Raw genomic sequence first — 57545 nt, 5'->3', positions numbered from 1 at the left:
GGGACGGGTCGTGCCCAGTCGCCCGGGTCCAGGGCCGACCGACACCCCCCCGCGCCCGCAGACTCGACCAGTCGCCGCCTGCTGACGACGACCGACGACGGCTCGCCGGTAACGCCTAAACCATCTCCTGCGGATCGACATCGAGCGACCACCGCACGCCTTGGCGCCGCCGCAGACCGCGTAGCGCGGGTGTCCACTGGGCGAGGAGCTGCTGCAGCGCCGGACGTGCTGCCGACTGCACCAGCAACTGCGCCCGATGGCGCCCGGCTCGCCGCGCCAACGGCGCCGGGACCGGCCCGAGCAGCTCCACCCCGGGATCACACAAGGGTTCGGCAAGATCACGGGCCGCAGCGAGGAAGGCGTGTGCCACCGCTTGCTCGGGGGCCTCGGCGCGTAACAGCGCCAGATAGGTGAAGGGCGGCAGCTGCGCCGCCTCGCGCTCGGCGAGCGCGGCCCGGGCGAAACCGGCATAGCCCTCGCGCAACAGCGACTGCAGCAGCGGGTGCTCGGGGTGACGGGTCTGCAGCACCACCTCGCCGGCACGTTCGGCCCGCCCGGCGCGACCAGCGACCTGGACGATGAGCTGGGCGGTGCGCTCCGGGGCGCGGAAGTCGCTGGCATAGAGGGCGTGGTCGAGGTCGATCACCCCGGCCAGGGTCACCCCGGGGAAGTCGTGCCCCTTGGCCAGCATCTGGGTACCCAGCAGAATCTGCACCTCGCCGCGATGCACCGCGGCGAGCAACCGCGTCAGCTCGCCCTTGCGCCGGGTGCTGTCGCGATCGATGCGCGCGATCCGCACCTCGGGGAAGAGCTCGGCCAGCCCCTCCTCAAGCCGCTCGGTACCACGCCCGAGCATGCGCAGGTCCGGCCCACCGCACTGTGGACAGTCACGTGGCACCGGCTCGACCCGACCACAGTGATGACACCACAGCCGCTGCTCGGTCAGGTGCAGGGTCATGCGTGCGTCGCAATCGACACAGGCCCCGACCCAACCACAGCTGTGGCAGGTCAGCACCGGGGCATAGCCACGGCGGTTGAGCAACAGCAACACCTGCCCTCCCGCCGCCAGGGCCGCGTGCATGCGCTCGCGCAGCACCGGTGAGAGCCCGGCGCGCAAGGGCTGGTTGCGGATGTCGAGCAGGTTGATGGTGGGCGGTCGCGCACCGCCGGCGCGGCGCGGCAGCGCCAGACGATGGTAGCGACCGACGGCGACGTTGTGCAGGGTCTCGAGCGCCGGCGTAGCGGTGCCGAGTACCACCGGGCAACCGACGAGTTGGGCGCGGCGCACCGCCAGATCGCGCGCCGAGTAGCGAAACCCCTCTTGCTGCTTGAGTGAGGGGTCGTGCTCCTCGTCGACCACGATCAGCGCCAGTCGCGGCAGCGGCACGAACACCGCCGAGCGGGTGCCGAGCACCACCGGCGCCTCGCCGCTGGCCGCCTGGTGCCAGGCGCGCTCGCGCTCGCCGGCGGCGAGCGCCGAGTGCAGCACCGCCAGGGGGCCCGGCAAGCGCGTGCGCAAGCGCTCGCGCAGCTGCGGGGTGAGCCCGATCTCGGGGACCATCACCAACGCCTGACCACCGGCGGCCACCACCTCAGCGATGGCGCGGATATAGACCTCGGTCTTGCCGCTGCCAGTGATGCCATCGAGCAGGAAGGGCTGGAAACCGCCACGCGCGGCGTTCACCGCCGCCAGCGCGGCGGCCTGCTCGGGATTGAGCGTGGGTACGACGGCCGGCGCGGGGGGCGACACCGCCGCGCGCGCCGGCGCGACCCTGCAAGACTCGGCTAGACCCTTGGCGCGCAGCGCGCGCAACGCACTGGCAACCCCTGCAAGTTCTTGCTCGAGGACCTGTAGTGCGACCCCCTGCGGGGCCTTGGCGAGACGCTCGAGCAACGCCTGCTGGCGCGGCGCCCGGGCCAGCTCGGCGGGTGCCAGGGCCGCACCCGCAGCGGTCAGTCGTACCCCACCGACCTCGGCCCCGAGCAATCGCCCGCTGCCCCGCAACCGCACCGGCAGCGCGGTAAACAGCGCATCGCCGAGCGGATGGTGGTAGTAGCGCGCGGCCCAGCGCAGCAGCGCCAGGTCGGCCGGTGCAAACAGTGGCCGAGGGTCGAGCACCCGCTCGATACGCTTGAGCGCGGCGGGATCGCAGGCGCACTCGGCGGCGTGTTCGACCAGGATGCCGACCCGACGCGAATGACCGAAGGGGACCAGCACCCGACTCCCAGGCAGGGGGTCACCGGTCGCGGCAGGCAGATAATCGAAGAGCGCGTCGACCGGCCCGGCCAACGCCACCCGCGCCACCCCGATCGCGTTCATCGCGCAACCTCGACAGCGCAGGAGACACGACCAGCACGCGTCCCCTGGTCACGCCCCCCGCGGAAGCTGTGGATAAGTCTGGGGACAGTCGCCGTCAACACGCCATCATTCAGTGTCACAACGCCTCTCCAAGGTCCTTAAACAATTTTTGACCAAGATAGAAATTGTTTTAAAGATCAATCTCTTATTGAATTCTTATGAAAATCGATGAGAACAGATCGAAGCGTGTCTGCATCCATGTCTCCACAGACACTCATCTGTGAATGAAAGTGAGTACGCAGACCGTACTCGTACATCTACGACCGAGGATCCGGGTCATCATCGGGACTGATTCATTCGCGATCGACGACGATCGCATCGACGTTCGATGAGCCGGTGGATCAATGCCCCACGACAGCTCGGCCATCGTCTCGCCGCCCCAGACCTCGCCAAGTACGATGACCGCTGGTCGGCTCATATCGACAGGCCGGTGACAATGCCGCCGAATGCGGTGAAAAACCGCAATCCCTCGCCGGTTAAGAGACACGACACAATGACTTGCATCAAACGACCAAGCCTGTATGATGCAGGCAAATTCCGAGCCGCATTTTCGCTATGTTGTCATTGAATCAACAGGTGCTGCGAACGGATCTGGCAGGCATGCCACTCGAATGGGTCGACTATCGCGTCGCAGCCCGTCTCTATTATCTCGGCCAGGTCGCCTACGCCTGCGGCCATACCCTGTTTCGTCTCCACGGTGGCATCAACGCGCACACCCGACTGCGCAGCCAATTGGTGATCCACTCGATCATCGCCACCTACGGCGGTCACCAGACGATCGCCAAGCAGCAGGACGACTATGTGCCGCCGCTCTCCAACCGCACCCTGTTTCAGCGCGATGACCACATTTGTCTCTATTGCGGCCAGCGCTTCTCAGCACGCCATCTCTCGCGTGATCATGTCCGCCCCACCAGCAAGGGCGGCGAGGACCACTGGAACAACGTCGTCACCGCCTGCATGCGTTGTAACAACATCAAGGCCGGACGCTCCCCCGAGGACGCCGGCATGGAGCTGTTGGCAGTGCCCTTCACCCCCAATCATGCCGAGTACATCTATCTGATGGGCCGTCACGTCCTCGCCGATCAGATGGAGTTCCTGCGCGCCCACTTCCCGCGCACCAGCCCACTGCACCGCCGCATCATCGCCCGAGGGAGCCTGTGAGCCTGGAGACCGCGCTCGCCGCCCGGATCAGCGCCGCCACCGCCAGCCCCTTCCATCCCGAGCGCAGCCACTCCATGCATGGCGGCTGCATCAACCAGGCCCTGGTATTGGAGGCTCCGGAGCGCGGCTATTTCGTCAAGCTCAACACCCCCGAGCGCCTGACGATGTTCGAGGCCGAGGCCGAGGGCCTCACCGCGCTGGCCGCCGCCGCGGCAATCCGGGTACCGCGCCCGATCTGCACCGGCCTGGTCGACGGCCACAGCTTCCTGGCGATGGAGCACCTCACCCTCGTCGGGCGTCTCGATCCGGTACGCGCCGCCCGCGAGCTGGCGGCGCTGCACCACACCACGGCCGCACGGCACGGTTGGCACCGCGACAACACCATCGGCTCGACCCCGCAGCACAACACCCCCTGCGCCGACTGGGCCGAATTCTGGCGTGAACGACGACTGCGCCCACAGCTCGAGCTGGCCGCCGCCCAAGGGCACGGTGGCGCGCTGCAACGCTCCGGTGAGCGCCTGCTACTCGGGCTCGACGCCCTGCTCGATCACACCCCGATGCCCTCGCTGCTGCACGGCGATCTCTGGGGGGGCAACATCGGCGCTACCGCCGACGGCGCCCCGGTGATCTTCGACCCTGCCGTCTATCACGGCGACCGCGAGACCGACCTGGCGATGACCGAGCTGTTCGGCGGCTTCGGCCCGGCCTTTCACGCCGCCTATCGCGAGGCCTGGCCACTGGCGCCCGGCTACGGGGTGCGCAAGACCCTCTACAACCTCTACCACGTCCTCAACCACCTCAACCTGTTCGGCGGCGGTTATCGCCAGCAGGCCCAGGGAATGATCGAGCGGCTGCTCGCCGAACTCCACTGATCCCGGCGCAGCGTGACGGCACTGTCGCCGAGATGACGACTGTGTTAAAAGTGCGTCCAAGTCATCGTCGCCTGGCCTGGATCCCGGCTTGAGCTATCCAGATCCCTTCCGCACCCAGCGAGAACTGCTGATCCTCCGCCACGCCAAGTCCGATTGGGACAGCGGCACCGCCACCGACTTCGCCCGCCCGCTCGCCAAGCGTGGCCGCCGCGACGCGCCGCGGATCGGCGCCTGGCTCTACCGCGAGGGCCTGGTCCCCGACCAGATCATCAGCTCGCCGGCCGAGCGCGCGCGCCAGACCGCGCTCTTGGTCTGCAGGTGCCTCGACCTCGACAGGCGATGCATCCGCTGGGCACCAGAGGTCTACGAGGCCGGGCTCAACACCCTGCTCGAGACCCTGGCGCGATGTCCGCAACCGGCCAACACGGTCCTGCTGGTCGGCCACAATCCCGGGCTGGAGCAACTGCTGCGGTATCTCGCCGGCGACGACCTCGAGCCACCGGAGAAGGCCAAACTGCTGCCCACTGCAGCGGTCGCGCGACTGGAGATGCCAGCGGACTGGAGCGTGCTCGAACCCGGCTGCGCCCACCTGCTCGCGCTCACCCGGCCACGTCAGCTCGCCGACTGACGCCCGCCCAGCGCCGCAACCCCAGCAATACCGCCACCAGGACCGCCAGCCCGCCGCCGATCCACAGCCCGGCGCCGAGCGGATCGCGGGTGAAGGTCGCGGCCTGATAGAAGACCACGGCGACCAGATAGGCGACGCCGGTGGTCCAGGCGGCGACGAAGACCGCCCAACGCGCCCCGGCCTCACGCACGATGGCGCCGATGGTGGCGACACAGGGGAAGTAGAGCAGCACGAACAGCAGATAGGCGAAGGCCCCGGCCTGGCCGTCGAAGCGCTCGATCATGGCCCCGAAGGTCGCATCCCGGACCCCCTGGGTGGCGGCCGCCTCGGCGCTGTCGGCGATCTCACCGACGTCGAGCCCGAGCGGGTCGAGCACCCGCGCGCCGAGCGCGCCGAGGTTGTCGCCGATGGTGGCCAGCGCCTCGCCGAGCCGCGGGCCGAGCGCGAACGCCTCGTCGTCCGCCGTCGTTCCCCCTCCCTCCTCCTCGGCGAGCCGGCCATAGAGCGAGTCGAGGGTGCCGACGATCACCTCCTTGGCGAGCACCCCGGAGATCACCCCGAGCACCGCCGGCCAGTTGTCCTCCTCGATCCCCAGCGGCGCGAACAGCGGGGTGGCGGCACGGCTGGCGGCGGCGAGCACCGAGTGATCACTGTCCTCGTTGCCGAGGCTGCCGTCGCTGCCGACGCTCGAGAGCAGGTTGAGCGCCAGCACCATCAGCACGATCACCTTGCCCGCCCCGCGCAGAAACAGTCGTACCCGGTCCCAGGTACGCAGCGCCACCCCGCGCAGGGTCGGCAGGTGGTAGGGCGGCAGCTCCATCAGCAGCCCCGCACTGTCGCCGCGCAACAGGCTGTGCTTCATCGCCAGGCCGCTGAGTACCGCCGCGGCGATGCCGATGAGATAGAGCGCGAACACCAGATTCTGCCCCGAATGCGGGAAGAAGGCGGCGGCGAACAGCGCATAGACCGGCAACCGCGCGCCGCACGACATGAAGGGGTTCATCAGGATGGTGAGCTTGCGCTCGCGCTCGTGCTCCAGGGTGCGGGTGGCCATCACTGCCGGGACGTTACAACCGAAGCCGACGATCAACGGCACGAAGGCCTTGCCCGGCAGCCCGATCGAGCGCATGAAGCGATCCATCACGAAGGCCGCGCGCGCCATGTAGCCCGAGTCCTCGAGGATCGAGAGCACGATGTAGAGGCTGGCGATGATGGGGATGAAGGTGCCGACCACCTGCAGCCCGCCGCCGATGCCCTGGGCGAGCACCAACTCGAGCCAGGCCGGGGCACCGAGCGCGCCGAGCAGCGCGGCGGTGCCGTCGACGAAGAGCGCGCCCCCGGCGAGGTCGAAGAAGTCGATGAAGGCGCCCCCGACGTTCATGGTGAACATGAACATCAGATAGATCATCAGCAGGAACAGCGGGATACCGAAGGCGCGGCTGAGCACCACCCGGTCGATACGGTCGGAGAGATTGCGCCCCGCAGCGCCGCGCTGACGCACCACCCGCTGCGCCACCGCATGGGCATGACCGAAACGGGTGTCGGCGATGTGCAGATCGGCCTCGTCGCCGACACGTTCGGCGATCTCGGCACGGGCCCGCACCGCCAGTGCACGGGTCTCAGGGGTCGCGACGCGCTCGGCCTCGGGGTCGGACTCGAGCAACTTGAGCGCGAGCCAGCGGGCATTGGCCCGCGGCTGCGCCGAATCGCAGGTCGACGCCAAGCGTTCGATCGCCTCCTCGACACAGTCGCCCTGGGCCAGCGCGTGCCCCCCCGGCTCACGCCCCTCGGCCACCGCCAGCACCCGCGCCTGCAGCTCGGTGAGCCCCTCGCGGGTGACCGCCACCACCGGCACCACCGGACAACCGAGAGCCGTGGCGAGCGCGGCGACATCGACCTCCACCCCACGCTTGCGCGCCACGTCCATCATGTTGAGCGCCACCACCAGATCGACCCCCATCTCCAGGAGCTGCACGGTGAGATAGAGGTGTCGTTCGAGGTTAGCGGCGTCGACCACGTTGACGATCAACCCGGCCTCGCGCGCGAGCAGGTAGTCGCGCGTGACCCGCTCGTCGAGCGAGCTGGCATCGAGCGAATAGATCCCCGGCAGATCGATCACCCGCAGCCGTCGACCATCGAGATCGAGCGCCCCTTCCTTACGCTCGACCGTGACCCCGGGCCAGTTGCCCGTGGTCTGGCGGATCCCGGTCAAGGCATTGAACAGCGCCGATTTGCCGCAATTGGGGTTGCCGGCCAGGGCCAGGGTGAGTGGCGCTGGACGTTGGTCGTGATGGGTGATGCTGGTCGCCGTCATCGCTTCGGTCCTGAGGGTTGGGAGGGGGCTGGCTGGGTGGCGGACCGATCAGTCACGACCATCGTCCGTGGTGCCGACCTCGGGCTCGAGCCGCACCCGTAGCTTCTCGGCGACCCCGAACCCCATGGCGATACGGCCGCTGCCCGTGGCCAGTACCAGCCCCTGTCCACGCCGCTGCACCACGCTCAAGGCGCTACCCTGGCGCAGCCCGAGGGCGAGCAGACGACGGGTCAGGTGATGCCCGCCACGGATCTCGACGATACGCGCCGGGGTGTCGAGCGGGAGTTCGGAGAGGGAGAGAGGGGCGGTGTGCGGCATGGATGATGGATCTGGGTCGATGGCGGTGTTGGCTGCAACTGCGAATCAATCGAGCCTGGTCGATCACCGAAGCATAACCCGAACCACGTCCGCACCGCAGTCATGCCTCCGCAGCACGGCGCGGAACCCAGCGCCGGGGCGTAGGATCGGAAGAGACGATCGCACCGCGCTCGAAATCCGCCCCGGCGCAATCCATCTTATTCCAGGCACGCCTGGTCACCACCATCCCGGCGCCTGCTTGCAGAGTCCGACGGACTGGCCGAGGATGCGCGCCTCAGAGCGGGCACCAGGCACCCGTCAACGATCGATCGAGGGCTATTTTGGGCGAACACAGAGGTACATACAGGTCATGACGAAACCGCGATTCCGCCACGCCCACCGGGCGCTGAGCGCCGCGCTGCTCGGCGCACTGACGTTGGCGGCAACGGTCAAGGCACCGGCCGAGACCTATCGGCTCGAACACCCGGGCGACAGTGTCATCGGCTTCCCCTTCTACTTCGCCACACGCGCCGACGACACCCTGCTCGACGTCGCCCGCCAGAACAACCAAGGCTTCGAGGACATGCGCAGCGCCAACCCCGAGGTCGACATGTGGGTCCCGGGCGCAGGCACCGAGGTCATGGTGCCGACCTTCTACGTGCTACCCGATGCACCACGTCAGGGGATCGTCATCAACCGCCCGGAGAAGCGGCTCTATTTCTACCCGCCGAACGACCCGGAGGAGGTCCGCTCCTATGCCATCAGCGTCGGGCGCGAGGGCATGGACACCCCGCTGGGCTCGTTCACCATCATCGAGAAGAAGCGCGACCCGAGCTGGACCCCGGGGCCGAGCGTGCGCGCCGCCCATGCCGCCTACGGCGACATCCTCCCGGCGGTAGTGCCTCCCGGTCCGGACAATCCGCTGGGGCAGTTCGCGATGCGGTTGAGCGATCCGGAATATCTGATCCACGGCACCAGCAAACCCTGGGGACTGGGGATGGAGGTCAGCGCGGGCTGTATCCGACTCTATCCGGAGGGGATCGAAGAACTGTTCTCGCTCACCGAGCTACGTACCCAGGTGACCATCGTCGACCAACCCTACAAGCTCGGCTGGCGCGGTGACGATCTCTATCTGGAGGTCCACATCGATCGTGAGGAGAAACGGCAAGCGGCCCGGGCGGTGATCCCGGCGACCCTCGTCGAGACCGAGGGGGTGAAGATCGACTGGCACGAGGTCCAGCGCGCCATCGACGAGAACACCGGTGTCCCACTGGTCGTGGGACACCGGGTACGCTCAGATCACGAGCCTTACTTACCCATGATCTTCTGATACATGCGATCCAGGCGCTCGGTGTTGGCGTTACAGCAGGCCTGGGCGCTGTTGGCGCTGTCGAGCGCCTGCTGAGCCATGTCGCGAGCGGTCTGGTCGGTCGCGCAACCGCCGAGCAGCGATGCACCGAGGAGGGCGGCAACGGACAGGGAAGCGAGCTTGACGGTCTTGGTCATTAGTAATGTCTCCATTGATCGGCTCTAGGCCTTTGTTGGTATAACACATTTCACCTGGGGCTGACCCTCGCGCACGCGCACCACCACCGCCGTGGGTGGATCTGATGCAGGTGACGTCTTGGTCTCCGACCCTCAAGGTCCAGTGTGTCGACCCCCGATCCTGCCACGACCATGAGGCGACCGGGCGTCGTGCACTGAGAGTGCGTCAAGCGTGACCCAACATCAAGCCCGGCGCGACGAAGTTCTGATATTTTTCCCGTCACCACGCCGCGACGCTCGAGCGCTGCGACGACACCCTGACAACCGAACCCCAAGGCAAGTATCCATGTCCGCACCCCGATCCCCCCTCGCCGCCCTTACCTGGCGGGCGTGCTGAGGGTCTCAGCATGCATCGCTACTATGGACGTCCCAACCCGGCCCCGGCGCAATCGAACTTCCGCTGCGACGGCTTCCTGCGCGACGGCCGGCTCCATGCGGCGAGCGGTGCCTCGATCGCGCTCGCCGAACTCCCTCCCTTCCTCCGTGCCCTGCTGGTCACCGACGGCACCGTCACCAAGATCCTCGAGGCCTTCTTCTGGGAACCGGTGACGGTCGACACCGTCGAGCAACGCTTCGAGCACGCCACCGCCGCGGTCGACTGGATCGCCGTCGGCGCTGGCGAGCGCTGCCTGGTCCGCGACGCACGACTGCGCGGCAACGACAGCGGCCGCAGCTTCGCCGAGGCCTTCTCGCTGATCCGTACCGACCTGATCCCGGCCGACTTTCGCCAGCGCCTGATCGATCGCGAGATCGGTATCGGCGTGCTGATCCGCGACAGCGGCCTGGAGAGCTATCGTGAGGTGCTCGACGTCGGCCTGGTCGAGGACGGCGCCACGCCGAGCGCGGTCTATCGCACCTACCGCATCATCATCGCGCGGCGACCGGTGATCCTGATCACCGAGTACTTCCCGCTCACGCTCTATCGCTGAGCCCCGCCGTCTCTGGCGCTGACACCGATGATCAAGCCCCCAAACCCGGGGGGCTCACCGGCCGTTCGTCGGCATCACGGCCAGGGCGGATTTGCAAAGCAATCGAACAAGTGTTTGAATAAATCACACTTTCACGATCTTGCCGACGCTACGCAGAAGGGGAGGTCAGGGCGTGGTCGCGTACCACCCCGCCAACTCGCAAGCAGCCTCAAGCATATACATCGCCTCAGCTCATGCGGTCAGCCGCCCGCCCGACACCTGGCGCGGACATGGCGCGCACCCCGGGAAGCACTGGTGTGCTTCTCCCTCAGATCCCCCGAGCACACCAGCCCGTGATCGGCGTCTCCAGCCCCGCCGACACCATCGGTACCTGACACCGATGCCCTCTCCCGTCCCTGGGTGACCGGGCGCCTGCGTGCGCCTCGATCATCGCCGACAGTCCGCCCTCCGACCGGCGCCGCTGCGTCATTGACGCCCAGCCCCAGTCCGTCACCGATCCCGCATGGTGTTGCGGACCTCTGGGTCCACGCGCTGGCGCGACCGGCAAGTATCGAGGACCGAATTCCGTGGCCCCGGACCACCGGTGCCGAGGCCATGACAACGACGCCGCGCCCAAGGCCGGCGGCAGCGTATCAACCCACACCGGACCATCGCATGGAGACAGCAACGCGCATCGCTCGTCCGACAGGCTCGCACCCTGACGTGTGCCGCACGGTTCCACACCCGGACCAGACCGGCGCGCGCTTTACCTACCAAACACGCATCATCTTTCTGTTGAGGTCATCATGTCCGCCCAGACTCGGAGAGAACGTCAGATCCTGATCTTCTCGATGTTGTCTACCCTCGCCTTCGCCATCATGGGAGTGATCTGGGGTCTCTGGATCAACTCGATGGTGGTCATCTTCGACGGCCTGTATTCACTCATCGGCCTGTTCATGACCCTGGTGTCATTGCTCGCCCTCTATGCCATCCATCGCCAATCACGGCTGCTCAACACCCAGGCAGCGGCCCGTATCGAACACCGGGTGATCCTCTTCAAGGGCGCGGTCATCATCCTGCTCTGCACCCTGTCACTGGTGCTCGCGGTGCGCGCCATCCTCGACGGTGGCCGTGACACCGACGGTGATCTGGCCATCCTCTTCGGCCTGATCAACGTGGTCGGCTGTACCCTGAGCTGGTGGTACATCACCAAGCATCGCAAGCAGCTCGGCTCCGGGCTGATCAACGCCGAGGAGAAACAGTGGCTGATGGACACCGTGATCAGCGGCGCGGTGATGTGCGGCTTCATCATCGCCAAGCTCACCGAGCTGACCCCGATGGCGCACCTCGCCCGCTACGCCGATCCGGTGATGGTGCTGATCGCCTCGATCTGGTTCTTCGGTATCCCGCTGAAGATGGTCAGCCACTCGCTGCGCCAGCTCGCCGAGCTCGAGCGCGTGCCGCAGCGCGCCTGACCAAGCCACGGCGGCCCTGCCGCCACCCGCCCCGCTCCCGCCCTGGGCGCGGGGCGGGCGCCACCGGGGACCACTCGGCTTGCCCCGACCCTCCGAATCCCGCATCTTTGTGCCCCATGAACCGCCATCCCCGGGAGCACGCCGAGCCGATCGACACCCTGCGCCTGCGCGAGACCCCGGAGGGCATCGACCTCGGGTTACGCGTCGCCGGGCCGGTACCACGCGCGCTCGCCTTGGCGCTCGATTTTTTGATCCGGGGCGGGCTCTATCTGCTGCTGCTCCCGCTGCTCGCACTCGCCGACCTCGGGATCGGGTTGGCGCTGCTCGCGATCTTCGCCATCGAGTGGTTCTATCCGGTGGTGTTCGAGGTCTGGCGCGGCGCCACCCCCGGCAAGCGGGCACTCGGGCTGCGCGTGGTGCACGAGGACGCCACCCCAGTCGGGCTCCCCGCCTCGACCCTGCGCAACCTGCTACGGACGGTCGATTTCCTCCCCGCCGGCTACGCCCTGGGGCTGGCAGTGAGCCTCGCCGACCGTGACTTCCGCCGCATCGGCGATCTCGCCGCTGCCACCCTGGTGGTGCACGACGAGCGCCCGGCGACACGCCGAGGCCCGGCATCGACCGCCGGCCAGCGCCCGCCGCCCGAGTTCGACGCCGCCACCCGAGCGGCGATCCTCGCCTTCGCCGAGCGCGCGCCCGCGCTCGCCGACGCACGGCGCATCGAACTCGCCGAGGTCCTAACCGCCCCGCGCGGGGTACGCGGCACCGCAGCGCCGGCGTTGATCGCCGACTGGGCGGCCTGGATCGACCGCGTCACGCCCGATGGACGCGCGGCATGAGACAACAACGCTTCGAGCACCAGCACACCGCCGACTGGACGCGCTATCGCGCGCTGCTCGAGCAGCTCGAACAGCGCCGGCGCCGCGGCGCCGAGCTCGCCGAGTTCCCGGGGCTGCATCGTCGACTGTGCGCGCACTATGCGCTGGCCCAAACCCGCGGCTACACCCCCGGGTTGATCGCCGAACTCGAGCAGCTGGTGCGGCGCGGTCACGCCCAGCTCCACCACCCCAGGCTGCGCCTCGGCCCCCGCGCGCTGCGGCTGATGGCGCGCGACTTCCCGCGCGCATTGCGCCGTCACGCCGCACCGCTGTGGCTCGCCGCCGCGCTGCTGTTCGTACCGATGGCGGCGATGGCGCTCGGCGCCTATCACGACCCCGGACTGATCCTGACGCTGATCGACGCCGAGCAGCTCGCCGAACTCGAGGCGCTCTACGACCCGACCCGGGATCATCCCGGCCAGGTGCGCCCGGCCGACAGCGATCTGGCGATGTTCAGCTTCTATGTCCGCAACAACGTCGGCATCGGCTTTCGCAGCTTCGCCGGCGGGGTGCTGTTCGGCATCGGCAGCGTGGTCATCCTGGTGTTCAACGGACTGTTCATCGGCGCCGCCGCCGGTCACCTCAGCGCCATCGGTCACGGCATCACCTTCTGGCCCTTCGTCAGCGGTCACGCCCCCTTCGAACTGAGCGCGATCGCCATCTGCGGCGGCGCCGGACTACTGCTCGGCAAGGCGCTGTTCGCCCCGGGTCGGCTGCCGCGGCTCGCGGCGCTGCGCGTCAATGCCCGCGATGCCCTGGTGCTGGTGGCCGGTGCGGCGCTGATGCTCCTCGGTGCGGCACTGATCGAGGCCTTCTGGTCGGCCGGCGCGGCCCCGGTGGCGGTGAAATACGCCGTCGGCGCCGCCGGCTGGACCCTCCTCGCCCTCTACATCGCCCTGGCCGGACGTGGCGACGATGCGTCTTGAACGACTCACCGCCCGGCTGCGCCCCTGCCCCGCCTGGCAGGCGATCGATCTCGGCTTCGCCCTCGCCCGCGCCTGGTTCCCGGCACTCTGGGCGCTGTGGTGGTGCACCGCGCTGCCGCTGACCCTGATGGTGCTGGCACTGGCCTGGCTCCACAGCGACCTCTGGCTGCTGGCGCTGTGGTGGTGCAAGCCGATCTACGAAGCCCCGCTGCTGTTGTGGGCGAGCCGCGCGCTGTTCGACGAGCGCCCGCGACGCGGCGCCCTCCCCGGGATGCTCGGCGCCGGGCTGCGCCCGCGCCTGCTGCCGCTGCTGCTGTGGCGCCGGCTGAGCCCGAGACGCGCGCTCGTGCTCCCGCTGCTGCTGCTCGAAGGGCTGCCGGGCCGGGCCCACCGCGCGCGGCTGCGCACCCTCGCCGAGGGCAGCGCTAGCGGGTGGCTGACCCTGGTCTGCTATCACCTCGAAGCGATCCTCTGGGGCGGCATGCTGCTCGGGCTCTATCTGCTGATCCCCGAGGGGCTGGCGGGAATCGACCTGGTCGCCGCACTCGACGACAGCGCCTCGCCGGCCTACTGGATCAGCAGCGCCTGCTATCTGCTCGCCTGCTCGCTGATCGCGCCCTTCTACGTCTGCGCCGGGTTCGCGCTCTATCTCACCCGCCGCACCGAACTCGAGGGCTGGGACATCGAACTCGCCTTCCGCCGCGCCCCGCCGCCACCGGCCGCCGTGCTCCCGGCGCTGGCGCTGCTCGCACCGCTGCTGCTCGCCCCGCCACCGGCCGAGGCCGAGACCTGGCCAGACCCCGAGGCGGCCCGCGCACGCATCGCCGAGGTGCTCGACTCGCCCGAGTTCGGCACCACCCGCGAGGTCGAGCTGTGGCTGCCGGTGACCGACCCCGCACAGCGCGGCACCGAGGACGCCGAGGACTCTTGGGCGGCGACCCCGCCCCCCTGGCTCGCCGGCACCATCCAGTGGGGGCTGGTGACGCTCGCCGCGATCGCCCTGCTGGTGCTCGTCCGCGCGCTGTGGCGCGAACGCGCGCCACGCCTGCCCAGGTCGACCAGGACGGGGCACGAGGCCGCGTCCGGGCCGCATGCCACATCGCCCCTCGATCACGAGAGCGAGATCCGTCGCCTGCTCGATGCCGACGACCCGGGCGCGGCCATCGGCGCGCTCTATCGCGCCAGCCTGGAGAGACTCGACCGGCTCGGTCTCTCGCTCCCCCCGGGGGCCACCGAGGGGAGCTGCGTGCAGCGGGCGAGCGCACGGCTGCCACGCCGGATCCGGGTCCCCTTCGCCGCGATCGCCGCGGCGCGCCGGCACGCGGCCTACGGCGATCGGGCTCCGAGCGCGGCGCACGTCGAGCGACTGCTGAGCCACTGGCGGCGCTGGCGGGGACGGACCGGTGCACACTGAACAGCGCCTGCTCGCACTCACCCTCGGCGGCACCGGGCTAATCCTCGTGGCGGCACTGGCGAGTTGGTTCCTGACCCACTTCGAGCGTCGCGTCGAACAGGTGCCGGTCGCCCCCTCGGCGGCGGCCCGAGCCAATCCGCTGCTCGCCTTCGAGCGCTTCCTCACCGGGCTCGGCATCGCCGTCGAGAGCCGCCCCGATCATGCCCTGCTCGCCGCCCCACCGCCCCCCGGCGACACCCTGGTGGTGCGCGCGCCCGGCCCGCTGCCACCACGCCAGCACCAGCGACTGCGCGACTGGATCGCCGCCGGCGGACGGCTGGTGACCACACCGGGGACGGGGCCACGCCACGCGCTGCTCGAGACCTTCGGGATCCACCCCGAGCACTGGACCGAGTCGGGCCCACCGATGCCGGTCCGCCTGCGCCCGACGCCCGGGGCGGCGCCACTCGAGGTCGCCCTCGACCCCGGGCGGACCCTGTGCGTCAGCCATGGCGACAAACAGCGTTGCGGGCAACCGCTGGCGCACCGGGAGATCGGCGCCGGCCGGCTGAGCGTGCTCGCCGACCTCGACATCCTCACCCACCAGCGCATCGGCGAGCGTGACCACGCCCTGTTCGGCGCCCGTCTGGTCGCCCCCGCGCCCGGCGGTAAGGTGTGGCTGCTGTATGCCGAGGCCCCGCCGGGGCTGCTCGCGCGGCTGTGGGCGCGGGCACCGCTGGCACTGATCGCCGCAGCACTCACCCTGGCGGTGTGGCTGTGGTCGCTCGGCGCCCGGCTCGGGCCGACGCTCGCGCCGGCCCCGGCACCGGCGCGCGACCGGCTCGTCCTTCTCGAGGCCGGGGCGCACTTCCTCTGGCGCCATCGCCAGACTCCGGCACTGCTCGCGGCCAGCCGTGCCCGGGTGCTGCGGTTGTGGGCGAGGCGCCTGCCGGAGATCGCGCGCGCACCGCGCGAACAGCGGCTGAGCCGGCTCGCCGCGGCCAGCGGCGAGTCGCGCGCGCGCCTCGCCCAGGCGCTCGAGGAGACACCCCGCGACGCCCGCGCGCTCATCACCCTTACCCATACCCTGGCGCGACTGGAGCAGCAGGCCCGATCGCCCGGTGGCAACCGCGAGAGCACCGACCCATGACCCAGACCCCACTGCCGCTGACCGAGGCGGTCATCCAGCTCGACCAGCTCGAACAGGACATCGGCCAGACCGTCAGCGGCCAGCACCAGGCCATCCGCGAGCTGCTGGTGGCGCTAGTCGCCGCCGGACACGCCCTGCTCGAGGGCGTCCCCGGGGTCGGCAAGACGCTGCTGGTGCGCGCGCTCGCCGCCGCGGTGCAGGGGCGCTACGCGCGTATCCAGTTCACCCCCGACCTGATGCCGAGCGACGTCACCGGGCACGCGGTGTTCGACCTCAAGCGCGAGGCCTTCCGCATCCGCCGCGGCCCGATCTTCTGCAACCTGCTGCTCGCCGACGAGATCAACCGCGCCCCGGCCAAGACCCAGGCGGCGATGCTCGAGGCGATGCAGGAGGGACAGGTGACCATCGAGGGCCAGGCGCTGACGCTCGAACCCCCCTTCCTGGTCTTCGCCACCCAGAACCCGATCGAGCAGGAGGGCACCTACCCGCTGCCCCAGGCCCAGCTCGATCGCTTCCTGCTGAAGATCGCGGTGGCGCCGCCGAGCGCCGAGGCCGAGCGCGCCGCGGTGCGCGCCGCCACCAGCGGGCGCATCGGCGACCGGCTCGACACCTCGGCGGTGCGTCCGCTGCTCGACACCGAGACCCTGCAACGCCTGCAGCTGAGCGCCACCACGCTTCGGCTCGACGAGCGCGTGCTCGACTACGCGGTGGCGCTGGTGCGCGCCGCGCGCGACTGGCCGGGGGTCGACAGTGGTCCCGGGCCGCGCGCCAGCATCGCGCTGGTGCGCGCGGCGCGGGCGCACGCGCTCATTGAGGGACGCGATTTCACCACCCCGGACGACGTGCGCTGCATGGTCCCGGCGGTACTGCGCCACCGGCTGCGGCTCGGTGCCGAGCTGGAGATCGAGGGGGTGGCGGCCGACGCCCTGCTCGGCGACCTGGTCGAGCGCGTCCCCGCGCCGCGCGACTAGCGACGACGGCGCGGACGGAAGCCGCGCAGCAGGGCATCGAGCCGCACCACCGCCCGGGGGTCGGGCGCGGGGCCGAAGCGCGCCGGTAGATAGAGCGCGAGGAAGCGCGAGACCGGAGCGGCGAGATCGGGACGCGCGGCGATCACCCGTCGGCCATGGTCCTGCGGGCCCTCACCGGGGTGCGGCGCCAGCCCGATACGCGCCAGCCGGCGACAGAAACGGGCATGACGCGAGACCAGCGGGTCGGAGACGCGCGGCGCGCGCACCAACCCCAGCAGCACCGCGCCCAGGGTCAGCGAGAAGGTCGCGACCATCAGCACCGCCAGCCCGTACTCACCCAGCCTACCGAGCCCGAGCCGCTGCAGCAGTCCGAGCTGGTCCTCGGCCGAGAAGTCGAGCACCCAGTCCTGCCAGGCCGCATCGATACTGTCGGCGAACTGGCGCGCGCCGCGCGCCAGCTGGGCGAGCCACGCGCCCTGGGTCAACTCGAAGCGCACCGGGTTGCCGGCGCCGAGCAGTCGCGAGGCGCTCTGGTTGTCGATCCGCGAGGGGTCCACCGCGGCGGTGGGATCGACCCGTACCCAGCCGCGCCCCGGCAGCAGCACCTCGACCCAGGCATGGGCATCGGACTGCCACACCATGTGATAGCCGCCGATGGCGTTGGGCTCGCTGCCGAGATAGCCGAGCACCACCCGCGAGGGGATCCCGGCCAACCGCATCAGTGTGGCGAAACTGCTGGCATAGTGCTCGCAAAAGCCGCGTCGGGTCTCGAACAGGAAGGCATCGACCGGATTCGGTCCGAGCGGCGGCGGCAGCAGGGTGTAGTGGAAGGCCTCGCGATTGAAGTGGGCGAGCGCGCGTCTCACCACGGCCTGGTCGTCCGCACCCTCACCACGCCAGCTCGCCACCAGGGCACGCATCCGCGGGGTGATGGTGGCGGCCGGCAGGCGCAGGGCATAGTCGCGCAGCGCCGCGCTCGGTGGGGACGTGCGATAGTCGAGTGCCGAGCGCACCCGATAGCGCAGCGCACTCTCCACCGCGCGGCGGGCACGCAACAGGTGATCGGGCGCGAACGCCGCCCCCTCGGCTGCGACCGGCAGATCGAGCGCGAACAGCCAGCGCCGGTCGGTCGGCTCCAGCACCACCTCGTAGTCGAGTCGATCGGCCGCAGCGGCGAGCGCCAGCGAGACCGGCCCGCCCTGCGGCGGCTCGCCCACCGTCCAGCGCCGCCCGTCGGTCTGCCACAGCACCAGACCGCGCCAGTAACGCTGCTCGGGCGGCGGCGGAGTGGCATAGAAACGCACCCGGAAGGCCAGCTCACCGTTGACCACCAACTCGCTGACCGCGCCCGGCTCCATGGTGTCGGAGAAGCCGGTGCGGGCCTGCTCGGCATCGAGTCCGAGGTCCCACAACGGCGCGCTCAGACGCGGAAAGAGCAGGAACAGCACCAGGGTCAGCGGCAACGCCTGCAGCGCCAACCGCGTGGTCGTGGTCAGCGCCGGGCGCAGCCGCCCGCCCCCGGCCGCACCGTTGAGGTCGGCCAGCAGCGCGAGCATGCCCCCGATCACCAGCGCCAGATAGAGTGCGAGGCCGAGCGACTGATCGAAGAGGAACTGCACCACCACCAGGAAGCCGAGCAGGATGGCCACGAGCTGCAGATCGCGCCGCGCGCGCAGCTCCAGCAACTTGAGCGCGAGCATAGAGAGGAACAGCGCCGCCCCGCCCTGGCGGCCACTGAGATTGCCGTAGACGTAGAGACAGTTGGCGACCGCAGCGAGGGTCAGCAGCACCAGCAACCAGCGCCCGGGCTGGGCCCCGTGCCAGCGCAACGCAACCAGACGCAGCGCGAACAGCGCCACGACGAGGACGGCGATGCGCCAATCGAGCCACGACAGCAGCGGCACGGCCCCGGCAATCACCACCAGGGTCAGCCACAGCTGTTGGAGGCGGTCCGGGACGGGCTCGGGCCAGTGCGCGCGCTCAATGGTCATCGCCGCCCTCCTGGCCGAACAGCGCAAGACGGGTGAGACAGCGCTGCAGCTGCGCCTCGCCGGCGGCCAACGGCTCCTCCACCCCGGGCAGGCGCAGTCCGAAACGCGCCCCGGCGGCCGCGGCATCGAGCAGCTGGCGAGCGAGTTCGGTGAGCCGCGCCTCAGGATCGGCGGTGGCGAGCGCCGCCCACTCGATCCACAACTCGCGCCCCTGTTCGCCCTCGAACTGCTTGGTCAGCAGGCCGCGTTCGCGGGCATAGGCCTTCCAGTCGAGATGGCGCGGCGAGTCGCCGTGACGATAGTCGCGCGCGCCGACATAGTCCTCGACCCCGCCCCCCGTCCCCAGCGGCTGGGCACGCGCGCCGGCACCCGTGCCGAGCGGCGGCGGGGCGCGCTGCGCAGGGGCCGGATAGACCAGGGTGGCGGCTTGCGGCAGGGTGTGGCACCAGGCACGGAACAGCCCCAGCGGGTGGCAGGTCTCGACCCGCACCTCGCCGAGCGGTTGCCAGCCACGGCGCCTGGTGGTCACGGCGAGGGCGCAGCCGCGCTGCTCATCGCCGGGGACGGCGAGCGGCGCAGCGGCATCCTCGGCACCACTCAGACGCAGGTCGGCACGCGCGCGCCGACCGCGCCCACGCACACTGAGGGTGAAGCGCGCCGGCTCGCCGGCGAACACCGCCGCCCCGGGCCGCGCCTGCAGCTCCAGCCCGAGCAGGTTAAACCAAGCATGGTGCATCGCCAGCAGCGCCACCGCGGCGAGGAAAAAGGTGAACAGCAACCCGAGGTTGTTCTGGTAGTTGAGCGAGCCGAGCAGCATCACCAGCAGCACGGCGCCGAACACCAGCCCGAAGCGGGTGGGCAGGATATAGATCTGGCGCGCGCCGATGCGCACCACGCCATCGGGGTCGCTGCGGGCGCGGCGCAGCATGGCGTCGAAGCGCGCGGCGAACCAACCGCGCCAGCGCGCGCGCTCAGGGGACCGGGACATGGGCGAGGATCTCGGCGTCGACCCGGGAGGCATCGAGCACAGCGCCCTCGCCACTGCCGACCAGACGATGGGCGCAGCAGGCCGGCAGCACCGCCTGTACGTCCTCGGGGAGCACGTAGTCGCGCCCGCCGAGCAGCGCCCAGGCCTTGGCCGCGCGCAGCAGCCCCAGCCCGGCGCGCGGCGAGAGCCCATAGGCAAAGCGCCCCGAGGCGCGGGTGAAGGCGAGGATGGCATGAACGTAGTCGATCACCGCCGGGGCGGCGTGCACCGCCACCACCAGCTCCTGCAGGGCGGCCAGCTCGGCGGGCGCGAGCACCGGAGCCTGGCGCGCCACCAGCGCGCGACGGTCCTCGCCGGCGAGCAGGCGCTTCTCCTGGCGTGCGGCCGGATAGCCGAGTTCGATGCGCATCAGGAAGCGATCGAGCTGCGACTCGGGCAGCGGGAAGGTGCCGATCTGGTGGAGCGGGTTCTGAGTGGCGATGACGAAGAAGGGCTCGGGCAGCGCACGGGTCTCGCCCTCGACCGTGACCTGACGCTCCTCCATCGCCTCGAGCAGCGCGCTCTGTGCCTTGGGGGTGGCGCGATTGATCTCGTCGGCGAGCACCAGCTGGGAGAACACCGGCCCCGAGTGGAAGCGGAAGGACTCGCTGGCGCGGTCATAGACCGACACCCCGATGACATCGGCCGGCAGCAGGTCGCTGGTGAACTGGATGCGCGCGTACTCCAGCCCGAGCAGCCGCGCCAGCAGGTGCGCGAGCGTGGTCTTGCCGACCCCGGGCAGGTCCTCGATCAGCAGGTGGCCGCGCGCGAGCAGGCAGGTCAGCGCCAGGCGCAACTCGTGCTCCTTGCCGAGGATCACCGCGGCGGCGGCCTCGAGCACCGCACTGCAGCGATCCACCGGCGACGCGGAGACGGGGCGGGGTTCGGGTCGGTTCATGAGGATGCTCCCGGCGCCGCCGCGCGCGAGTGGATATGGGTTAAACTGAAGGGCTTCATCGGATCGGGTTTCCTGACATGTTTGCGAGCGATCAGTACGACGTCATCGTGGTTGGAGGCGGTCACGCGGGCACCGAGGCGGCGCTCGCGGCGGCGCGCGCCGGCGCACGCACCCTGCTGCTGACACAGAACGTCGAGACCCTCGGCAACATGAGCTGCAACCCCGCCATCGGCGGTATCGGCAAGGGCCATCTGGTGCGCGAGATCGACGCCCTCGGCGGGCTGATGGCACGCGCCACCGACCGCGCCGGGATCCAGTTCCGCACCCTCAACGCCAGCAAGGGCCCGGCGGTACGTGCCACCCGCGCCCAGGCCGACCGCACCCGCTATCGCACCGTGGTGCGCGCCGCGCTCGAGTCCCAGCCCGGGCTGCGGATCTTCCAGCAGACCGTCGACGACCTCATCGTCGAGGGCGACCGGGTCGCCGGGGTCAGCACCCAGATGGGGCTGCGCTTTCGCGCCCGGGCGGTGGTGCTGACCGTCGGCACCTTCCTCGGCGGGCGCATCCATATCGGTCTCAGCAACTATGAGGGCGGGCGTGCCGGGGATCCACCGGCCAACGCCTTGGCCGCGCGACTGCGTGAACTGCTGCCGCGGATCGAACGGCTCAAGACCGGCACCCCGCCGCGTCTCGACGCACGCAGCATCGATTACGCGCGGCTCGCCGAGCAGCCCGGCGACGAACCGGTGCCGGTGTTTTCCTTCCTCGGCAGCGCCGCCGAGCACCCGCCGCAGGTCAACTGTCACATTGCCCATACCAACGCCCGCACCCACGAGATCATCCGCGCCGGGCTGTCGCGCTCGCCGCTCTATACCGGGGTGATCGACAGCATCGGCCCGCGCTACTGTCCCTCGATCGAGGACAAGATCGTGCGCTTCGCCGACAAGGACTCGCACCAGGTGTTTCTCGAGCCCGAGGGGCTCGACACCCACGAGGTCTATCCCAACGGCATCTCCACCAGCCTGCCCTACGACGTGCAGGAGGCGCTGGTGCGCTCGATCCCGGGGCTGGAGCAGGCCCATATCACCCGCCCCGGCTATGCCATCGAGTACGACTTCTTCGATCCGCGCGATCTCGCCCCGGGGCTGGAGACGCGCCAGCTTCAGGGGCTGTTCCTCGCCGGTCAGATCAACGGCACCACCGGTTACGAGGAGGCCGCCGCCCAGGGGCTGCTCGCCGGCATCAACGCGGTGCGTCGGCTGCGCGAAGAGTCGCCCTGGGTGCCGCGTCGCGACGAGGCCTACATCGGGGTGATGGTCGATGATCTGGTCACCCGCGGCACCAACGAGCCCTATCGCATGTTCACCAGCCGCGCCGAGTACCGGCTGATGCTGCGCGAGGACAATGCCGATCTGCGCTTGACCGAGACCGGGCGCGCGCTCGGGCTGATCGACGACGAGCGCTGGGCGCACTTCGAGGCCAAGCGCGAGGCGATCGAGCGCGAGCGCGAGCGCCTCGCTGCGGCCATCGTCCGTCCCGACCGGGTCGACCCGGCGCGCCTGCGGGCGGTGCTCGGCGAGCCGCTGCGGCGCGAGGCGCGCGCGCTCGACCTGCTCGCCCGCCCCGGCGTCGATCACGCCGGGGTCAACGTCCTGATCGACACGCCAAATCATCCGGTCGCCCCCGAGGTCGCCGAGCAGGTCGAGATCCAGACCCGCTATGCCGGTTATATCGCCCGCCAGCGCGACGAGATCGCCCGTCAGCGCGCCCAGGAGGACAAGCCCTTGCCCGAGACCTTCGACTTCGCCGCAGTGCGCGGTCTCTCCGCCGAGGTGCGCGAGAAGCTCTGCCGCACCCGCCCCGCCACCGTCGGTCAGGCCGCGCGCATCCCCGGGGTGACCCCGGCGGCGGTGTCGCTGCTGCTGATCCATCTCAAGCGGCACCCGGCATGAGCGGCGCGACCACCGATCTCACCCCAGCCCAGCGCGAGCGCCTCGGCGAGCGGCTGCAGGCCGGCTGCGCGGCGCTGGGGATCGGGCCGACGGCGGCCCAGCACGACCAGCTGATCGACTATCTGCAGCTGCTGGTGCGCTGGAACCGCGCCTACAACCTCACCGCGGTGCGCGACCCCGATGAGATGGTGGTGCGTCACCTGCTCGACAGCCTGGCGGTGCTGCCGCACCTGTGCGGCGAGCGTGTGCTCGACCTCGGCACCGGCCCCGGCCTGCCCGGTCTGGTGCTGGCGATCGTGGCCCCGGCGTGCCGGGTCCGGCTACTCGACAGCAACGGCAAGAAGGTGCGTTTCGTGCGCCAGGCGGTGCTCGAGCTCGGTCTCGCCAACGCCGAGCCGGTGCAAGCGCGGATCGAGACATACCGACCGGGGGAAAAATTCAGTACCATTGTCAGCCGTGCGGTTGCCGCCACCGACGTGCTGCGTGTACGCGAGACCGGCCTGCTCGACTCCCCGGGTCGGCTGCTGCTGATGCGCGCGCACCACCCCGAGGTCGACACCGCCGAGCTACCGACCGAGCCGTTCACTGTGCACCGCCTGCAGGTGCCCTTCCTCGACGGCCCGCGTCACCTGATCGCCATCGAGAACGACTGAGTCGAGCATGGTCAACATCATCGCCATCGCCAATCAGAAGGGCGGAGTCGGCAAGACGACGACCGCGGTCAACCTCGCCGCCTGCCTGGCGGCGATGAAGCGCCGTGTGTTGCTAGTCGATCTCGACCCCCAGGGCAACGCCACCATGGGCTGCGGTGTCGACAAGCACGCGCTCGAGCACTCGAGCTGCGACCTGCTGCTCAGCGATATCCCCATCGCCGATTGTCTGCAGCGCATCACCGAGCCCTCGCCCGGTTTCGACCTGCTGCCGGCCAACGCCGATCTCACCGCCGCCGAGGTCGGGCTGATCGACTCACCCGACCGCGAGCACCGTCTGGCGCGGGTGCTCGAGCGCGCCGCCCAGGCCTATGAGCTGGTGATCGTCGACTGCCCGCCCTCGCTCAACATGCTCACCGTCAACGCCCTGGTCGCCGCACGCGGGGTGCTGATCCCGATCCAGTGTGAGTACTACGCCCTCGAGGGGCTCTCGGCGCTGCTCGACACCATCGAGCAGATCCGCGCCAACCGCAATGAGACCCTGCATGTCGAGGGCATCCTGCGCACCATGCACGACCCGCGCAATAACCTCGCCAACCAGGTCTCGACCCAGCTCATCACCCATTTCAAGGATAAGGTCTACCGCACCATCATCCCGCGCAACGTGCGCCTCGCCGAGGCCCCGAGCCACGGCATGCCGGCCCAGCTCTATGATCCGTCCTCCAAGGGCGCGATCGCCTACATGGCGCTGGCCAGCGAGGTGCTGCGCCGCCAGCAGAAGGGGCGCAACGCCGCCTGACATGGACCAGGACACCACTCGACCGAACAAGAAAAAGGGGCTGGGACGGGGACTCGACGCCCTGCTCGGCGCCGCGCGCAGCGGCACCGAGCCCGGCGGCGCGACAGCAACCACCACCGCCCGACCCGGCGAACGCATCGTGCGCCTGCCGCTCGAGCAGCTGCAGCGCGGGCGCTATCAGCCACGCCGCGATTTCGACCCCGAGGCGCTGCGCGAGCTGGCCGAGTCGATCCGCGCCCAGGGCGTGCTGCAGCCGATTCTGGCGCGACCGCTGGCCGAGGGACGCTACGAGATCGTCGCCGGCGAGCGGCGCTGGCGCGCCTGCCAGCAAGCCGGACTCGACGAGATCCCAGCGCTGGTGCGCGAACTCGACGCCACCAGCGCGCTGGCCATCGCGCTGATCGAGAACATCCAGCGCGCCGATCTCAATCCGCTGGAAGAGGCCACCGCGCTGCACCGTCTGGTCGAGGAGTTCGAGCTCACCCATCAGGAGGTGGCCGAGGCGGTCGGCAAGTCGCGCACCACGGTCTCCAACCTGCTGCGGCTGCTCGAGCTCGAGCCCGAGGTCAAGGACCACCTCGACCACGGCCGGTTGGAGATGGGCCACGCCCGTGCTCTGCTCGGGGTCAAGGGCCAGGTGCAGTGTGCGCTCGCCCGTCAGGTGGTCGCCGGCGGGCTCTCGGTGCGCGACACCGAGCGCCTGGTGCGCCGGCTGCAACAAGGCGCGACCGCGGCGCCGACCCCGCGGGCAGAGGAGACCGATCCCGACATCCGCCGGCTGCAGAACGACCTCACCGACCGACTCGGCGCTGCGGTGCGCATCCAGCACGGCAGTCGCGGCAGCGGCAAGCTGGTGATCAGCTACAACAGCCTCGACGAACTCGACGGCATCCTCGGTCATATCCGCTGAGAGGCGCGCACCCTGACCGAAAGGGCGCGACGGAACACGAGGGAAACGGCTGAAACACCTGTTCGATCAACTGGATCCGGCACCTTGGCGACGGCCGAAACGGCTCTTGTCATCGGCCTGAAACCCGCGCAGCGCAAGGCCCCGAGCACGCCGCGGTTACATTGACCCGATATTAGCGATCCCCTATACTTCGCGTCCGGTGAGCGACGCGCTCAACCAAACCACGATGATCTGAATGCAACAGCCGGATGCGCTTCAGGCCGGGAACGTCCTGAGAATACAGACGATCCTCAGCCTGGTGTCGGTGCTACTCGCCCTGCCGTTCGGTCGCTCCGTTGCACTATCGGTTCTCATAGGTTCCGGATCCTGCCTGCTGGCCAACGCCATGCTCGCGGCCTGGGTCTTTCGCGCCTACCGCGCCCAGGCGCCAGAGCGTCTGGTCAGGCGTTTTTATCGTGCCGAAGTCGCAAAGATCGCGTTGGTCCTGGGTTTGTTCGTCGTTGCCTTCGCAACATTCGACGACCTGAACATACCGGCATTGCTGGGGGCCTACTTCCTCATGCAAGTGATGCCGATCCTGATCGCGGCCCAACTGGCCAAACGAAACACGAAGTGAGAATGATCGATGGCTGCTACCGAAACGCTCACCGCTGAACAATACATTCAACACCATCTGACCAACCTCACTCTCGGCTTCCACCCCGAGCACGGCTTCGGGCTCGCGCACAGCAGCGCGGAGGCCGCAGAGATGGGCTTCTGGGCGATCAACCTGGACACCATGTTCTTCTCGATCCTGCTCGGCGCCCTGTTCCTCTGGTTCTTCAGAGGGGTGGCAGAACGCGTCAGCGCCGGCGTACCGGGCGCAGCGCAGAACTTCGTCGAGTGGATCGTCGATTTCGTCGAGGACAACGTCCGCGGCTCTTTCAGTGGCAAGAACCCGATGGTCGCCCCGCTGGCGCTGACCATCTTCGCCTGGGTCTTCCTGATGAACCTGATGGACCTGCTCCCGGTCGATCTGGTGCCCTATCTGTTCGGCCACTTCATGGCCCTGTTCGGCGCCGATCCGCATCACGTCTATCTCAAGATCGTGCCCACCACCGATCCCAACGCCACCTTCGCCATGGCGCTGATGGTCTTCATCCTGGTGCTCTACTACAGCTTCAAGATGAAGGGCGTCGGTGGCTTCCTCGGCGAGCTGACCCTGCAGCCATTCGGCAAGTGGGGTATGCCCGCCAACCTGGTGCTCGAAGGGATCAGTCTGATCTCCAAGCCGATCTCGCTCGCCCTGCGACTGTTCGGCAACATGTACGCCGGCGAGATGATCTTCATCCTGATCGCCTTGCTCTACGGTGGCAGCCTCGCGCTCAACGTCACCGGCGGCGTTCTGCAGTTCGTGTGGGCCGTGTTCCACATCCTGATCATCACGCTGCAGGCGTTCATCTTCATGGTGCTGACCATCGTCTATCTCGACATGGCACACCAGGAGCATCACTAAACCCCGTTTTTCAAGGCTCTGACCTTCAATCCTGGAGAGAACTATGGAACTCGAAGTCGCACAAGCATTCGCAGAGGTCATCAAGTACATCGGCGCTGGCCTGATGCTGGGTCTGGGCGCAGTCGGCGCCGGCGTTGGCATCGGCGTCCTCGGCGGTCGCTTCCTGGAGGGCGCTGCCCGTCAGCCCGAGCTCATCCCGATGCTGCGCACCCAGTTCTTCATCGTCATGGGCCTGGTCGACGCACTGCCCGTCATCGCGATCGCCATGGGTCTGTTCCTGATGTTCGCTGCCTAGCGCGCATCCTGCTCCCTCCCGCGGGCCGAGAAGACTCCTCGCCCACATGAGGCTCAGGCAAGAGGCATAGGTATGAATATCAATCTGACTCTGTTCGCCCAGATGATCACCTTCGCGGTGTTCGTCGGGTTCTGTATGAAGTATGTGTGGCCGCCCATCGTCAACGCGTTGGCGGAGCGCAAGGCCAAGATCGCCGAAGGTCTCGCCGCCGCCGAACGTGGCCATCAGGAGCAGGCCCTCGGGGAGCAACGCGCACTCGAGCTGATGAAGGAGGCCAAGGCCTCCGCCGCCGAGATCGTCGGCCAGGCCCAGAAACGGGCCACCGACATCGTCGAGGAGGCCAAGAGCGACGCCCGGACCGAGGGTGATCGGCTGCTCGCCGCGGCGCGTGCCGAGATCGAACAGGAGACCAACCGCGCACGCGAAGAACTGCGTGAGCGCGTCTCCACGCTCGCCGTCGCGGCGGCGGAGAAGATCCTCCAGAAGGAGATCAACGTCGACGCCCACAAGTCGATCGTCGACTCGTTCGCAAAGCAGCTCTAGGGAATACCCATGGCCGGAGACATCACCACCATCGCACGGCCTTACGCCGAGGCGGCCTTCGAGCGCGCGAAGGAAACCGGACAGGTCGAGGCATGGTCCGACGCGCTCGGGCGGTTGGCCGCGGTGACCGGCGACCCGCAGATGGTCGCTCTGATCGCCAACCCCAACGTGTCCCGCGAGACCATCCGCGACATCACCCTCGAAGTCTGTGGCGAGGACCTGCCGGAGGAGGTCACCAACCTGCTCCGGTTGCTCGCCGACAACGCACGCCTGGCGGCCGTTCCCGAGATCGCCCGACTGTTCGAAGTCAGCCGCAGTGCCGACGAAGGCATGCGGCACGTGTTTGTGCGCAGTGCGTTCGAGATCGACGAGGCTCAGCGTGCGGCGTTGGCCACCGCGCTGTCCTCGCGTCTCGGCGGGCAGGTGGAGGTCACGGTCGAGACCGACAGCACGCTGATTGGTGGACTCGAGATCCGTGCCGGGGACCTGGTGATCGACGACACGGTCCGCGGCAAGATCGACCGACTCGCCAACGCATTGCAATTCTGAACGGGACACCGCCATGCAACTGAATCCATCCGAGATCAGTGATCTCATCAAGCAGAAGATCGAGAAATACGATCTTCAAACCGAGGCCCGGACCGAGGGCACCATCGTCAGTCTGACCGACGGCATCGTGCGTATCCACGGCCTGTCCGACGCTCAGTACTACGAGATGCTGGAGTTCCCCGGCAACACCTACGGCCTGGCGCTGAACCTCGAGCGCGACTCGGTCGGTGCGGTGGTGCTCGGTGACTACACCAACCTCTCCGAGGGCGACTGGGTGCGCTGCACCGGGCGCGTGCTCGAGGTGCCGGTCGGCGAGGGTCTGCTCGGCCGCGTGGTCGACGCCCTCGGCAACCCGATCGACGGCAAGGGCCCGATCGAGGCCGCTGCCACCTCCCCGATCGAGAAGCAGGCGCCCGGCGTCATCGCCCGTCAGTCGGTCGATGAGCCGATGCAGACCGGTCTCAAGGCGATCGACGCCATGGTGCCGGTCGGTCGTGGCCAGCGTGAGCTGATCATCGGCGACCGCCAGACCGGTAAGACCGCGGTGGCGATCGATGCGATCATCAACCAGAAGGACACCGGCGTTAAGTGCATCTACGTCGCGGTCGGTCAAAAGAACTCGACCATCGCGGCCCTGGTGCGCAAGCTCGAAGAGCACGGCGCGATGGATCACACCATCATCGTCTCCGCTGGCGCCTCGGACTCGGCCGCGATGCAGTTCATCGCCCCTTACGCCGGCTGCGCCATGGGCGAGTACTTCCGTGACAAGGGCGAGGATGCGCTGATCGTCTACGACGACCTCACCAAGCAGGCTTGGGCCTATCGTCAGGTCTCGCTGCTGCTGCGTCGTCCGCCGGGACGTGAGGCCTACCCCGGTGACGTCTTCTACCTGCACTCGCGTCTGCTCGAGCGCGCCGCGCGCGTCAATGCCGACTTTGTCGAGAAGGCCACCAACGGAGCGGTCAAGGGTAAGACCGGCTCGCTCACCGCGCTGCCGATCATCGAGACCCAGGCCGGCGACGTCTCGGCGTTCGTGCCGACCAACGTGATCTCGATCACCGACGGTCAGATCTTCCTCGAGACCGACCTCTTCAACGCGGGTATCCGTCCGGCCATCAACGCCGGTCTGTCGGTGTCGCGAGTCGGTGGTTCGGCCCAGACCAAGGTGATCAAGAAGCTTGGCGGTGGTATCCGTCTGGCACTGGCGCAGTATCGTGAGCTGGCTGCCTTCTCGCAGTTCGCCTCCGACCTCGACGAGGCCACCCGCAAGCAGCTGCAACGCGGTGAGCGTGTGACCGAGCTGATGAAGCAGTCGCAGTACTCGCCGATGGGCGTCGGCCAGATGGCCGTCTCGCTGTTCGCGGCCAACGAGGGCTACCTCGACGACGTCGATGTCCACAAGGTGGTCGACTTCGAGGCGGCGCTGCAGGGCTACATGAAGTCCCAGCAGGCCGAGCTGCTCGCCAAGATCGACTCGACCGGCGGCTTCGGTGACGAGATCCAGCAGGGTCTGCACGCGGCGCTCAAGGACTTCAAGGCGAACAATACTTGGTAAGCGCCCGCATCCACATGCGTCCGACCGCCGCTCTACGGCGGTCGGACGCTGTCGAGACCTTACAACCGACCCGAATCAAACAGGCGCCACGACCGACCTTCGAGTCGGAGATCAGGCGCTGGAAGCTGGGAGCTTGATCAAATGGCAGGCGCCAAAGAAATCCGCACCAAGATTGCGAGCATCAAGAGCACGCAGAAGATCACTTCCGCCATGGAGATGGTTGCAGCATCGAAGATGCGCAAGGCGCAGGATCGTATGTCTGCCTCCCGGCCCTATGCGGACAAGATGCTCCAGGTGATCCACCATCTGGCGCAAGCGACGCCCGAGTACCGTCACACCTTCATGGCCACGGAACGCCCGCGCAAGCGCGTCGGCTATATCGTGGTTTCCTCCGATCGTGGCCTGTGCGGCGGCCTCAACAGCAACCTGTTCCGCCGTCTGAGTGCCGAGATCAAGGAGCAGCAGGCCGCTGGCGTCGAACCGGTCTTCTGTGCCATCGGCAGCAAGGCGCTGGGGTTCTTCAAGCGCTTCGGTGGCAAGGTGCTGGCGCAGGCGACCCACCTTGGTGACACCCCGCACATCGAGGATCTGATCGGCACCGTCAAGGTGATGCTCGACGCCTTCGAGGCCGGCGAGATCGACGCGATCTACGTCGCCAGCAACGAATTCGTCAACACCATGACGCAGCGCCCGGAGATCCGCCAGCTGGTGCCCATTGCCCCCGCCGAGAAGCCGGAAGAGGCATTGCCCTACCACTGGGACTACATCTACGAGCCGGATGCACACACCGTCCTCGACGCCCTGCTCACCCGCTACATCGAGTCGCTGGTCTATCAGAGCGTGGTCGAGAACGTCGCCTGCGAGCAGGCCGCGCGGATGGTCGCGATGAAGGCCGCCTCGGACAACGCCGGCAACCTGATCGACGAACTCCAGCTCGTCTACAACAAGGCGCGCCAGGCCGCAATCACCCAGGAAATCTCCGAGATCGTGAGCGGCGCCGCGGCGGTTTGACCCACCGCCGGCTGACCCCGGCGAACCCGGCCAGGATCAGACCCAGACAGAATCGCTAGACGCCGCAAGGCAGAAGAGGAAAAGACTATGAGTTCCGGTAACGTGGTGGAAATCATCGGCGCGGTGGTGGACGTACAGTTCCCACGCGGCGAGATGCCCAAGGTCTATGAAGCACTGAAGATCGAGTCCGTCGGCCTCACCCTCGAGGTGCAGCAGCAGCTCGGTGACGGTGTCGTGCGCACCATCGCCATGGGCTCGACCGACGGCCTGCAGCGTGGCCTCGAGGTCGCCGCCACCGGCGCCCCGATCCAGGTCCCGGTGGGCCAGAAGACCCTCGGCCGCATCATGAACGTGCTCGGTGATGCCATCGACGAGCAGGGCGAGATCGGCGCCGAGGAGACCTGGTCGATCCACCGTCCCGCGCCCAAGCTCGAGGACCAGTCGACCACCACCGAGATCCTCGAGACCGGCATCAAGGTCGTCGACCTGATCATGCCGATCGCCAAGGGCGGCAAGGTCGGGCTGTTCGGTGGCGCCGGTGTCGGCAAGACCGTGACCCTGATGGAGCTCATTCGTAACATCGCCGCCGAGCACTCCGGTTTCTCGGTGTTCGCCGGTGTCGGCGAACGTACCCGTGAGGGTAACGACTTCTATCACGAGATGAAGGAGTCGAACGTCCTCGACAAGGTCGCCCTGGTCTACGGTCAGATGAACGAGCCGCCCGGCAACCGTCTGCGCGTCGCCCTGACCGGCCTGACCATGGCCGAGTATTTCCGCGACGAAGGCCGTGACGTGCTGCTGTTCGTCGACAACATCTACCGCTACACCCTCGCCGGTACCGAGGTCTCGGCACTGCTCGGGCGCATGCCCTCGGCGGTGGGTTATCAGCCGACCCTGGCCTCGGAGATGGGCGCCCTGCAGGAGCGCATCACCTCCACCAAGACCGGCTCGATCACCTCCTTCCAGGCCGTCTACGTGCCCGCCGACGACCTCACCGACCCGTCGCCGGCCACCACCTTCGCGCACCTCGACGCCACCCTGGTGCTGTCGCGTCAGATCTCTGAGCTGGGTATCTACCCCGCCGTCGATCCGCTCGACTCGACCAGCCGTATCCTCGACCCCAACGTCGTCGGCCAGGAGCACTACGAGACCGCGCGTGCGGTGCAGGGCACCCTGCAGCGCTACAAGGAGCTCAAGGACATCATCGCCATCCTCGGCATGGACGAGCTCTCCGACGAGGACAAGCTGTCGGTGTCGCGCGCCCGTAAGATCCAGCGCTTCCTGTCGCAGCCGTTCTTCGTCGCCGAGGTCTTCACCGGCGCGCCCGGCAAGTTCGTCTCGATCAAGGACACCATTGCCGGCTTCAAGGCCATCGTCAACGGCGAGTACGACCACCTGCCCGAGCAGGCCTTCTACATGGTCGGTAGCATCGAGGAAGCGGTGGCCAAGGCCGAAAAGATGGCCAACTAACGGAGACCACCCATGGCAATGACGATCCACGTCGATATCGTGAGCGCCGAGGGCGCCATCCACTCCGGGCAGGCGACCATGGTGTACGCCAGCGCGGAGGTGGGCGAGGTGGGCATCGCGCCCCGCCACACCGCCTTCATCAGCCGTCTCAAGCCCGGCGACGTCCGGGTGGAGAACGAGCAGGGCGAGCAGGAGCACTTCTATGTCTCCGGCGGCATGCTCGAGGTCCAGCCGAACGTGGTCACGGTCCTTGCCGACACCGCGATCCGGGCCGCGAACCTCGACGAGGCGGCGGCCCAGGAGGCCAAGCGTCGCGCCGAGGAAGCGCTGGCCGGGCAGCAGGCCGGGTTCGAGTACGCCAAGGCCCAGGCCGAACTGGCCGAGGCGATCGCTCAGCTGCGCGCGATCGAGAAGCTGCGCAAGACCAAGCGCAGCTGATCGTCGGGCGCCTAGCGCACTGCTCGCACTCAGACGCCCCGGTCGCGAGACCGGGGCGTTTTTTTTGCGTACTCGCCGCCGTCCCCTACAGTGCAACAAGCTTGACGCTGGGAAAGGGCCCGGCGCATGCTTTCGACAGACACGCGAGCGCGACGCGTGCACACTTCATGCTCGCGCACCGGCCCCCCGATGGCTAGGATAAGCACCGAGCACGGCACCCGAGACACGCCCCGTCGCTCCCCATCGACAACCCCAGCAAGGATCATCCAGACATGAAGTTAGGCGTCGTGATACTGGCCGCCGGTCTCGGCAAACGGATGCGATCAAAGCGCCCCAAGGTCCTCCATCCGCTCGCCGGTCGACCGTTGCTCGGTCATGTCCTCGAGGCCGCCATGGCGATCAAACCGACACGCATCGTGGTCGTTCATGGGCACGCCGGCGAACAGGTCCGAGCGGCCCTGGGTGATGTGCCCTGCACCTGGGTCGAGCAGGCCGAGCAGCGCGGCACCGCGCACGCGGTGATGCAGGCGATGCCCGAACTCGCCGATCTCGACCGCGTGCTGGTGCTCTATGGCGATGTACCGCTGATCTCGCCGACCACCCTCGAGCGGCTGATCGCCGCCGCCGAGACCACGCCGCTGGCACTACTGACCGCCGACCTGCCGGATCCTACCGGCTATGGTCGCATCCTGCGCGACCCCACGGGGCGCATCGAGCGCATCGTCGAGGAACGCGACGCCGACGCACAGCAGCGCCGTATCCGCGAATCGAACACGGGGTTCCTGGTCGCCGACCGCGCCTGCCTCGCCGATTGGCTCTCGCGTATCGACGACGACAACGCCCAGGGCGAGTACTACCTCACCGACGTCACCGCACTGGCCGCGGCCGACGGCATCAGCGTGGCGAGCGCCCGTCCCGACAGCCTGACCGAGGTCTCCGGGGTCAACGACCGGGTCCAGCTCGCCGCGCTCGAGCGTGCTTGGCAGCGCCACCAGGCCGAGCAACTGATGCGCGCCGGCGTCACCCTGCAGGACCCGACCCGCTTCGACCTGCGCGGTCGGCTGAGCGCCGCCAGCGACTGCACCATCGACGTCAATGTCGTCATCGAGGGCGAGGTCGAGATCGCCGAAGGGGTCCACATCGGCCCCAACTGCGTGCTGCGCGACTGCGCCATCGGCGCCAACACCGAGATCCTCGCCAACTGCGTGATCGAGGGCGCTCGGGTCGGCGCCGACGCCCGCATCGGTCCCTTCGCGCGACTGCGCCCGGGCAGCGAGCTGGCCGATGCTACCCATGTCGGCAACTTCGTCGAGACCAAGAACACCCGCCTCGGCGCCGGCAGCAAGGCCAATCATCTGACCTATCTGGGGGACGCCAGCATCGGCGCCGGGGTCAACATCGGCGCCGGCACCATCACCTGCAACTACGACGGCGTCAACAAGTCACGCACCGAGATCGGCGAGGGCGCCTTCATCGGCTCGAACAGCGCATTGGTCGCCCCGGTGACCATCGGCGCGGGCGCCACCATCGGCGCCGGTTCGGTGATCACCCGGCACGCCCCCGCTGAACAACTCACCCTCTCGCGAGCCCGTCAGCACAGCATCAGCAGCTGGCAGCGCCCCCAGAAACAGCAGAAATCTTAGGGAGTTCCCGTCTATGTGTGGCATCGTCGGCGCCATCGCCCAACGCCCGGTCGCAGCCATCCTGCTCGAGGGGCTGAAGCGGCTCGAATATCGCGGCTACGACTCTGCGGGTATCGCCATCCTCGAGGCACAGGGGCAGCTCAACCGCTCCCGCACCCTCGGCAAGGTCGCGCGCCTGGCCGAGGAGGTCGCCGCCCACCCCTTGCCCGGGTTGCTCGGTATCGCCCATACCCGTTGGGCGACCCACGGCGAGCCGGCCACCCACAACGCCCATCCGCACATCTGTCGCGACCGCTGCGCGATCGTCCACAACGGCATCATCGAGAACCACGAGCAGCTACGGCTCACCCAGCGTGAGCACGGCCACCGCTTCACCTCGGAGACCGACACCGAGGTGGTGGTGCACGCCATCTACGACCAGCTCGCCGCCGGTCACGGACTGCTCGAGGCGGTGCGCAACACCACCACCGCACTACAGGGGGCCTATGCCCTAGGGGTGATCGATAGCGAAGACCCCGAGCGCCTGGTGGCCGCCCGCGAGGGCAGCCCGTTGGTGATCGGCGTCGGCTTCGGCGAGCACTTCATCGCCTCGGATGTGTTCGCGCTGCTACCGGTCACCCACCGCTTCATCTTCCTCGAGGAAGGCGACATCGCCGAGCTCACCCGCGAACGGGTGCGTATCTGGGACCGTGACGGGCGCGAGGTCGAGCGTCCGATCAAGACCTCCAGCCTGGCGCTCGACGCCGCCGAGCGTGGCGAGTACCGCCATTACATGCTCAAGGAGATCTTCGAGCAGCCACAGGCGATCGCCGACACCCTCGATGACCGGCTCAGCGGCACCCAATTGCGTCCCGAGTGCTTCGGCAACGAGGCCGAGGCGCTGTTCGCCGACATCAAGGCCGTGACCATCGTCGCCTGCGGCACCAGCCACCACGCCGCGCAGGTCGCCCGTTACTGGATCGAGGCCTTCGCCGGACTGCCGTGCAGCGTCGAGGTCGCCAGCGAGTACCGCTACCGCCATCATGTGGTCCCCGAACAGGCGCTGTTCGTCACCCTCTCGCAGTCGGGCGAGACCGCCGACACCCTGGCCGCGCTGCGCCAGGCCAAGCAGAGCGGTTATCGCGCCACCCTGGCGATCTGTAACGTCCCCGAGAGTTCTCTGGTCCGCGAGTCCGATCTGGTGCTGCTCACCCATGCCGGGCCCGAGATCGGGGTGGCCTCGACCAAGGCCTTCACCACCCAGCTCGTCGCCCTACTGCTGCTGACCCTGGCACTCGGGCGCGGGCGCGGGATCGATGAGACCGAGGAGACGCGGCTGGTCGGGTTGCTGCGCTCGCTGCCGATCAAGGTCGAGGAGGTGTTGCGGCTCGACGAACGCATCGCGCTGCTCGCCGAGTCCTTCGTCGACAAGCAGCACACCCTCTTCCTGGGCCGTGGTGAGCAGTACCCGATCGCCATGGAGGGCGCACTCAAGCTCAAGGAGATCTCCTACATCCATGCCGAGGCCTACCCCGCCGGTGAGCTCAAGCACGGCCCGTTGGCGCTGATCGACGAGCAGATGCCGGTGGTCGCGGTGGCGCCCAACAACGCCCTGCTCGAGAAGCTCAAGTCCAACCTCGAGGAGGTCCGCGCGCGTGGGGGGCAACTCTATGTCTTCGCCGACTACCAGGTCCCACTCGACGAGAGCGACGGGGTCACCGTCATCCGCCTCCCCGAGACCGACGATCTGCTCGACCCCTTGGTCTTCACCATCCCGCTACAGCTGCTCGCCTATCATGTCGCCGTGCTCAAGGGCACCGACGTCGACCAGCCACGCAACCTGGCCAAGTCGGTGACCGTCGAGTGAGGCCAGCGGCAATACCGCTGTGACCGGGTTGACAGTGCAACCAGAGCGCCGGCATATACTCTGCAAGTAGGAGGAACAGACCCGGAGGAGGGGACCGGGTCTACACCGGCCGAACATAGACCCACAGTCGACCGCCTTTCCGTCCCCGTCGCCCGGACGCGCGCGGCAGGACGCGCCGCGCCGTCCCTGTCTTCTGGAACCAACCATGGCCGACAGACCCTCATCCAACGTCGTCCCACTCGCCGGTCGCGACCTCCCGTCGGAGGCACCGGCGACGGTCGATCCCGCCACCCTGCTCGCCGGCTGTCGCGACCGCCTCGCGCATGGCCTCGCCACCGTCTTCGCCCAACACCTCGATAGCGCCAACGACGACTTCCTCGGCATGGCCGACCGCGCCACCAGTCTCGAGCAGCAGCAGCTCTATTTCGCTGCCATGGACTTTCTCTCCGGGCATGGACAGCTGCTGCTGCAGCACTTCCGCGGCGCCTACGTCACCCTGTTCGAACACGCCATCGGGCGGCTGCGCGGCCAAGCCCCAACGGCAGAGCAGGGCGCTCAGGAAGGGCTTGAGCTGACCCTGGTCGACACCGACGACTTCGAGCGCGACCTGGCCATCGCCAAGCTCTCGGCTCGCGCCACCTGCAACGGTTCGCAACAGCTCACCGCACTCGACCGCCGGCTCGCGACACTGCTACAGCTGCCACGCATCGGCCAAGACGACAATCCACTGTATCCACGCGCGTTCTTCACCGCGATGCTCGACGCCCTCGGCACACTCGATGCCGGCGAACCGCTCGCGCTGGTCCTGCTGCAGGAGTTCGAGCGCCAGACCTCGGCCGAGTTGCCCGGCATCTATGCCACGATCAACCGCTTCCTCGCCGAGGCCGGCGTCCTCCCCGACATCCCACTCGCCGGTCCACAGCGTGCGTTGCGCAGCCAGCCGCTCGATGCCACCGACACTCAGCCACTCAGCGGCGCCCCCTCTCCCGCCTCGGCACGACACGGCGAGACCGCGAGCAGCGACGTCTTCGAACGCTTGGTCGAGGCACTACAGGCCGTAACCGGTCGCCAGCCACCACCGCCCCAACCGCCACCGACGTCGCGATCCCAGACCCTCGACATCGCCGAACTCATCCACGCCCTCACCGGGTTGCAGCGTGGCGCCAGCACCCAACTCCCCGGGCTCGGCGACACCCCCATCGACCCAGCGCACAACGACGCCCTGCGCCAGATCCGCGCCACCCCCATGGCCAACGGGTCGCACCCAGTCGACGCACTCACCATCGACATCGTCTCGATGTTGTTCGATGCCATCTTCAAGGACCCCGAGCTCTCCGCCGGGCTGCGCGCCGAGCTGGCCAAGCTACAGATCCCGGTGCTCAAGGTCGCCCTGATCGACAAGCACTTCTTCTCCGACCGCCGTCATCCGGCACGCCGCCTGCTCGATCTCATCGCCAGCGCCGGACTCGGTCGCGGCGAGGAGGACGAGCCGCGCCTGCTCGAACAGGTCCGCCGCATCGTCGACGCGGTGATCGACGGCTTCGATGACGACATCGATGTCTTCGCCCACCAACTCCAGGCGCTCGAGCACTTTCTCGAGGAAGAGGAGGCGCGGGCCCAGAGCAAGGCGAGCAAGGTGCTCGACGAACTCGAACGACGCGATCGACGCGAGGTCGCCGAGCGATGTGTCGCCACCACCCTCACCGAGCATGCCCACCCGGACGCCCCGGCACTGATCGGCGACTTCATCGCCGAACACTGGCGTCAGGTACTGATCACGGTGTTCGTCGACGCCGGTGAGGACAGCGACGACTGGCGCGAGACGGTACGAGTGATGGAGGACCTGCTGTGGTCGATCGAGCCCAAGCACACCCCGGAGGATCGCGACCACCTGCTCACCCTGCTCCCGGACCTCATCACCCGGCTGCGCAAGGGGCTCGAACGGGTCGACCAGGAGACCTCCTGGGACAGCTTCTTCGGTCAGCTGATCCGACTGCACATGGCCGCGCTGCATCGCGAGACGGCGGACGAGGAGAACGCATCGCCCCCGCCATCATCCCCCCCGTCGACAACGGCCGTGGCGCCGCCCCCCCCGCCGTCGAGCACCGCGATCACACCGCCAGCCGATGACGACACCGATGACGAGGCCGATCACCACCTGCGACTCGCCCGCGCGCTCGAGGTCGGCGCTTGGGTCGAGTTCCAGAGCCTGCGCGGCACCCGCAAGACACTGCGCCTGAGCTGGGTCAGCGAGTACCGTGGGGTCTACCTGTTCACCAACCGCCAGGGTGACAACGCCCTCACCCTCGCCACCACCAGCCTCGCCAATCACCTGCGCAAGGGCAGCGCCCGACTGCTCAGCCGCGACCCGCTCACCGAGCGCGCGGTCAGCCAGGTACTCGAGCAGCAACCGGGCGAGCCCACCGACGACTAGTCGGCACGCGCCTCTCTGGCGCGCACCAAGCCCTCGATCTCCTCATCGAGCCGGTACCGCGCGCGAAAGCCCAGCTCGCGCTCGAGCGTGGCCGAGGAGAACCAGGCATCGCCGACGAGCTTGTCGAGTCCCTCCAGGGTCAAGGGCATGCGCCGACCGAGCAGGCGCTCGCCGAGCGTGCCGGCCCCGGCGGCGGCGCGCAGCGCCCACAGCGGCACCGTCCAGCGCGGCACCGGACGACCGAGCGCGCGACAGATGCACTCGTAGATCCAACGCGTGGAATAGGCGCCGCCGTCGGTCACGCAATAAGTCCGCCCGGCGCTCGCCGGGTGGGCGACGGCGAGCAGCACTGCCGCCACCGCATCCTCGACGTGCACCGCCGAGCGATGGTTGTCGATCCGTGGCCAGGGCGGGAAGCGATGGGCGGCGACGGCGGCGATCATCCGCGCCAGGTTGCCCTCCCCCGCCAGCCCGTAGACCATCGGCAGGCGCAGCACGCAGCCGGGGATGTCGAGCGCCGCGGCGCTCGCCAGCAACTCTCCCTCGGCGACCAGCTTGGCGCGCCCGTAGGCGGTCTCGGGCGCGGGCTCGACCTCGTCGGGGCCGACCGGATGGCCGCGCGCCCCGGTCGCATCCCCCATCGCCTTGACCGTGCTGAGATAGAGCATCCGCCGCAGCGACCCGGCGCTGCGCGCCTCGGCCAACAATGCGCGCGAGCCCTCGGCGGTCACCGTCCAGTGTCCCGGGGCCTCGTAGATGTCGGGCTCATCGGCTGCCGGGGCATAGCTGGCGAGATGGATCAGGGTCTCGACCCCGGCGCAGACCCCGGCGAGGGTCTCGGGGCGGGCGAGATCGGCGCAGCGCGCCTCCACCCTCTGTCCCGGCCACAGCCGCTCGACCACCGCCGGCGCACGGCTGACCACCGCCACCCGCTGACCGTGCGCGAGCAGCGCCTCGACCAGCACCCGCCCCACTCGGCCGGTGGCACCGGTGACCAGCACCAGCCCGAGTTCACCCGCGCGCAGGCTCATGCCGTCCGCCCCCACCGCAGCCACTGACGCGCGACCAGCAGCCCCAGGTGCAGACGGATACCGAGGATCACCAGCCAGCTGAACGGGCGCGGATAGCGCCGGTACTGGAACTTGCGATAGAAACGCTCCATGCCGCGATGTTTGTGGCGCTCGACGGCCAGCGGATCACCACCGCTGCAGGCGCCCTTGTGGTGCACCACCTCGACCCCGGGCACCAGCAGCACCCGCCAGCCGGCCTCAGCAAAGCGCACGAACCAGTCGAGGTCCTCGCAGTGCAGGAAATAGCCCTCGTCGAGCGGGCCGACCTGCTCGAGCGCGGCGCGGCGCACGAACATGAACGAGCCCGAGGTCGCCTCGACCAGCACCGGCTCGCGCGGCGGCGGCAGATGACGCTGATCGAGTCCGGCGCCACCGAGCCGCTCCAGTCCGAGCAGGCGGCGCAGCGCAATCCAGGGATCGGGGATGGCACGCCGACAGGCGACCTGCTCGGCACCGTCCGGATCGCGCACCATGCACCCGGCGATCCCCGCCTCGGGATGGGCCTCGAGCGCCTCGACCATACGCCCGAGGGTGTCGGGGGCGACGATACAGTCGGGATTGAGGAACAGCAGCCAGGGCGCACCGGCCAGCGGCAGGGCACGGTTGTTGCCCTTGGCGAAGCCGAGATTGACGCCGTTCTCGACGATCCGCAGCCGCGCATCGGCACCGACCCGCGCGCGCAACCGCGTGAGACTATCGTCGACCGAGCCGTTGTCGCTGACGATCACCTCGACGGTAACCGTGGAACCGAGCACCGCCGTCACGCACTCGGCGAGCAACGCCCCGGCGTTGTAGTTGACGACGATGACGCTGACGATCGCTCCCTGCGCGGACGTCATGAGACCTGCGCCCGACTACGTTGTAGCAACGCCCGCCAGCCATGGGTCAGGCTGCGCGCCAGCACCGCCGACTCGACACGCCGACACGCCTGACGCGCCTGACGCTTGCGGAGACTGTTCTGCAAACCCCGCAGTGCATCGCGTTTGGCGCGAGCCACCACACCCAACTGACCGCGCCGCCAGCCGACCACCAACGCGGCCAGGTTCACCAAGACGAATAACGGCATCGAGCGCCACAGCAGCGCACCGGGCATATTCTGCAGATAGGTCCACACCATGTTGCGCTGCCCGTAGTAGGTCGAGAAGTCGCTGCGATAGCCGGTCACGGCCGAGCCCAGGTGAACCACCCGGGCCGCCGGCACATACCAGCAACGCTCCCCCGCCAGGCGCAGACGAAAGGCCAGATCGACGTCCTCCAGATAACAGAAGAAGTCCTCATCGAACCCCCCGACCTCCTCGAAGGCCTGACGGCGATACATGGCCGCCGCCGCACAGGGGGCAAAGACCTCTCCGGCACCCAACGAGGGACGGTCGACCTGACCATGGCGCCGGCGCCAGACTAGACCGGAGGTGTGATAGCAATCGCCCGCGCCGTCGAGTCGACCCGAGGCGTCGTCACACAACAGACAGGACGAGAACATCGCGTATCCGGGCCGCTCATGTGCGGCCTTCAGCATCTGTTCCAGCCAGTCCGGTGCCGGGAAGGCATCGGGGTTCAGGGTCACCACCCAGGTCGTCTCCGGTGCCTCACGCACGCCGAGGTTGTTCGCTGCGGCAAAGCCGAGGTTCTGGTCACTGCGCACGAGCAGCAGCTCGGGGTAGTCCTGTTCCAGGCCCTCGAGACTGCCATCGCTGCTCGCGTTGTCGACCAGCACGACGGCTCGCGGCTTCAGGCACTGAGCGGCGAGCGCCGCAAGACAACGACGCAGGTAGTCACCCGCGTTGTAATTGACGATGACCACCACGGCATCGGCTTGATCGCCAGCGGTGATCGACAAAGAGGCTTTCATTGTTCGAATCCTGGGAAGAGTGCGGATGCCGTCCAGTGTCTCCGCAACAAGCTCCATACGTGTGACGGCGGCTCGACCGGCTCACCCCGATCGAGCAAGGGAGACATCACCACGCCAACGCGGCGCGGGCAAGGTCATCGAGCAGCTCGGCGACCTCGCGCATCACCGGGCTCGCGGCCTGCAGCTCGGCGGGGATAGCGCGATAGGCGGCATGGACGGTCGCAGGGTCATCGGGAAGGGTGTAGAGGCTGACCACGAAGGGGCAGTTGACGATCCGCGTCGGGTCCTCGCGCATCATCTCGCGCGAGAGCACGGCGCTGCAGAACTCCACCGAGCGCGCCTCGCCGTAGACCGGCTCAGTGAAGCCGAGGTCCTCGGCGGTACGTGCGAACATCTCGGCCAGGTCGAGGACGTTGTTGATATAGAGGCCGCGCTCGAGGATCGCCGCCCGCAACCCGTCGAGCGCGGCCTCGAAGCTGGTCTCGGCCCGGTGAACGACGGCATCGCCGGCGGCCAGTGACGACGAGAGCGGAGTACAGAGCAGCACCAGCACGCAGAGCGCGCGAGTGATCGGTGACATCGGCGGCGACCTCCAGTCGATGAAGTCCAGATAACCAGCGGCATCTTAGAGCATATCGGGATACAGCGATCGTTCGAGCGGCGATCGAGCAGGGCTGGCGGCTGGCGGCTTAGCGACGAAATGATCACGTCTGGCGCCCCAGCCCACGGACACGACATCGCAGCCGGCACGACAAGCAGCAGCGACGACCGCCAGCGCCAGCGCGATCAGTACTGGTTCATCGGGCGGAAGGCGGGCGACTGCGGCCATTCCCCCGGTGCCGGCCCTTGCTGCCACTCACCAGGGGGCTGGGCCTGCGGCTGCTGCGGGCCACCACGCTGACGCGCCTCAAGTTCCTCGATGCGGCGTTTGAGCGCCTCGATCTCATCGGCGGTTGCGGCGGGCGCACCCAGCGCCGGCGCTGGCTGGCCCTGGACACCGGGATAATGCGGCGCTGGCGCATAGGGCATGCCATAACCACCGTAGGGGACACCGTAGCCGGGGCCATAACCGCCATAGGGTCCGTAGGGTGGTGCATAGGGACCATAGGGGCCGTCATTGTAGTCGTCGTAGCGATCTCCCCCCATCCATCGTCCGGGGTTCATCATGTCGCCGAAGTTGAACGCCGCCACCGTCGGCACCTGCGCCAGCAAGGCGAGCAGCGCGACGGCGCGCGCGGAACGTCTGGTGAACATTGGGACTGACACTGAGGTTCCTCCTCGAGACTTGACCGGATCCTGGTGATGCAGTGGACGCTCAGCCGTGGCTGTGCGCGGCCTGGTGGAAGTGGCCATGACCGTGATGCTCGCCCTCCTGACCGTCGCCGTGCAAGGCGCCATCGGGCTGGATCAACGGATGGATGGTGCGCCCGAGCGCACGCCTGGTGTCCTGCGCCTGCAGCTCGTCGCGCAACCACATCAGCCAAGACTCGAACTGACCGGAGCGACGGGTGGAGATCACCTCGAAGGGCACCACACTCGCCAGTGCCCGCAGGTGACGTTCGGCGCGCTCGGGATCGAAGTCCTCGAGCACCGGCAGCAGATCGCCCTTGGTGCAGAGCACCAGATCGGCGGCGCGGAAGATCACCGGGTACTTGGCCGGCTTGTCGTCGCCCTCGGGCACCGACAGCAGGGTGACGTTGCGGTGTTGGCCGAGGTCGAAGCTCGCCGGGCAGACCAGGTTGCCGACGTTCTCGATGAACAACAGGTCGATACCGTTGAGATCGAGCTGATGCAGCGCCTGATGGACCATGTGGGCGTCGAGATGACAGGCACTACCGGTGGCGATCTGCACCGCCTGCACGCCCTTGGCGCGGATGCGTTCGGCGTCGTTCTCGGTCTCGAGGTCGCCCTCGATCACCGCGATCCGGCAGCTCGGCCCGAGCACCTCGATGGTCGCCTCGAGCAGGCTGGTCTTGCCCGCCCCGGGCGAAGACATCAGGTTGATCGCCAACACCCCGTGGCGATCGAAGTGCTCGCGGTTGTGGCGAGCCTGATGGTCGTTCTCCGAGAGCAGGTTACGTAGCACGCTGATCGCCGCGCGACCGTCCTCGGTCCGGGCATGGCGTCCACCATCGCGCACCAGGTGCTCATTGCCGGGGGTGATGTTGCAGCCACAGGTATCGCACATGACGAGATCTCCGCTAAGGGTGCGCTGAGGGGACGATGGCACGCCGCCGTGACAGCGACCGCGCCGACCCGGGCGGGGTCATCCATCCAGCCAATGCTGGCGTCAGCGTCTCCTGAATCCAAGCCTTGCCGTGAGTGTATGCCATTGCGAGCGTCACGGGTTAGTCAGAATCCGCTGATGACAAGGGCTCATCGGGAATCGTCAGTTCCAGATTGGCCAGCAGCATCTCGTCACCGCTGACCAGGCGGGTACGATACCCGGCGCAGCGACCGCACAGCAGTCGGTTGGGCACGGCCGCGCTCTCGGCACCACAGTCGAGGCAGTGCACCCGCACCGGCGCCGGCTCGATGGCCAGGATCGCATGCTCGGCCCGGGTACCGGCGGCGGCCAGCGGATAGGCATGCTCGAGCAGGCTCGGCTCGACCCCGGAGAGCGGTCCGATGCGCAACAGGATGCGCTCGACCCGGGTGGCGCCGTGCTCGTCGGCGATGCGCTCGACCTGATCGAGCAACGCCTGGCAAACGGAGAGTTCGTGCATCCCTGGCCTCCGCGTTGGTAGTCGAGGTTAGCCCCCACCCTCGAAATAGGTGTAACCGTAGAGCCCGGCCTTGAGTTCGACGAACAAGCGCTCGCGGGTATCGCGATCGAGCGCGGCGCCATCGAGCTTGCGCCGGTAGTGCGCGAGCAGGGTGCGCGGCTCGAAGTGCACATAGCCGAGCAGCTCGTCGGTGGAGTCACCACGCTCGGCCTCACACAGCCGATAGCCTGCGGGGGCCTCGGGGTCGAGCACGACGTTGACTGCGTCGGTGTCGCCGAACAGGTTGTGAATATCGCCGAGGATTTCCTGATAGGCACCGACCATGAAGAAGCCGAGCAGATAGGGCATGCCCTCGGCGGCATCGGCATGGATCGGCAGGCTGGTCTCCACCCCTCCCTCGTCGACATAGTGCTCGATACAGCCGTCGGAGTCGCAGGTGAGATCGTGGACCAGGGCACGCGCCCCGGGCAGCTCGTCGAGCCGCTGGATCGGGGCGATGGGGAAGAGCTGGTCGAGCGCCCAGACATCGGGCATCGATTGGAACAGCGAGAAGTTACAAAACAGCTTGTCGGCGAGCAGCGCGTTGACGGTATCGGCCAGCTCGCGATGACGGCGCACCGCTGGATCGAGCCGAGTCGCCAGCCGCCGACAAACGGCGAAGAACAGCTCCTCGGCACGGGCGCGGGTCGCAAGATCGAGACGATCATCGGCAAAGCCCGCGCGCACCGCCTCGAGCAGCTCGCGGGCCTCGGCGTAGACCTCCTGCGGGGCACCGTGTCCAGACTCGCGCAGCCGCTCGGCCAACGCCTCGAGCAGCGGTTGCCCCTCATCGGCACGCGGCTCGACACCGAGCCCGGCGGCGCGCTCGCGATCGATGACATTGGTGATCAGTACCGCATGATGCGCGGTCAGCGCCCGCCCCGACTCACTGAGCAGGTCGGGCTCGGGCTGCGCGGCGCGCCGACACTCGGCGGCCACCGTCTCAACCACGGCGCGGGCATAACCGACGAAGCCGTAGTTGACCGAGCAGTAATTGCGGGTACGAGTACCCTCGTAGTCGACCCCCAGCCCGCCGCCAACGTCGAGACAGTCGACCGGTGCACCCAGCCGCCGCAACTCGACGTAGAAGCGTGCCAGCTCGGCGACGCCGGCGCGGATGTCCTGGACGCTGGGGATCTGCGAACCGAGATGGGCGTGCAACAGGCGCAGCCAGTCGAGCCGACCGGCGGCACGCAGCGCCTCGACCAGCGCCAGCACCTGATTGGCCGAGAGCCCGAACTTGGCCTTCTCGCCACCACTGCTCTGCCAGTTGCCGGCGGCCGCCGCGGCCAGTCGCACCCGTACCCCGAGCAACGGCTCGACCCCGAGACGCTCGGCCTCGTCGAGGATCAGCGGCAGCTCCGAGGGCTTCTCGATCACCAGGTGCACGCGCAACCCGAGCCGACGCCCGATCAGCGCCAGACGGATGTACTCGCGATCCTTGTAACCATTGCAGACCACCAACCCGCCCGGGGTCGAGAGCGCCAGCACCGCCATCAGCTCGGGCTTGCTACCGGCCTCCAGTCCGGCCTGGCCGGAGCGCAGGATCTCGCGCACCACCCCGGCCTGCTGATTGACCTTGATCGGATAGACCGGCTGGTAACGGCCCTGATAAGCGCACCCGGCACTGGCCGTGGCAAAGGCCGCGGCGAGCGCGGCGACGCGATGATGGAGGATGTCGGTGAAGCGCACCAGCACCGGCAGCGACAGCCCTTCGGCATCGAGCTGCGCGGCGAGCGCGGCGAGATCGATCTCGACCGCGCCCTCGGGATCGGGGCGGGCGCACAGGTGCCCCGCCGCGTTGATGGTGAAATAGCCCTCGCCCCAGCGGTCGATGGCATAGATCTCATTGCAGCGTCGGGCCACTTGGTCCACCGCGCCGGTCTCCTCGCGTCAGTGATGAGAGACGACCACCGGGCCACAGCCCGATGGCCGCGGGCCCTGGCTCAGGGCCAGATGCCGCGCTGCAGGGTCGCCTTGGCGAGACGATCGAGCGACTCGACCAGGGCGGCGGTGCGCAGATCACCGCACAGCCCCTGCTCGGCGCAATCCTGGGGGAAGCCGCGCCAGCGCGCAACCACCCGATCGGTGGCGTCGAACATGCGGGTGCGCAGCCGGTTGTTGACCTCCTCGAGAGTCCAGCTGTGGTGCTCGATGTTCTGCACCCACTCGTAGTAGCTCACGGTCACGCCACCGGCGTTGGCGAGGATGTCGGGCAACACCACGATGCCGCGCGCGGCGAGCACGTCATCGGCCTCGGGGGTGATCGGGCGGTTGGCGCCCTCGACCACCAGCCGCGCCGCCACCCGCTCGGCGTTACCGCTGTGGATCTGACCACCGAGCGCCGCCGGCACCAGGATGTCGCACTCGAGCGCGAGCAGGTCGTCGTTGGTGATGGTGCGACTACCAGGCAGGCCGACCACGGTGCCGTGGGTATCTTTGTGGGTGTCGAGTAGATCGAGGTCGAGCGCGGCACCGTTCTCGGCGAGGATCGCGCCGCCGGAGTCGCTCACCGCGCAGACCTGCGCGCCCATCTCCTGGAACAACCGCGCGGCGATGCGCCCGACGTTACCGAAGCCCTGGATCACCACCCGCGCACCCTGCAGGCTGTCGAGCCCGGGCACGCCACCGAGCGCGATCAACCGCTCGGCGGTGTAGACACAGCCGCGGCTGGTCGCCTCGGTACGCCCGGCCGAGCCGCCGAGTTCGAGCGGCTTACCCGTAACCACCGGCAGGTTGTTCTCACCGGGGTGGAGCTGGTCGTAGGTATCGAAGATCCAGGCCATGGTCTGCGGCCCGGTATAGACGTCCGGGGCGGGGACGTCGGTATAGGGACCGATGTTGTCGCCAAGCTCAGAGATGAAGCGCCGGGTGATGCGTCGCAGTTCGCCCTCGCTGAGCTCCTTGGGATCGCAGGCCACGCCACCCTTGGCACCACCGAAGGGCAGGTGCAGCAGCGCACACTTCCAGCTCATCAGTGCGGCGAGCACCTTCACCTCGCCAAGGCTGACGGCCGGGTGATAGCGGATACCGCCCTTGCCGGGGCCGAACATCCGGCTGTGCAACACCCGGTAGCCCTCGAAGTGACGGATCTGGCCATCGTCCATCTCCACCGGGACGCTGACGTTGATGGTACGCCGCGGCAGGCGCAGGTAGTCGACCAGCCCCGGCGGCACCTCGGTGAGATGGGCTCGGGCGCGATGGAACTGTTCAGTGAGGATACGCTCGGGATCGAGCTCGTTGGCGGGGGATGTCTGGGTTGATTGGGTGTCGGTCATGACGGCTCCAGCGATAACAGCCAAGCGTCACCGCACGGGCACACTCGGCACGGGGACAGGGCACCATCCTGGACACCGGGGCAGGACTTACCGGTCCCGGCCCTCGGCGGCCGGGAAATCGGCCGCCGACAAGGTGCCTGGAAAATATCCACATTTGCAACGCGGAAAAGGGACCGGACCCTCGATCAGCCCCGGGGCGTCACCGTCTGCAGTCGCCAGATGTCGCGATTGTAGTCACCAATGGTGCGATCGGACGAGAAATAACCGCTATGTGCTGTGTTGAGGATACTCATCCTCCACCACTGCTCGGGGTCGCGATAGGCCGCCGCGACCCGCGCCTGGGTGTCGACATAGCTGCGGAAGTCGGCCGCGGTCATCCAGGGATCGTGCGGATTGCGGATCGACAGGGTGATGGCATCGAAGATCCCCGGCTCGAAGCGGTTGAAGTACCCCGACTCGATCAGCGCCATCACCTCGCGCAGCGCCGGATCGGCGGCGATGATGCCGTTGGGGTCGTAGTGCGCACGGGCTGCGGTCACCTCCTCGGCGGTGAGCCCGAAGAGGAAGAAGTTGTCGGCGCCGACCTGCTCACGGATCTCGATGTTGGCGCCATCGAGGGTGCCGATGGTCACCGCGCCGTTCATCATGAACTTCATGTTGCCGGTGCCCGAGGCCTCCTTGCCCGCCGTCGAGATCTGCTCAGAGAGGTCGGTCCCCGGGGCGATCACCTCCATCAGCGAGACCCGGTAGTCCGGCACGAAGGCCACGCGCAACAGGCCAGCGGTGTCGGGATCGGCATTGACCACGGCGGCGACGTTGTTGATGAACTTGATGATCTGCTTGGCCATCACGTAGCCAGGCGCGGCCTTGCCGCCGAGTAGCACGCAGCGCGGGGTCCAATCCTGGGTATCGCCCTGCTTGATGCGGTTGTAGAGGTGGACGACGTGCAACACGTTGAGCAACTGGCGCTTGTACTCGTGGATGCGCTTGACCTGAACGTCGAACATCGCCTCGAGCGGGAAGTCGACGTGACAGATCTGTGCCACCACCTCGGCCAGTCGACGCTTGTTCTCCTGCTTGATCTCGCGCCAGCGCCCGCGAAAGGCGGCGTCCTCGGCCAGCGGCACCAGTCCCTCGAGGCGCTCCAGGTCGCACACCCACTCGGCGCCGAGTTCGGCCTCGAGCAGACCCGCCAGCTGTGGGTTGCACATCGCCAGCCAGCGACGTGGCGTGACCCCGTTGGTCTTGTTATTGAACTTACCGGGCCAGAGTTCGTAGAAGTCGCGAAACAGTCCCTGGCGCAGCAGCTCGGAGTGCAGCGCCGCCACCCCGTTGACCGAGAAGCTGCCGACGATCGCCAGATAGGCCATGCGCATCTGCGGCTCGTGCCCCTCCTCGATCAGCGACATCCGCCGCAATCGATCGTTGTCGCCCGGCCAGTGCCGCTCGACCTCCATCAGGAAGCGGGCATTGATCTCGTAGATGATCTCAAGGATGCGCGGCAGCAACTGCTCGAACAATCTCACCGGCCAGCGCTCCAACGCCTCGGGCAGCAGGGTGTGGTTGGTGTAGGCCATGGTCTCGCGGGTGATCCCCCAGGCCGTCTCCCAGGAGAGATGATGCTCGTCGACCAACTGACGCATCAGCTCGGCGACCGAGACCGCCGGGTGGGTGTCGTTGAGTTGGAAGCAGTTGAACTCGGCAAAGCGCGAGAAGTCGTCGCCGTGCAGCCGCACCCAGTCACGCAGCACGTCCTTGATGCTGGCGCTGGCGAGGAAGAACTGCTGACGTAGACGCAGCTCCTTACCGTTCTCGCTGGCGTCGTTGGGATAGAGCACCATGGTGATGTGCTCGGCCTGATTCTTCTGCGCCACCGCCTCGGTGTAGCTACCGGCATTGAACTCATCGAGATTGAAATCGTCGGTGGCCGCCGCCTTCCACAGTCGCAGGGTGTTGACGGTGTCGTTACGGTAGCCGGGCACGGGGATGTCGTAGGGCACGGCGAGCACATCACAGGTATCGACCCACTGCACCCCCTCGCGCCCGTGCTGATCGAGATAACGCTCGGTGCGACCGCCGAACTGTACCCGCTGGGTGTACTCGGGGCGCTCCAGTTCCCAGGGGTTGCCGTCGCGCAACCAGTGATCGGGCTCCTCGACCTGGCCGCCGTTCGCAATCACCTGCCGGAACATGCCGTACTCGTAGCGCAGTCCGTAGCCGCGCACCGGCAGCTGCAGGGTGGCACAGGAGTCGAGAAAACAGGCCGCCAACCGCCCCAGGCCACCGTTGCCGAGCCCGGGATCGGGCTCGTTGTCGGCCAGCTCCTCGAGCTGGACACCGAGGTCGTGCAGGCCCTTGGTCAGCGCATCCTCGAGCCCGAGATTGAGCATGGCGTTGGACAGCGCCCGCCCCATCAGGAACTCGAGCGAGAGATAGTAGACCCGCCGGCACTTGTCGCCGTCATAGGCCTGGCGGGTGCGTTTCCAGCGCTCCATCAACCGATCACGCAAGGTGATGGCGAGTGCGGCATAGGGATAATAGGCCGCCAGCGAGTCGCGTTCGCGCCCCAGGGTATAGCCGTAATAGCGCTGGAAGTCCCGGGCCAACCCCGCGGCATCCATCGGCAGTGAGGGCAGATCGAAGAGGTGCTCGCTGAGCGGATTCTGCAAGAGCGTCTTGTAGGGAGACATGGTGCGCATGGGTCCTCAGTCGTGTTTGAAGATCGGCCGTCGGGCAGTCCGCGATGCGGCGGCTACCGAACACGACCCGGATCACGGTCGGATCCTGTAGCTGGCTTGATTGGACGTGGGCCAGGCCGCACCCGCCCCACGCACGACTCACCAGGGATCATCATAGTCGGCGCCCGGGTCCCCTTGATGAAGCCCTGGGCGAACGCTCAGTAATAGAGGGTCACCAGCCGCCAACCGCCCCCCTGCAACCGCAGCCGCACATGCACCGCGCCGGGCTCGGCCCAACCGATGCGCGCGCAGAACTCACGCGGGGCGACGAAGCGGGCACGTGCGAGTTGGTCGAACAGGCCCGCATCGTCGGGGACATTGGCCTGTAGCCGCTCGCACACCCAATCGAGGGTGACCAGCTCATCGAGGGCGTCCTCGCCATGACGGCGGATCCCCCACTCCAACCACTGGATGAAGGAGTCGGAGAGTTCGCCGATCACGCTGTCGTGATCCTTGTTGAGTCGGTCGGCGATCTCGGTACGGATCGCCGACAGGTCGACCAACTCATCGAGGGCAGCGCAATCATCGGCAGCCAGGGCACGATCGAGCCGCCACAGCGTCGCGTAGGGCCAGGCAGCGTAGAGCGCCACCAGCACCAGCAACGCCAGCAGCAGTGGCCGCAGCACCACCCCGAGGCCACGCCAGTGGGCGGCCGACCAGCGGGCACGGAAGCGAGAGGGATCAGGGAACAGCGGCATCATCGCGCGAGTCCGGCGCTCAACAGGCCTCCTGGAACTGCTCGAGCGCCTCGCACACCTCCAACCATTCGCTCTCGGTCGCGACCAGCTCGGCCTCGAGTTGGCGGTGCGCCTCCATCAGCTCGAGCAACCGCGGCTTGGCCGCCTCCTCGTAGAGTGCAGGATCGGCGAGCGCCTGGTCGAGCGTCTCGCGGCGCATTGCCAACTGCTCGAGCGCGGCCTCGAGACGCCGCTCACGCTGGCGCAGCGGTGCCAGCGCCTTGCGCTGCTCGGCGGCCTGGCGGCGCTGCTCACGCCGCTCGTTGCCGGCGCGCGGCGAACGCGCCTGCTCGGCATCCGTGGCCTGATTCGCCCGCCCGGCGAGCCAGGCGGGATAGTCGTCGAGATCCCCGGCGAAGGGCGCGACCTGACCCTCGTCGACCAACAACAGGGTGTCAGTAGTCACGCGCAGCAGATGACGATCGTGCGAGACCACCACCAACGCCCCCTCGAAGCCCTGCAGCGCCTCGCTCAGGGCGTGGCGCATCTCCAGGTCGAGGTGGTTGGTGGGCTCGTCGAGCAACAGCAGGTTGGGGCGTTGGTAGATGATCAGCGCCAGCGCCAGGCGCGCCTTCTCGCCACCGGAGAAGGGCGCGACCGGGTCGAGCGCGCGATCGCCACCGAAGCCGAAGCCACCGAGGTAGTCGCGCAGCTGCTGCTCGTTGGCCTCGGGATCGAGCCGGCGCAGGTGCATGAGCGGACTGTCCTCGGCCTGCAACGCCTCGAGCTGGTGCTGGGCGAAATAGCCGACACGCAGCTCCTGGGCACGCTCACAACGCCCGGCGAGTGGCGTCAGCTCGCCAGCGAGGACCTTGATCAGGGTCGACTTGCCGGCGCCGTTGCGCCCGAGCAGGCCGACACGGTCCCCCGGCTCGAACCCCAACCCGACCCCGTCGAGGATCACCCGATCGGCATAGCCCGCGCGCAGCGCATCGAGCCGCAGCAGCGGTCGCGGCAGGTGCTCCGGGGTGGCGAAGGCGAAGCGGAAGGGCGAGTCGACGTGGGCCGGGGCGATCAGCTCCATGCGCTCGAGCGCCTTCAGCCGGCTCTGCGCCTGACGCGCCTTGGTGGCCTTGGCGCGGAAGCGGTCGACGAAGCCGCGCATGTGCGCAATCTCGCGCTGCTGGCGCTCGTGGGCGGCCTGCTGCTGGGCTAGACGCTCGGCGCGCTGGCGCTCGTAGGCCGAGTAGTTGCCGGTATAGAGGGTCAGGCGGCGCTGTTCGAGGGCGAGCACCTGACCGACCACCGCATCGAGGAAGTCGCGATCGTGCGAGATCAGCACCAGGGTACCGGGATAGGACTTGAGCCAGCCCTCAAGCCAGATCACCGCATCGAGGTCGAGATGGTTGGTCGGCTCGTCGAGCAGCAGCAGGTCGGAGCGACACATCAGGGTACGCGCCAACGCCAGGCGCATGCGCCAGCCACCGGAGTAGCTGTTGACCGGCCGGCGCTCGTCGCCGGGGGCGAAGCCCAGGCCGTGGAGCAGCCGCGCCGCGCGGCTCTCGGCGCCATAACCGTCGATCGCCTCCAGCCGTCCCAGCCACTCGGCATGGCGCAGTCCGTCGCCGTCGGCCTCGGCGCGGGCCAGCTCGCGCTCGATCTCGCGCAGCTCGTGATCACCGTCGAGCACGAACTCGATCGCCGCGCGTTCGGTGTCCGGGGTGTGCTGGGCGACATGGGCGATCACCCAGTCGGGCGGCAGCGAGATGGCGCCGGCATCGGCACCGAGTTCGCCGAGCAGCAGCGCAAACAGGCTCGACTTGCCACAGCCGTTGGCGCCAACCAGCCCCACCCGTTGACCGGGATAGACGGTGACGTCGGCTCCCTCCAGCAACAGGTTGGGGCCACGGCGCAGGCTGAGCTCTTGAAGTTGCAGCATGATGATCCGGTATCGGTTGCGAACACTGTGGGCGCGGACGAGCGCCCGCGCGATACGTCTAGGACAGCTCGGTGGTGCGGTCGAGCCGGCGATAGCCGATCGCCTCCCCGAGGTGGGCCGGGGCGATCCGTGCCGCCCCCTCCAGGTCAGCGATGGTGCGCGCCACCTTGAGCACCCGGTGATAGGCGCGCGCCGAGAGCCCCAGCCTGGCCATCGCCTGCTCCATCATCCGTATCCCCGGGGCGTCGAGCGCGCAGTCGCGCTCGATCTCGGCGGCGCCGAGCGCAGCATTGACGGTCCCGGCGCGGCGCTGCTGACGCGCCCGCGCCGCGCACACCCGCATCCGCACCGTCGCCGAGTCCTCGATCCCGGCGGCAGTGGGCGCGAGCAGCGCGCCGAGTTCGACCCGCGGCACCTCGATCTGCAGGTCGATGCGATCGAGCAGCGGTCCCGAGATCCGCGCACGGTAGCGTGCGACCTGCTCGCGGCTGCAGTGACAACGTCCACCGGGATCACCGAGATAACCGCAGGGACAAGGGTTCATCGCCGCCACCAGCTGGAAGCGGGCGGGGAAACGCGCCTGGCGCGCCGCCCGCGAGATATCGATATGCCCCGACTCCAGCGGCTCGCGCAGCACCTCCAGCACCCGCCGGTCGAACTCCGGCAGCTCGTCGAGGAACAACACCCCGTGGTGCGCCAGCGAGATCTCGCCCGGGCGCGGATTGCTCCCGCCACCGACCAGGGCCACCGCCGAGGCGGTGTGGTGCGGCGCGCGAAACGGCCGCTCACACCAGCGCGCCGGGTCGAACGGCGTGCTGGCGCTCACCGAGCGCACCGCCGCGCTCTCCAGCGCCTCACCCTCGCTCAGCGGCGGCAACAACCCCGGCAATCGCATCGCCAGCATCGACTTGCCGCTACCCGGTGGACCGATCAACAGCAGGCTGTGGGCACCGGCGGCGGCGACCTCGAGTGCCCGCTTGGCCTGTATCTGACCGCGCACCTCACACAGATCGGGCAACACCTGCGGCGGCGGCGGTGGTGGCGACGAGCAATACGGCGTCAGCGCCCGCACCCCGGCAAGATGCTCGCAGACCGCGCCGAGGTGCTCGGCAGGCAGTAACGCGAGTCCGCCGACCAACGCCGCCTCGGCGGCATTGGCACGCGGCAGGATCAGGGTGCGCCCGGCCGCGCGCGCGGCCAACGCCGCCGGGATCACCCCGGCGACCGGACGCAGTTCACCGGAGAGCGCCAGCTCACCGAGACACTCGCAGTCATCAAGCCCGGCGGCCCCAAGTTGGCCCGAGGCGCCGAGGATGCCGAGTGCGATCGGCAGGTCGAAGCGGCCTCCCTCCTTGGGCAGATCGGCCGGGGCGAGATTGATGGTCAGACGACCATCAGGGAAGCGGAAACGGGTGTTGAGCAGCGCCCCGCGTACCCGCTCCTTGCTCTCACGCACCGCCGCCTCGGGCAGGCCTACCAGCGACAATGCCGGCAGGCCCGAGGAGAGATGCACCTCGACGGTCACCGGCGGGGCAGAGATGCCCACGCAGGCGCGGCTGTGCAAGGTACAGAGCGCCAATGCCGCGCCGCGACCGGGGTCAGTCGGCGCCGGCGCGAGGCGCGCCGAGCGCCTGCTCGAGGGCCGCGACCTGGGCCTCGAGCGCCACCACCTTCTCGCGGGTGCGGGCGAGCACCGCCGACTGCACGTCGAACTCCTCGCGGGTCACCAGATCGAGCCGGGAGAGCCCGGACTCGAGCGAGGCCTTGACGTTGCGATTGATGTCTTCCTGCAACACCTGCAGCCCCTTGGGCATGTTCGCGGCAAAGCGCTGGACCAGATCGTCGAGTTGCTTGGGGTCTAACATGATCGATTCCTCCGGCGCGAACACAGCGGCCCGCGCATGCTGTGGATGGGGTTTGGACGAGACCGTCGACCGCTCTGCGGGACGGCGGCAAGAACCGCGCAGAGGCGCCCTTGGGCCCACATTATAGGTGTGTCGCGCGGCGCCGTCTGCGCCGATCGACGGTGCTGTGCCGCCTTCTTTTGGTGCGCTAGTCTGGGCGCCGACACCCAACCGGCACCAATCCGGTGCATTCCCCTGTTGCCACTTTGGCACATGATGCCGAAAAGCGTCTCCAAGACACGCCCAAGGGCAACTGGCACACGAAGTGCTTTTATCCGTGAGAACCCCTTCACGTCCCCGGCGTGACCCCGGCCGCGTGCGGCGGACATGGATGACAACCGCTACGACCCAACACCACCGCAACAGAGGTACCAGTCAATGCAGCAAGCACGCATCGGCACCATCCTGGGTGTCGCCGCACTGAGCGCAACCCTCACCCCCTGGCAGGGCGCCAACGCCGCCGGCCCGCACTCGGTCAGCGCCAACCTCGGCGTGGTCAGCAACTACATCTGGCGTGGCCAGACCCAGACCGACGACCAGGCCGCCATCCAGGGTGGACTCGACTACGCCCACGAGAGCGGTTTCTACGCCGGCACCTGGGCCTCCAATGTCGACTTCGGCGACAACACCAGCTATGAACTCGATGGCTATCTCGGCTTCGCCGGCAGCATCACCGATGACCTCGGCTACGACCTCAGCGCCGTCTACTACGCCTACCCCGATGGTCGCGACAGCGACTTCGCCGAGCTCGCCGCCAGCCTCAGCTACCGCTGGCTCACCGCCGGTATCGCCTACACCGTCTACGGCCAGGCCGACGGCGCCCCGGGGGTGAGGAACGACGAGGCGCTCTACATCCAGGGCGATCTCTACTACCACGCCAGCCTCGACTTCACCCTGCCCTTCGATCTCGGTCTGAGCGTCTACGGCGGCTACACCGACTTCGAGTACAACGACGGTGGCAACGACTACGGCCACTGGGGCCTCTCGGTCAGCCGCGAGGCCGGAGACTTCGGCACCTTCAGCCTGAACTACGACCAGGTCGGTCGCGACACCTACGACGACGATCCCAAGGTCTGGGTAGGCTGGAACAAGGCGTTCTGACCGGCCCCCACACGCGCCCTCCCCAACCCCGGACCGGAGCAGGGATTCCGGTCCCTACAGGAGTCCATACGCGATGAAACTTGTTGCAGCCGTCATCAAACCCTTCAAGCTCGACGACGTGCGCGAGGCGCTCGGCGACATCGGCGTCTCCGGCATCACCGTGATCGAGGTCAAGGGCTTCGGCCGTCAGAAGGGCCACACCGAGCTCTACCGCGGCGCCGAATACGTGGTCGACTTCCTCCCCAAGATCAAGCTCGAGATCGCCGTCGACGATGGCATGGTCGACAAGGTGGTCGAGGCGATCAGCTCCGCCGCCCGCACCGGCAAGATCGGCGACGGCAAGATCTTCGTGTTCGATCTCGACCAGGTCACCCGTATCCGTACCGGCGAGACCGGTCCGGACGCGCTTTGAGCCCGGCAGTGCGAGGAGATGTAACGGTGAAACCGATGCGACATTCGATGACCCTGCGCGCGCCCCTACTGGTCGCGCTGCTGCTCTCGCCCCTGCTCGCCTGGGGCCAGGACGACGCCGTGCTGAGCGCCGGCGACACCGCCTGGATGCTGACTGCCACCGCGCTGGTGCTGTTCATGACCCTACCCGGCGTGGCGCTGTTCTACGCCGGTCTGGTACGCGCCAAGAACGTGCTCTCGGTGCTGATGCAGTGCTTCGCCATCGCCTGCCTGATGAGCCTGCTGTGGGTCGCCTACGGCTACAGCCTGGCGTTCACCGACGGTGGTGCCAACAACGCCTGGATCGGTGGCCTCGACCGGCTGTTCCTCGCCGGGCTGAGCGTCGACAGCCTCTCCGGGAGCATCCCCGAGTCGCTATTCATGGCCTTCCAGATGACCTTCGCCATCCTCACCCCGGCATTGATGGTCGGCGCCTTCGCCGAACGGATGAAGTTCTCGGCGATGCTGATCTTCATGGCGCTGTGGCAGACCCTGGTCTATATCCCCATCGCCCACTGGGTGTGGGGGGGCGGCTGGATCGGCGAGATGGGGGCGCTCGACTTCGCCGGCGGTACCGTGGTGCACATCAACGCCGGTATCGCCGCGCTGGTAGCCGCCATCGTGCTCGGCAAGCGCAAGGGCTACCCGACCACGGCGATGCCGCCGCACAACCTCGGACTGACGGTGATCGGTGCGACCATGCTGTGGATTGGCTGGTTCGGGTTCAACGCCGGCTCCGAACTCGCCGCCAACTCCACCGCAGCGATGGCGCTCACCGTCACCCAGGTTGCCACCGCCACCGCGGCGCTGACCTGGATGTTCGCCGAGTGGATCAGCCACGGCAAACCCTCGGTGCTCGGCATCGCCACCGGCGCGGTCGCCGGTCTGGTGGCCATCACCCCGGCCTCGGGCACCGCCGGCCCGATGGGGGCGATCGTCATCGGCTTCGCCGGCGCGATCTTCGCCTTCATCGCCTCGACCAGGGTCAAGCAGTGGCTCGGCTACGACGACTCGCTCGACGTCTGGGGCGTGCACGGCGTGGCCGGCATCATCGGCGCCCTGCTCACCGGCGTGTTCGCCTCGCCGCTGCTCGGCGGTTCGGGGCTGGCCGACGGCGTCGACGGCATCGGCGCCCAGGTGTGGATCCAGTTCGTCTCGGTGATCGCGACCCTGGTCTACGGCGGTCTCGTCAGCTTGCTGTTGCTGCTCGGACTCAAGGCCACCATCGGGCTGCGTGTCGACGAGGAGCAGGAGACCGAGGGGCTCGACCTCTCGCTGCACGACGAGCGCGGCTATATCCTCTGACCCCGCCACCACGGCGCGCGGCCCCGGCCGCTCGCCCCGCTCCCCGCGCGGGGCCGCCGGCGGCCCGCCCCCGGCCGGTTGGGGGT

Annotated in this window: 51 protein-coding genes; 30 read left to right on the top strand and 21 right to left on the bottom strand. The window is 68.3% G+C overall.

From position 1 onward, the window contains the following. Window positions 1-115 precede the first annotated feature (115 nt). Window positions 116-2320: a primosomal protein N' gene (locus tag HF203_RS06905; RefSeq protein WP_168667991.1), complete on the bottom strand. Its 2205-nt coding sequence runs from the start codon at window positions 2318-2320 to the stop codon at window positions 116-118. A gap of 594 nt (window positions 2321-2914) precedes the next feature. Between HF203_RS06905 and HF203_RS06900 the strand changes: the two genes are divergently transcribed. From HF203_RS06900 to HF203_RS06890, 3 genes are all read left to right on the top strand, one after another. Next, window positions 2915-3520, top strand: coding sequence for an HNH endonuclease (locus HF203_RS06900; RefSeq protein WP_168667989.1), 606 nt, complete (start codon window positions 2915-2917; stop codon window positions 3518-3520). Beyond that, window positions 3517-4392, top strand: coding sequence for a fructosamine kinase family protein (locus HF203_RS06895; RefSeq protein ID WP_168667987.1), 876 nt, complete (start codon window positions 3517-3519; stop codon window positions 4390-4392). Before HF203_RS06900 ends, HF203_RS06895 begins: the two co-directional genes overlap by 4 nt. 88 nt (window positions 4393-4480) lie before the next feature. Next, on the top strand, window positions 4481-5020 hold the full coding sequence (locus tag HF203_RS06890) for a SixA phosphatase family protein (RefSeq protein WP_168667985.1): 540 nt from the start codon (window positions 4481-4483) through the stop codon (window positions 5018-5020). Here HF203_RS06890 and feoB read toward each other — a convergent pair. Both feoB and HF203_RS06880 read right to left on the bottom strand, forming a co-directional pair. Continuing rightward, entirely contained in the window at window positions 4992-7334 is a 2343-nt protein-coding gene (gene feoB, locus HF203_RS06885; protein WP_168667983.1) for a Fe(2+) transporter permease subunit FeoB, read from the bottom strand. The two genes, HF203_RS06890 and feoB, sit on opposite strands and share 29 nt — an antisense overlap. A gap of 48 nt (window positions 7335-7382) precedes the next feature. Next, a complete protein-coding gene (locus HF203_RS06880) occupies window positions 7383-7652 on the bottom strand; it encodes a FeoA family protein (protein ID WP_168667982.1) in 270 nt (89 codons plus the stop codon). Window positions 7653-8001: 349 nt separating this feature from the next. On the opposite strand from HF203_RS06880, the gene HF203_RS06875 reads away from it, so the two are divergent. Beyond that, the gene (locus HF203_RS06875) at window positions 8002-8961 is read left to right on the top strand and encodes a L,D-transpeptidase family protein (protein WP_246221683.1); all 960 of its coding nucleotides are present in this window, start codon (window positions 8002-8004) and stop codon (window positions 8959-8961) included. On the opposite strand, the gene HF203_RS06870 is transcribed toward HF203_RS06875, so the two are convergent. Beyond that, a complete protein-coding gene (locus HF203_RS06870; protein ID WP_168667980.1) occupies window positions 8940-9137 on the bottom strand; it encodes an alanine-zipper protein in 198 nt (65 codons plus the stop codon). The genes HF203_RS06875 and HF203_RS06870 overlap by 22 nt on opposite strands. Before the next feature lie 386 nt (window positions 9138-9523). Between HF203_RS06870 and HF203_RS06865 the strand changes: the two genes are divergently transcribed. The 7 genes from HF203_RS06865 to HF203_RS06835 all read left to right on the top strand — a co-directional run bounded on the left by HF203_RS06865 (window position 9524) and on the right by HF203_RS06835 (window position 16877). Further along, entirely contained in the window at window positions 9524-10105 is a 582-nt protein-coding gene (locus tag HF203_RS06865) for a chorismate--pyruvate lyase family protein (RefSeq protein WP_168667978.1), read from the top strand. A 785-nt stretch (window positions 10106-10890) separates the two neighbouring features. Continuing rightward, a complete protein-coding gene (locus HF203_RS06860; protein ID WP_168667976.1) occupies window positions 10891-11559 on the top strand; it encodes a cation efflux transmembrane domain-containing protein in 669 nt (222 codons plus the stop codon). A gap of 116 nt (window positions 11560-11675) precedes the next feature. Further along, window positions 11676-12398 carry an RDD family protein gene (locus tag HF203_RS06855; protein WP_168667974.1) on the top strand — a complete coding sequence of 241 codons (723 nt, stop codon included), beginning with the start codon at window positions 11676-11678 and terminating at the stop codon, window positions 12396-12398. Continuing rightward, entirely contained in the window at window positions 12395-13363 is a 969-nt protein-coding gene (locus HF203_RS06850; RefSeq protein ID WP_168667972.1) for a stage II sporulation protein M, read from the top strand. The genes HF203_RS06855 and HF203_RS06850 overlap by 4 nt, the downstream gene beginning before the upstream one ends. Next, window positions 13353-14777 carry a DUF4129 domain-containing protein gene (locus HF203_RS06845; protein ID WP_168667970.1) on the top strand — a complete coding sequence of 475 codons (1425 nt, stop codon included), beginning with the start codon at window positions 13353-13355 and terminating at the stop codon, window positions 14775-14777. The genes HF203_RS06850 and HF203_RS06845 overlap by 11 nt, the downstream gene beginning before the upstream one ends. After that, complete coding sequence (locus tag HF203_RS06840; protein ID WP_168667968.1) at window positions 14767-15906, top strand: DUF4350 domain-containing protein; 1140 nt, start codon at window positions 14767-14769, stop codon at window positions 15904-15906. Before HF203_RS06845 ends, HF203_RS06840 begins: the two co-directional genes overlap by 11 nt. Beyond that, window positions 15903-16877 carry an AAA family ATPase gene (locus tag HF203_RS06835; protein ID WP_168667967.1) on the top strand — a complete coding sequence of 325 codons (975 nt, stop codon included), beginning with the start codon at window positions 15903-15905 and terminating at the stop codon, window positions 16875-16877. Before HF203_RS06840 ends, HF203_RS06835 begins: the two co-directional genes overlap by 4 nt. Here the strand turns inward: HF203_RS06835 and HF203_RS06830 are convergent. The 3 genes from HF203_RS06830 to HF203_RS06820 are packed head-to-tail and all read right to left on the bottom strand — an operon-like array spanning window position 16874 to window position 20793. Beyond that, window positions 16874-18868 carry a transglutaminase TgpA family protein gene (locus HF203_RS06830; RefSeq protein WP_168667965.1) on the bottom strand — a complete coding sequence of 665 codons (1995 nt, stop codon included), beginning with the start codon at window positions 18866-18868 and terminating at the stop codon, window positions 16874-16876. The two genes, HF203_RS06835 and HF203_RS06830, sit on opposite strands and share 4 nt — an antisense overlap. Then, a complete protein-coding gene (locus HF203_RS06825) occupies window positions 18858-19856 on the bottom strand; it encodes a DUF58 domain-containing protein (protein ID WP_168667963.1) in 999 nt (332 codons plus the stop codon). Before HF203_RS06825 ends, HF203_RS06830 begins: the two co-directional genes overlap by 11 nt. After that, entirely contained in the window at window positions 19840-20793 is a 954-nt protein-coding gene (locus HF203_RS06820) for an AAA family ATPase (protein ID WP_168667962.1), read from the bottom strand. Before HF203_RS06820 ends, HF203_RS06825 begins: the two co-directional genes overlap by 17 nt. Before the next feature lie 77 nt (window positions 20794-20870). Between HF203_RS06820 and mnmG the strand changes: the two genes are divergently transcribed. From mnmG to HF203_RS06740, 16 genes are all read left to right on the top strand, one after another. Continuing rightward, complete coding sequence (mnmG, locus tag HF203_RS06815) at window positions 20871-22745, top strand: tRNA uridine-5-carboxymethylaminomethyl(34) synthesis enzyme MnmG (RefSeq protein WP_168667960.1); 1875 nt, start codon at window positions 20871-20873, stop codon at window positions 22743-22745. Then, window positions 22742-23398, top strand: a complete 657-nt coding sequence (rsmG, locus tag HF203_RS06810; RefSeq protein ID WP_168667958.1) for a 16S rRNA (guanine(527)-N(7))-methyltransferase RsmG — start codon at window positions 22742-22744, stop codon at window positions 23396-23398. Before mnmG ends, rsmG begins: the two co-directional genes overlap by 4 nt. Before the next feature lie 7 nt (window positions 23399-23405). Then, on the top strand, window positions 23406-24194 hold the full coding sequence (locus HF203_RS06805; protein ID WP_168667956.1) for a ParA family protein: 789 nt from the start codon (window positions 23406-23408) through the stop codon (window positions 24192-24194). A gap of 1 nt (window position 24195) precedes the next feature. Next, entirely contained in the window at window positions 24196-25104 is a 909-nt protein-coding gene (locus tag HF203_RS06800) for a ParB/RepB/Spo0J family partition protein (protein ID WP_168667954.1), read from the top strand. A gap of 235 nt (window positions 25105-25339) precedes the next feature. Further along, window positions 25340-25720 carry an ATP synthase subunit I gene (locus tag HF203_RS06795; RefSeq protein ID WP_168667952.1) on the top strand — a complete coding sequence of 127 codons (381 nt, stop codon included), beginning with the start codon at window positions 25340-25342 and terminating at the stop codon, window positions 25718-25720. 9 nt (window positions 25721-25729) lie between these two features. After that, the gene (atpB, locus tag HF203_RS06790; protein WP_168667950.1) at window positions 25730-26599 is read left to right on the top strand and encodes a F0F1 ATP synthase subunit A; all 870 of its coding nucleotides are present in this window, start codon (window positions 25730-25732) and stop codon (window positions 26597-26599) included. A gap of 43 nt (window positions 26600-26642) precedes the next feature. Next, complete coding sequence (atpE, locus tag HF203_RS06785; protein ID WP_005222005.1) at window positions 26643-26894, top strand: F0F1 ATP synthase subunit C; 252 nt, start codon at window positions 26643-26645, stop codon at window positions 26892-26894. A gap of 72 nt (window positions 26895-26966) precedes the next feature. Beyond that, window positions 26967-27437: a F0F1 ATP synthase subunit B gene (locus HF203_RS06780; protein ID WP_168667948.1), complete on the top strand. Its 471-nt coding sequence runs from the start codon at window positions 26967-26969 to the stop codon at window positions 27435-27437. A 9-nt stretch (window positions 27438-27446) separates the two neighbouring features. Next, window positions 27447-27986, top strand: coding sequence for a F0F1 ATP synthase subunit delta (locus HF203_RS06775; RefSeq protein ID WP_168667946.1), 540 nt, complete (start codon window positions 27447-27449; stop codon window positions 27984-27986). 13 nt (window positions 27987-27999) lie between these two features. Beyond that, window positions 28000-29541, top strand: coding sequence for a F0F1 ATP synthase subunit alpha (gene atpA, locus HF203_RS06770; RefSeq protein ID WP_168667944.1), 1542 nt, complete (start codon window positions 28000-28002; stop codon window positions 29539-29541). 141 nt (window positions 29542-29682) lie between these two features. Continuing rightward, the gene (gene atpG, locus HF203_RS06765) at window positions 29683-30552 is read left to right on the top strand and encodes a F0F1 ATP synthase subunit gamma (RefSeq protein WP_168667942.1); all 870 of its coding nucleotides are present in this window, start codon (window positions 29683-29685) and stop codon (window positions 30550-30552) included. A gap of 87 nt (window positions 30553-30639) precedes the next feature. Further along, window positions 30640-32022, top strand: a complete 1383-nt coding sequence (gene atpD / locus HF203_RS06760) for a F0F1 ATP synthase subunit beta (protein WP_168667940.1) — start codon at window positions 30640-30642, stop codon at window positions 32020-32022. Window positions 32023-32034: 12 nt separating this feature from the next. Continuing rightward, window positions 32035-32460: a F0F1 ATP synthase subunit epsilon gene (locus HF203_RS06755; protein WP_168667938.1), complete on the top strand. Its 426-nt coding sequence runs from the start codon at window positions 32035-32037 to the stop codon at window positions 32458-32460. A 272-nt stretch (window positions 32461-32732) separates the two neighbouring features. Then, window positions 32733-34103, top strand: a complete 1371-nt coding sequence (gene glmU, locus HF203_RS06750) for a bifunctional UDP-N-acetylglucosamine diphosphorylase/glucosamine-1-phosphate N-acetyltransferase GlmU (RefSeq protein WP_168667936.1) — start codon at window positions 32733-32735, stop codon at window positions 34101-34103. A 13-nt stretch (window positions 34104-34116) separates the two neighbouring features. Then, window positions 34117-35949 carry a glutamine--fructose-6-phosphate transaminase (isomerizing) gene (gene glmS, locus HF203_RS06745; protein ID WP_168667934.1) on the top strand — a complete coding sequence of 611 codons (1833 nt, stop codon included), beginning with the start codon at window positions 34117-34119 and terminating at the stop codon, window positions 35947-35949. A 205-nt stretch (window positions 35950-36154) separates the two neighbouring features. After that, window positions 36155-38383: a DUF1631 domain-containing protein gene (locus tag HF203_RS06740; protein ID WP_168667932.1), complete on the top strand. Its 2229-nt coding sequence runs from the start codon at window positions 36155-36157 to the stop codon at window positions 38381-38383. Here HF203_RS06740 and HF203_RS06735 read toward each other — a convergent pair. The 14 genes from HF203_RS06735 to ubiK form a co-directional block, all read right to left on the bottom strand. After that, window positions 38380-39414 carry an NAD-dependent epimerase/dehydratase family protein gene (locus HF203_RS06735; protein ID WP_168667930.1) on the bottom strand — a complete coding sequence of 345 codons (1035 nt, stop codon included), beginning with the start codon at window positions 39412-39414 and terminating at the stop codon, window positions 38380-38382. The two genes, HF203_RS06740 and HF203_RS06735, sit on opposite strands and share 4 nt — an antisense overlap. Continuing rightward, entirely contained in the window at window positions 39411-40292 is an 882-nt protein-coding gene (locus HF203_RS06730) for a glycosyltransferase family 2 protein (protein WP_168667928.1), read from the bottom strand. The genes HF203_RS06735 and HF203_RS06730 overlap by 4 nt, the downstream gene beginning before the upstream one ends. Then, window positions 40289-41302 (bottom strand): glycosyltransferase family 2 protein, encoded by a 1014-nt coding sequence (locus tag HF203_RS06725; RefSeq protein ID WP_168667926.1) that lies wholly within the window; start codon window positions 41300-41302, stop codon window positions 40289-40291. The genes HF203_RS06730 and HF203_RS06725 overlap by 4 nt, the downstream gene beginning before the upstream one ends. Window positions 41303-41408: 106 nt before the next feature. Beyond that, entirely contained in the window at window positions 41409-41882 is a 474-nt protein-coding gene (locus HF203_RS06720; protein WP_168667924.1) for a DUF302 domain-containing protein, read from the bottom strand. A 206-nt stretch (window positions 41883-42088) separates the two neighbouring features. Then, the gene (locus tag HF203_RS06715; RefSeq protein ID WP_343043891.1) at window positions 42089-42568 is read right to left on the bottom strand and encodes a hypothetical protein; all 480 of its coding nucleotides are present in this window, start codon (window positions 42566-42568) and stop codon (window positions 42089-42091) included. 49 nt (window positions 42569-42617) lie between these two features. Beyond that, the gene (hypB, locus tag HF203_RS06710; protein ID WP_168667922.1) at window positions 42618-43490 is read right to left on the bottom strand and encodes a hydrogenase nickel incorporation protein HypB; all 873 of its coding nucleotides are present in this window, start codon (window positions 43488-43490) and stop codon (window positions 42618-42620) included. A 160-nt stretch (window positions 43491-43650) separates the two neighbouring features. Beyond that, window positions 43651-44028, bottom strand: a complete 378-nt coding sequence (locus HF203_RS06705) for a hydrogenase maturation nickel metallochaperone HypA/HybF (RefSeq protein ID WP_168667920.1) — start codon at window positions 44026-44028, stop codon at window positions 43651-43653. Between the two features lie 27 nt (window positions 44029-44055). Beyond that, the gene (speA, locus tag HF203_RS06700) at window positions 44056-45942 is read right to left on the bottom strand and encodes a biosynthetic arginine decarboxylase (RefSeq protein ID WP_168667918.1); all 1887 of its coding nucleotides are present in this window, start codon (window positions 45940-45942) and stop codon (window positions 44056-44058) included. Between the two features lie 71 nt (window positions 45943-46013). Beyond that, complete coding sequence (locus HF203_RS06695) at window positions 46014-47345, bottom strand: Glu/Leu/Phe/Val family dehydrogenase (protein WP_210424672.1); 1332 nt, start codon at window positions 47343-47345, stop codon at window positions 46014-46016. A gap of 185 nt (window positions 47346-47530) precedes the next feature. Beyond that, window positions 47531-50035, bottom strand: coding sequence for a glycogen/starch/alpha-glucan phosphorylase (locus HF203_RS06690; protein ID WP_168668164.1), 2505 nt, complete (start codon window positions 50033-50035; stop codon window positions 47531-47533). A 206-nt stretch (window positions 50036-50241) separates the two neighbouring features. Further along, a complete protein-coding gene (locus tag HF203_RS06685) occupies window positions 50242-50784 on the bottom strand; it encodes a DUF2939 domain-containing protein (protein ID WP_168667916.1) in 543 nt (180 codons plus the stop codon). A gap of 16 nt (window positions 50785-50800) precedes the next feature. Further along, entirely contained in the window at window positions 50801-52699 is a 1899-nt protein-coding gene (locus HF203_RS06680; protein ID WP_168667914.1) for an ATP-binding cassette domain-containing protein, read from the bottom strand. A gap of 58 nt (window positions 52700-52757) precedes the next feature. Then, the gene (locus HF203_RS06675) at window positions 52758-54278 is read right to left on the bottom strand and encodes a YifB family Mg chelatase-like AAA ATPase (protein WP_168667904.1); all 1521 of its coding nucleotides are present in this window, start codon (window positions 54276-54278) and stop codon (window positions 52758-52760) included. A 19-nt stretch (window positions 54279-54297) separates the two neighbouring features. Next, window positions 54298-54564, bottom strand: a complete 267-nt coding sequence (ubiK, locus tag HF203_RS06670; protein WP_168667902.1) for a ubiquinone biosynthesis accessory factor UbiK — start codon at window positions 54562-54564, stop codon at window positions 54298-54300. A 417-nt stretch (window positions 54565-54981) separates the two neighbouring features. On the opposite strand from ubiK, the gene HF203_RS06665 reads away from it, so the two are divergent. The 3 genes from HF203_RS06665 to HF203_RS06655 all read left to right on the top strand — a co-directional run bounded on the left by HF203_RS06665 (window position 54982) and on the right by HF203_RS06655 (window position 57459). Continuing rightward, window positions 54982-55704 carry a TorF family putative porin gene (locus HF203_RS06665; RefSeq protein ID WP_168667899.1) on the top strand — a complete coding sequence of 241 codons (723 nt, stop codon included), beginning with the start codon at window positions 54982-54984 and terminating at the stop codon, window positions 55702-55704. 73 nt (window positions 55705-55777) lie between these two features. Further along, window positions 55778-56116, top strand: coding sequence for a P-II family nitrogen regulator (locus HF203_RS06660; RefSeq protein WP_168667897.1), 339 nt, complete (start codon window positions 55778-55780; stop codon window positions 56114-56116). A 35-nt stretch (window positions 56117-56151) separates the two neighbouring features. Then, window positions 56152-57459: an ammonium transporter gene (locus tag HF203_RS06655; RefSeq protein WP_281349799.1), complete on the top strand. Its 1308-nt coding sequence runs from the start codon at window positions 56152-56154 to the stop codon at window positions 57457-57459. Window positions 57460-57545 lie beyond the last annotated feature (86 nt).

The sequence above is a fragment of the Marichromatium bheemlicum genome, assembly GCF_012276755.1.
Classification (GTDB): Bacteria; Pseudomonadota; Gammaproteobacteria; order Chromatiales; family Chromatiaceae; genus Marichromatium; species Marichromatium bheemlicum.
Note: the sequence above shows the minus strand (reverse complement) of the source record. Positions and strands in the feature narration are given on the sequence as shown.

What these genes read in the sequence shown, in the direction of transcription:
- HF203_RS06820 (WP_168667962.1), bottom strand. Translation starts at nt 20,793, where the DNA reads ATGAACCGACCCGAACCCCGCCCCGTCTCCGCGTCGCCGGTGGATCGC.
- HF203_RS06900 (WP_168667989.1), top strand. Translation starts at nt 2,915, where the DNA reads ATGTTGTCATTGAATCAACAGGTGCTGCGAACGGATCTGGCAGGCATG.
- HF203_RS06880 (WP_168667982.1), bottom strand. Translation starts at nt 7,652, where the DNA reads ATGCCGCACACCGCCCCTCTCTCCCTCTCCGAACTCCCGCTCGACACC.
- HF203_RS06780 (WP_168667948.1), top strand. Translation starts at nt 26,967, where the DNA reads ATGAATATCAATCTGACTCTGTTCGCCCAGATGATCACCTTCGCGGTG.
- HF203_RS06775 (WP_168667946.1), top strand. Translation starts at nt 27,447, where the DNA reads ATGGCCGGAGACATCACCACCATCGCACGGCCTTACGCCGAGGCGGCC.
- HF203_RS06870 (WP_168667980.1), bottom strand. Translation starts at nt 9,137, where the DNA reads ATGACCAAGACCGTCAAGCTCGCTTCCCTGTCCGTTGCCGCCCTCCTC.
- HF203_RS06875 (WP_246221683.1), top strand. Translation starts at nt 8,002, where the DNA reads ATGACGAAACCGCGATTCCGCCACGCCCACCGGGCGCTGAGCGCCGCG.
- HF203_RS06860 (WP_168667976.1), top strand. Translation starts at nt 10,891, where the DNA reads ATGTCCGCCCAGACTCGGAGAGAACGTCAGATCCTGATCTTCTCGATG.
- HF203_RS06685 (WP_168667916.1), bottom strand. Translation starts at nt 50,784, where the DNA reads ATGATGCCGCTGTTCCCTGATCCCTCTCGCTTCCGTGCCCGCTGGTCG.
- HF203_RS06845 (WP_168667970.1), top strand. Translation starts at nt 13,353, where the DNA reads ATGCGTCTTGAACGACTCACCGCCCGGCTGCGCCCCTGCCCCGCCTGG.
- atpE (WP_005222005.1), top strand. Translation starts at nt 26,643, where the DNA reads ATGGAACTCGAAGTCGCACAAGCATTCGCAGAGGTCATCAAGTACATC.
- rsmG (WP_168667958.1), top strand. Translation starts at nt 22,742, where the DNA reads ATGAGCGGCGCGACCACCGATCTCACCCCAGCCCAGCGCGAGCGCCTC.
- HF203_RS06825 (WP_168667963.1), bottom strand. Translation starts at nt 19,856, where the DNA reads ATGTCCCGGTCCCCTGAGCGCGCGCGCTGGCGCGGTTGGTTCGCCGCG.
- HF203_RS06855 (WP_168667974.1), top strand. Translation starts at nt 11,676, where the DNA reads ATGAACCGCCATCCCCGGGAGCACGCCGAGCCGATCGACACCCTGCGC.
- HF203_RS06730 (WP_168667928.1), bottom strand. Translation starts at nt 40,292, where the DNA reads ATGACGTCCGCGCAGGGAGCGATCGTCAGCGTCATCGTCGTCAACTAC.
- atpD (WP_168667940.1), top strand. Translation starts at nt 30,640, where the DNA reads ATGAGTTCCGGTAACGTGGTGGAAATCATCGGCGCGGTGGTGGACGTA.
- atpG (WP_168667942.1), top strand. Translation starts at nt 29,683, where the DNA reads ATGGCAGGCGCCAAAGAAATCCGCACCAAGATTGCGAGCATCAAGAGC.
- HF203_RS06720 (WP_168667924.1), bottom strand. Translation starts at nt 41,882, where the DNA reads ATGTCACCGATCACTCGCGCGCTCTGCGTGCTGGTGCTGCTCTGTACT.
- HF203_RS06865 (WP_168667978.1), top strand. Translation starts at nt 9,524, where the DNA reads ATGCATCGCTACTATGGACGTCCCAACCCGGCCCCGGCGCAATCGAAC.
- atpB (WP_168667950.1), top strand. Translation starts at nt 25,730, where the DNA reads ATGGCTGCTACCGAAACGCTCACCGCTGAACAATACATTCAACACCAT.
- mnmG (WP_168667960.1), top strand. Translation starts at nt 20,871, where the DNA reads ATGTTTGCGAGCGATCAGTACGACGTCATCGTGGTTGGAGGCGGTCAC.
- HF203_RS06740 (WP_168667932.1), top strand. Translation starts at nt 36,155, where the DNA reads ATGGCCGACAGACCCTCATCCAACGTCGTCCCACTCGCCGGTCGCGAC.
- glmS (WP_168667934.1), top strand. Translation starts at nt 34,117, where the DNA reads ATGTGTGGCATCGTCGGCGCCATCGCCCAACGCCCGGTCGCAGCCATC.
- HF203_RS06655 (WP_281349799.1), top strand. Translation starts at nt 56,152, where the DNA reads ATGCGACATTCGATGACCCTGCGCGCGCCCCTACTGGTCGCGCTGCTG.
- HF203_RS06660 (WP_168667897.1), top strand. Translation starts at nt 55,778, where the DNA reads ATGAAACTTGTTGCAGCCGTCATCAAACCCTTCAAGCTCGACGACGTG.
- HF203_RS06705 (WP_168667920.1), bottom strand. Translation starts at nt 44,028, where the DNA reads ATGCACGAACTCTCCGTTTGCCAGGCGTTGCTCGATCAGGTCGAGCGC.
- HF203_RS06735 (WP_168667930.1), bottom strand. Translation starts at nt 39,414, where the DNA reads ATGAGCCTGCGCGCGGGTGAACTCGGGCTGGTGCTGGTCACCGGTGCC.
- HF203_RS06835 (WP_168667967.1), top strand. Translation starts at nt 15,903, where the DNA reads ATGACCCAGACCCCACTGCCGCTGACCGAGGCGGTCATCCAGCTCGAC.
- HF203_RS06830 (WP_168667965.1), bottom strand. Translation starts at nt 18,868, where the DNA reads ATGACCATTGAGCGCGCGCACTGGCCCGAGCCCGTCCCGGACCGCCTC.
- feoB (WP_168667983.1), bottom strand. Translation starts at nt 7,334, where the DNA reads ATGACGGCGACCAGCATCACCCATCACGACCAACGTCCAGCGCCACTC.
- HF203_RS06805 (WP_168667956.1), top strand. Translation starts at nt 23,406, where the DNA reads ATGGTCAACATCATCGCCATCGCCAATCAGAAGGGCGGAGTCGGCAAG.
- hypB (WP_168667922.1), bottom strand. Translation starts at nt 43,490, where the DNA reads ATGTGCGATACCTGTGGCTGCAACATCACCCCCGGCAATGAGCACCTG.
- HF203_RS06695 (WP_210424672.1), bottom strand. Translation starts at nt 47,345, where the DNA reads ATGACCGACACCCAATCAACCCAGACATCCCCCGCCAACGAGCTCGAT.
- ubiK (WP_168667902.1), bottom strand. Translation starts at nt 54,564, where the DNA reads ATGTTAGACCCCAAGCAACTCGACGATCTGGTCCAGCGCTTTGCCGCG.
- HF203_RS06725 (WP_168667926.1), bottom strand. Translation starts at nt 41,302, where the DNA reads ATGAAAGCCTCTTTGTCGATCACCGCTGGCGATCAAGCCGATGCCGTG.
- HF203_RS06795 (WP_168667952.1), top strand. Translation starts at nt 25,340, where the DNA reads ATGCAACAGCCGGATGCGCTTCAGGCCGGGAACGTCCTGAGAATACAG.
- HF203_RS06680 (WP_168667914.1), bottom strand. Translation starts at nt 52,699, where the DNA reads ATGCTGCAACTTCAAGAGCTCAGCCTGCGCCGTGGCCCCAACCTGTTG.
- HF203_RS06690 (WP_168668164.1), bottom strand. Translation starts at nt 50,035, where the DNA reads ATGTCTCCCTACAAGACGCTCTTGCAGAATCCGCTCAGCGAGCACCTC.
- HF203_RS06755 (WP_168667938.1), top strand. Translation starts at nt 32,035, where the DNA reads ATGGCAATGACGATCCACGTCGATATCGTGAGCGCCGAGGGCGCCATC.
- glmU (WP_168667936.1), top strand. Translation starts at nt 32,733, where the DNA reads ATGAAGTTAGGCGTCGTGATACTGGCCGCCGGTCTCGGCAAACGGATG.
- atpA (WP_168667944.1), top strand. Translation starts at nt 28,000, where the DNA reads ATGCAACTGAATCCATCCGAGATCAGTGATCTCATCAAGCAGAAGATC.
- HF203_RS06800 (WP_168667954.1), top strand. Translation starts at nt 24,196, where the DNA reads ATGGACCAGGACACCACTCGACCGAACAAGAAAAAGGGGCTGGGACGG.
- HF203_RS06665 (WP_168667899.1), top strand. Translation starts at nt 54,982, where the DNA reads ATGCAGCAAGCACGCATCGGCACCATCCTGGGTGTCGCCGCACTGAGC.
- HF203_RS06850 (WP_168667972.1), top strand. Translation starts at nt 12,395, where the DNA reads ATGAGACAACAACGCTTCGAGCACCAGCACACCGCCGACTGGACGCGC.
- HF203_RS06905 (WP_168667991.1), bottom strand. Translation starts at nt 2,320, where the DNA reads ATGAACGCGATCGGGGTGGCGCGGGTGGCGTTGGCCGGGCCGGTCGAC.